Source organism: Pseudomonas sp. Root562, from assembly GCF_001427125.1.
Lineage (GTDB): Bacteria > Pseudomonadota > Gammaproteobacteria > Pseudomonadales > Pseudomonadaceae > Aquipseudomonas.
Genome location: NZ_LMGK01000007.1, coordinates 1 through 56,964, shown reverse-complemented (window position 1 = coordinate 56,964; position 56,964 = coordinate 1). Strand labels below are relative to the sequence as shown.

Annotated in this window: 52 protein-coding genes (1 of these 52 only partly in view); 24 read left to right on the top strand and 28 right to left on the bottom strand. The window is 59.1% G+C overall.

Translation table 11 applies throughout. The features are described 5' to 3' along the window. From ASD60_RS08315 to rpsU, 4 genes are all read right to left on the bottom strand, one after another. Nucleotides 1-1,360, bottom strand: the start of a protein-coding gene (locus tag ASD60_RS08315; protein ID WP_056853550.1) for a bifunctional diguanylate cyclase/phosphodiesterase. Its footprint begins 2,387 nt before the window's first position; only the first 1,360 of its 3,747 coding nucleotides appear in the window; the start codon lies at nt 1,358-1,360; its stop codon lies off the left edge, out of view. 123 nt (nt 1,361-1,483) lie between these two features. Beyond that, nucleotides 1,484-3,331, bottom strand: a complete 1,848-nt coding sequence (gene rpoD, locus ASD60_RS08310; protein WP_056853549.1) for an RNA polymerase sigma factor RpoD — start codon at nt 3,329-3,331, stop codon at nt 1,484-1,486. 67 nt (nt 3,332-3,398) lie between these two features. Further along, nucleotides 3,399-5,372, bottom strand: coding sequence for a DNA primase (gene dnaG, locus ASD60_RS08305; RefSeq protein WP_056853548.1), 1,974 nt, complete (start codon nt 5,370-5,372; stop codon nt 3,399-3,401). A 481-nt stretch (nt 5,373-5,853) separates the two neighbouring features. Then, a complete protein-coding gene (gene rpsU / locus ASD60_RS28090) occupies nt 5,854-6,069 on the bottom strand; it encodes a 30S ribosomal protein S21 (RefSeq protein ID WP_002551877.1) in 216 nt (71 codons plus the stop codon). 199 nt (nt 6,070-6,268) lie between these two features. Here rpsU and tsaD point away from each other — a divergent pair, with 199 nt between their 5' ends. Continuing rightward, the gene (gene tsaD, locus ASD60_RS08295; RefSeq protein ID WP_056853547.1) at nt 6,269-7,294 is read left to right on the top strand and encodes a tRNA (adenosine(37)-N6)-threonylcarbamoyltransferase complex transferase subunit TsaD; all 1,026 of its coding nucleotides are present in this window, start codon (nt 6,269-6,271) and stop codon (nt 7,292-7,294) included. Between the two features lie 23 nt (nt 7,295-7,317). Here the strand turns inward: tsaD and plsY are convergent, their stop codons facing one another. After that, nucleotides 7,318-7,887 (bottom strand): glycerol-3-phosphate 1-O-acyltransferase PlsY, encoded by a 570-nt coding sequence (plsY, locus tag ASD60_RS08290; RefSeq protein WP_056853546.1) that lies wholly within the window; start codon nt 7,885-7,887, stop codon nt 7,318-7,320. Nucleotides 7,888-7,961: 74 nt separating this feature from the next. On the opposite strand from plsY, the gene folB reads away from it, so the two are divergent. Both folB and folK read left to right on the top strand, forming a co-directional pair. After that, a complete protein-coding gene (gene folB / locus ASD60_RS08285; protein WP_008051601.1) occupies nt 7,962-8,318 on the top strand; it encodes a dihydroneopterin aldolase in 357 nt (118 codons plus the stop codon). Beyond that, the gene (folK, locus tag ASD60_RS08280; protein ID WP_056853545.1) at nt 8,309-8,827 is read left to right on the top strand and encodes a 2-amino-4-hydroxy-6-hydroxymethyldihydropteridine diphosphokinase; all 519 of its coding nucleotides are present in this window, start codon (nt 8,309-8,311) and stop codon (nt 8,825-8,827) included. The genes folB and folK overlap by 10 nt, the downstream gene beginning before the upstream one ends. Before the next feature lie 84 nt (nt 8,828-8,911). On the opposite strand, the gene ASD60_RS08275 is transcribed toward folK, so the two are convergent. The 11 genes from ASD60_RS08275 to ASD60_RS08225 form a co-directional block, all read right to left on the bottom strand. Further along, nucleotides 8,912-10,141: a multifunctional CCA addition/repair protein gene (locus tag ASD60_RS08275; RefSeq protein ID WP_056853544.1), complete on the bottom strand. Its 1,230-nt coding sequence runs from the start codon at nt 10,139-10,141 to the stop codon at nt 8,912-8,914. A gap of 63 nt (nt 10,142-10,204) precedes the next feature. Beyond that, nucleotides 10,205-11,767 carry a SpoVR family protein gene (locus ASD60_RS08270; protein WP_056853543.1) on the bottom strand — a complete coding sequence of 521 codons (1,563 nt, stop codon included), beginning with the start codon at nt 11,765-11,767 and terminating at the stop codon, nt 10,205-10,207. Next, complete coding sequence (locus ASD60_RS08265) at nt 11,764-13,035, bottom strand: YeaH/YhbH family protein (protein WP_056853542.1); 1,272 nt, start codon at nt 13,033-13,035, stop codon at nt 11,764-11,766. Before ASD60_RS08265 ends, ASD60_RS08270 begins: the two co-directional genes overlap by 4 nt. A 136-nt stretch (nt 13,036-13,171) precedes the next feature. Beyond that, nucleotides 13,172-15,094 carry a PrkA family serine protein kinase gene (locus ASD60_RS08260; protein WP_007980217.1) on the bottom strand — a complete coding sequence of 641 codons (1,923 nt, stop codon included), beginning with the start codon at nt 15,092-15,094 and terminating at the stop codon, nt 13,172-13,174. Nucleotides 15,095-15,391: 297 nt separating this feature from the next. Beyond that, nucleotides 15,392-15,721, bottom strand: coding sequence for a thiosulfate sulfurtransferase GlpE (gene glpE / locus ASD60_RS08255; RefSeq protein ID WP_056853541.1), 330 nt, complete (start codon nt 15,719-15,721; stop codon nt 15,392-15,394). 33 nt (nt 15,722-15,754) lie between these two features. Further along, nucleotides 15,755-16,639: a symmetrical bis(5'-nucleosyl)-tetraphosphatase gene (locus ASD60_RS08250; RefSeq protein WP_056853540.1), complete on the bottom strand. Its 885-nt coding sequence runs from the start codon at nt 16,637-16,639 to the stop codon at nt 15,755-15,757. Beyond that, nucleotides 16,639-17,019 (bottom strand): Co2+/Mg2+ efflux protein ApaG, encoded by a 381-nt coding sequence (gene apaG / locus ASD60_RS08245; protein WP_056853539.1) that lies wholly within the window; start codon nt 17,017-17,019, stop codon nt 16,639-16,641. Before apaG ends, ASD60_RS08250 begins: the two co-directional genes overlap by 1 nt. A gap of 123 nt (nt 17,020-17,142) precedes the next feature. Next, nucleotides 17,143-17,961 carry a 16S rRNA (adenine(1518)-N(6)/adenine(1519)-N(6))-dimethyltransferase RsmA gene (rsmA, locus tag ASD60_RS08240; protein WP_056853538.1) on the bottom strand — a complete coding sequence of 273 codons (819 nt, stop codon included), beginning with the start codon at nt 17,959-17,961 and terminating at the stop codon, nt 17,143-17,145. Continuing rightward, nucleotides 17,958-18,947, bottom strand: a complete 990-nt coding sequence (gene pdxA / locus ASD60_RS08235; RefSeq protein WP_056853537.1) for a 4-hydroxythreonine-4-phosphate dehydrogenase PdxA — start codon at nt 18,945-18,947, stop codon at nt 17,958-17,960. The genes rsmA and pdxA overlap by 4 nt, the downstream gene beginning before the upstream one ends. Next, nucleotides 18,944-20,266 (bottom strand): peptidylprolyl isomerase SurA, encoded by a 1,323-nt coding sequence (gene surA / locus ASD60_RS08230; protein WP_177336561.1) that lies wholly within the window; start codon nt 20,264-20,266, stop codon nt 18,944-18,946. The genes pdxA and surA overlap by 4 nt, the downstream gene beginning before the upstream one ends. Beyond that, nucleotides 20,241-23,036 carry an LPS-assembly protein LptD gene (locus ASD60_RS08225; protein ID WP_056853535.1) on the bottom strand — a complete coding sequence of 932 codons (2,796 nt, stop codon included), beginning with the start codon at nt 23,034-23,036 and terminating at the stop codon, nt 20,241-20,243. The genes surA and ASD60_RS08225 overlap by 26 nt, the downstream gene beginning before the upstream one ends. 130 nt (nt 23,037-23,166) lie before the next feature. Here ASD60_RS08225 and ASD60_RS08220 point away from each other — a divergent pair, with 130 nt between their 5' ends. From ASD60_RS08220 to ASD60_RS08210, 3 genes are read left to right on the top strand one after another with little or no spacing between them, the layout of a single operon-like run. Next, nucleotides 23,167-24,186, top strand: a complete 1,020-nt coding sequence (locus tag ASD60_RS08220; protein ID WP_056853534.1) for an aminoglycoside phosphotransferase family protein — start codon at nt 23,167-23,169, stop codon at nt 24,184-24,186. Then, nucleotides 24,183-24,854 carry an N-acetylmuramate alpha-1-phosphate uridylyltransferase MurU gene (gene murU, locus ASD60_RS08215; RefSeq protein WP_056853533.1) on the top strand — a complete coding sequence of 224 codons (672 nt, stop codon included), beginning with the start codon at nt 24,183-24,185 and terminating at the stop codon, nt 24,852-24,854. The genes ASD60_RS08220 and murU overlap by 4 nt, the downstream gene beginning before the upstream one ends. 1 nt (nt 24,855) lies before the next feature. Beyond that, complete coding sequence (locus ASD60_RS08210; RefSeq protein WP_056853532.1) at nt 24,856-25,623, top strand: TerB family tellurite resistance protein; 768 nt, start codon at nt 24,856-24,858, stop codon at nt 25,621-25,623. 139 nt (nt 25,624-25,762) lie between these two features. Here the strand turns inward: ASD60_RS08210 and ASD60_RS08205 are convergent, their stop codons facing one another. Next, the gene (locus ASD60_RS08205; protein WP_056853531.1) at nt 25,763-26,755 is read right to left on the bottom strand and encodes an alpha/beta hydrolase family protein; all 993 of its coding nucleotides are present in this window, start codon (nt 26,753-26,755) and stop codon (nt 25,763-25,765) included. A gap of 73 nt (nt 26,756-26,828) precedes the next feature. On the opposite strand from ASD60_RS08205, the gene ASD60_RS08200 reads away from it, so the two are divergent. From ASD60_RS08200 to trpE, 10 genes are all read left to right on the top strand, one after another. Further along, nucleotides 26,829-29,228, top strand: coding sequence for a PAS domain-containing sensor histidine kinase (locus ASD60_RS08200; RefSeq protein ID WP_056853530.1), 2,400 nt, complete (start codon nt 26,829-26,831; stop codon nt 29,226-29,228). Then, nucleotides 29,229-29,858 (top strand): response regulator, encoded by a 630-nt coding sequence (locus tag ASD60_RS08195; protein ID WP_020798801.1) that lies wholly within the window; start codon nt 29,229-29,231, stop codon nt 29,856-29,858. Between the two features lie 326 nt (nt 29,859-30,184). Then, the gene (locus ASD60_RS08190) at nt 30,185-31,309 is read left to right on the top strand and encodes an ABC transporter ATP-binding protein (protein WP_056853529.1); all 1,125 of its coding nucleotides are present in this window, start codon (nt 30,185-30,187) and stop codon (nt 31,307-31,309) included. Between the two features lie 44 nt (nt 31,310-31,353). Further along, nucleotides 31,354-32,397 (top strand): ABC transporter substrate-binding protein, encoded by a 1,044-nt coding sequence (locus tag ASD60_RS08185; RefSeq protein WP_056853528.1) that lies wholly within the window; start codon nt 31,354-31,356, stop codon nt 32,395-32,397. Between the two features lie 323 nt (nt 32,398-32,720). Further along, nucleotides 32,721-33,968 carry an ABC transporter permease gene (locus ASD60_RS08180; RefSeq protein ID WP_056853527.1) on the top strand — a complete coding sequence of 416 codons (1,248 nt, stop codon included), beginning with the start codon at nt 32,721-32,723 and terminating at the stop codon, nt 33,966-33,968. A 12-nt stretch (nt 33,969-33,980) separates the two neighbouring features. Beyond that, on the top strand, nt 33,981-34,799 hold the full coding sequence (locus tag ASD60_RS08175) for an ABC transporter permease (protein ID WP_056853526.1): 819 nt from the start codon (nt 33,981-33,983) through the stop codon (nt 34,797-34,799). 227 nt (nt 34,800-35,026) lie between these two features. Then, on the top strand, nt 35,027-36,175 hold the full coding sequence (locus ASD60_RS08170) for an iron-containing alcohol dehydrogenase (RefSeq protein ID WP_056853525.1): 1,149 nt from the start codon (nt 35,027-35,029) through the stop codon (nt 36,173-36,175). An 80-nt stretch (nt 36,176-36,255) separates the two neighbouring features. Beyond that, entirely contained in the window at nt 36,256-36,930 is a 675-nt protein-coding gene (gene rpe / locus ASD60_RS08165) for a ribulose-phosphate 3-epimerase (protein ID WP_056853524.1), read from the top strand. Then, nucleotides 36,927-37,745 (top strand): phosphoglycolate phosphatase, encoded by an 819-nt coding sequence (locus ASD60_RS08160; protein WP_056853523.1) that lies wholly within the window; start codon nt 36,927-36,929, stop codon nt 37,743-37,745. Before rpe ends, ASD60_RS08160 begins: the two co-directional genes overlap by 4 nt. Nucleotides 37,746-37,815: 70 nt before the next feature. After that, complete coding sequence (trpE, locus tag ASD60_RS08155; protein ID WP_056853522.1) at nt 37,816-39,297, top strand: anthranilate synthase component I; 1,482 nt, start codon at nt 37,816-37,818, stop codon at nt 39,295-39,297. A gap of 82 nt (nt 39,298-39,379) precedes the next feature. Here the strand turns inward: trpE and estP are convergent, their stop codons facing one another. Continuing rightward, the gene (gene estP / locus ASD60_RS08150) at nt 39,380-41,287 is read right to left on the bottom strand and encodes an esterase EstP (protein WP_056853521.1); all 1,908 of its coding nucleotides are present in this window, start codon (nt 41,285-41,287) and stop codon (nt 39,380-39,382) included. Nucleotides 41,288-41,688: 401 nt separating this feature from the next. Between estP and ASD60_RS08140 the strand changes: the two genes are divergently transcribed. The 4 genes from ASD60_RS08140 (at nt 41,689) to ASD60_RS08125 (ending at nt 45,003) form a co-directional block, all read left to right on the top strand. Then, nucleotides 41,689-42,282: an aminodeoxychorismate/anthranilate synthase component II gene (locus tag ASD60_RS08140; RefSeq protein ID WP_056853519.1), complete on the top strand. Its 594-nt coding sequence runs from the start codon at nt 41,689-41,691 to the stop codon at nt 42,280-42,282. 9 nt (nt 42,283-42,291) lie between these two features. Then, nucleotides 42,292-43,341 (top strand): anthranilate phosphoribosyltransferase, encoded by a 1,050-nt coding sequence (trpD, locus tag ASD60_RS08135; RefSeq protein ID WP_056853518.1) that lies wholly within the window; start codon nt 42,292-42,294, stop codon nt 43,339-43,341. Beyond that, the gene (trpC, locus tag ASD60_RS08130) at nt 43,338-44,174 is read left to right on the top strand and encodes an indole-3-glycerol phosphate synthase TrpC (RefSeq protein ID WP_056853517.1); all 837 of its coding nucleotides are present in this window, start codon (nt 43,338-43,340) and stop codon (nt 44,172-44,174) included. Before trpD ends, trpC begins: the two co-directional genes overlap by 4 nt. A 127-nt stretch (nt 44,175-44,301) precedes the next feature. Then, entirely contained in the window at nt 44,302-45,003 is a 702-nt protein-coding gene (locus ASD60_RS08125; protein WP_056853516.1) for a lipoate--protein ligase family protein, read from the top strand. Here ASD60_RS08125 and crp read toward each other — a convergent pair. Then, nucleotides 45,000-45,644: a cAMP-activated global transcriptional regulator CRP gene (gene crp, locus ASD60_RS08120; RefSeq protein ID WP_056853515.1), complete on the bottom strand. Its 645-nt coding sequence runs from the start codon at nt 45,642-45,644 to the stop codon at nt 45,000-45,002. The two genes, ASD60_RS08125 and crp, sit on opposite strands and share 4 nt — an antisense overlap. A gap of 230 nt (nt 45,645-45,874) precedes the next feature. On the opposite strand from crp, the gene ASD60_RS08115 reads away from it, so the two are divergent. After that, complete coding sequence (locus ASD60_RS08115; protein ID WP_042730268.1) at nt 45,875-46,297, top strand: OsmC family protein; 423 nt, start codon at nt 45,875-45,877, stop codon at nt 46,295-46,297. A 91-nt stretch (nt 46,298-46,388) separates the two neighbouring features. On the opposite strand, the gene coq7 is transcribed toward ASD60_RS08115, so the two are convergent. From coq7 to hemJ, 6 genes are all read right to left on the bottom strand, one after another. Beyond that, a complete protein-coding gene (coq7, locus tag ASD60_RS08110; RefSeq protein WP_056853582.1) occupies nt 46,389-47,036 on the bottom strand; it encodes a 2-polyprenyl-3-methyl-6-methoxy-1,4-benzoquinone monooxygenase in 648 nt (215 codons plus the stop codon). A gap of 147 nt (nt 47,037-47,183) precedes the next feature. Further along, complete coding sequence (locus tag ASD60_RS08105; protein ID WP_008027110.1) at nt 47,184-47,522, bottom strand: histidine triad nucleotide-binding protein; 339 nt, start codon at nt 47,520-47,522, stop codon at nt 47,184-47,186. Nucleotides 47,523-47,603: 81 nt separating this feature from the next. Continuing rightward, on the bottom strand, nt 47,604-48,392 hold the full coding sequence (locus ASD60_RS08100; protein ID WP_056853514.1) for an SDR family NAD(P)-dependent oxidoreductase: 789 nt from the start codon (nt 48,390-48,392) through the stop codon (nt 47,604-47,606). Nucleotides 48,393-48,453: 61 nt separating this feature from the next. Beyond that, complete coding sequence (locus tag ASD60_RS08095; RefSeq protein WP_056853513.1) at nt 48,454-49,410, bottom strand: DUF805 domain-containing protein; 957 nt, start codon at nt 49,408-49,410, stop codon at nt 48,454-48,456. 76 nt (nt 49,411-49,486) lie between these two features. Further along, complete coding sequence (locus ASD60_RS08090; RefSeq protein WP_056853512.1) at nt 49,487-50,455, bottom strand: NAD(P)H-dependent flavin oxidoreductase; 969 nt, start codon at nt 50,453-50,455, stop codon at nt 49,487-49,489. Nucleotides 50,456-50,486: 31 nt separating this feature from the next. Further along, nucleotides 50,487-50,918, bottom strand: a complete 432-nt coding sequence (gene hemJ / locus ASD60_RS08085; protein ID WP_056853511.1) for a protoporphyrinogen oxidase HemJ — start codon at nt 50,916-50,918, stop codon at nt 50,487-50,489. A 135-nt stretch (nt 50,919-51,053) separates the two neighbouring features. On the opposite strand from hemJ, the gene argC reads away from it, so the two are divergent. Continuing rightward, nucleotides 51,054-52,088: an N-acetyl-gamma-glutamyl-phosphate reductase gene (argC, locus tag ASD60_RS08080; RefSeq protein ID WP_056853510.1), complete on the top strand. Its 1,035-nt coding sequence runs from the start codon at nt 51,054-51,056 to the stop codon at nt 52,086-52,088. 167 nt (nt 52,089-52,255) lie between these two features. Then, on the top strand, nt 52,256-52,606 hold the full coding sequence (gene erpA / locus ASD60_RS08075; RefSeq protein ID WP_007906865.1) for an iron-sulfur cluster insertion protein ErpA: 351 nt from the start codon (nt 52,256-52,258) through the stop codon (nt 52,604-52,606). Between the two features lie 66 nt (nt 52,607-52,672). On the opposite strand, the gene ASD60_RS08070 is transcribed toward erpA, so the two are convergent. Together ASD60_RS08070 and ASD60_RS08065 are read right to left on the bottom strand one after the other, a co-directional pair. After that, a complete protein-coding gene (locus ASD60_RS08070; protein ID WP_056853509.1) occupies nt 52,673-53,764 on the bottom strand; it encodes an anhydro-N-acetylmuramic acid kinase in 1,092 nt (363 codons plus the stop codon). Nucleotides 53,765-53,767: 3 nt separating this feature from the next. Next, entirely contained in the window at nt 53,768-55,201 is a 1,434-nt protein-coding gene (locus ASD60_RS08065) for a peptidoglycan DD-metalloendopeptidase family protein (protein ID WP_056853508.1), read from the bottom strand. Nucleotides 55,202-55,414: 213 nt separating this feature from the next. On the opposite strand from ASD60_RS08065, the gene tyrS reads away from it, so the two are divergent. After that, the gene (tyrS, locus tag ASD60_RS08060; RefSeq protein ID WP_056853507.1) at nt 55,415-56,614 is read left to right on the top strand and encodes a tyrosine--tRNA ligase; all 1,200 of its coding nucleotides are present in this window, start codon (nt 55,415-55,417) and stop codon (nt 56,612-56,614) included. A gap of 28 nt (nt 56,615-56,642) precedes the next feature. Here the strand turns inward: tyrS and ASD60_RS29360 are convergent. Further along, the coding region (locus ASD60_RS29360) for a hypothetical protein (RefSeq protein ID WP_236708428.1) at nt 56,643-56,964 on the bottom strand (322 nt) is incomplete at its 5' end.

Genomic DNA, 56,964 nt, shown 5'->3' with positions numbered 1-56,964 from the left:
CGATCACCAATATGTCCGGGCATTGCTGGAATACCGAGGCAAACTTTTGCTCCGACAGCCGCAGTGCCTCTTCGGTACGTTTGGCCTCGCTGATGTCGATCATCAGCCCACGCATGACCGGTTCATGACCGTGTTCGATCAAGCTGACGATGTCACGCACCCACAAGCAGCGGCCATCGGCCGTGATCACTCGGTAATCGAGGCTGTGGTCGCGCCCGGCCAACACTTCGTGATCGCAAAAGCTTTGTGCTCGGATGAGGTCCGCGGGGTGAATGATGTTGCGCCAGAAGCCCGGGATCAGCCAATGGGACAGGGGATAACCCAGCAGATCCTCGGCGTGGGGCGACACATAGCTGTAGGTGAAGTCACTGATCCGCGCTTCCCAGGCGATGGCCGACAGGCTTTCCACCAGGCCGCGGTAGTGATACTCGCTGCTACGCAGTTCCTGTTCCAGATCGACCCGTCGAGCGATTTCCGAGCTCAGTCGCCGATTGACCCGGATCACCGCCACCAGCACGATAAACAGCAGCAGCAACCCCGGCAACCCATAGACCAGCAGGTCGGACCAGAACGTGCGGTGGTCGAGAACGTTGCCGACCCATTGCTCCTGGATGGCACTGATTTCGGCGGGGGTCATGTCGGCCAGGACTTTGTCGAGAATGCCGACCAGCATCTTGTTGTCTCGAGGTACGCCCATGGCCAGTTGATAGCGATAAGGGGTTTCGCCGCTGACGTAGAGCCCGTCGAGCTTCAGCTGGCGCAGGCTCCAGACGCTGGAGGCGAGATCGCCCACCACGGCGTCCACCTCATCGATAGCCAGTGCCTGCAAGGCCGAGCTGACGTTGGGCATGGCTACCAGGTTCAGGTCGGGGTGGTGAGTGCGCAGCAGTTCGTGGGGGGCATAGTTTTCCACCACGGCGATTTTCAGGCCGTACAGGTCTTCGATCCTGCGTGGCTGAGCACCGCCAACATGGGCCAGGATAACAATCGGAAAATCCAGGTAAGGCCGGGTAAACGACAGGAAAGCCTGGCGTTCCGGTGTCGACATGATGCCCGGCAACAGATCGAGCTTGCCTTGCTTGGCCTGTTCCAGCACAACGCTCCAGCTGGCCGGTTCGATAGGCGTCAGTTTGACGGCCAATCGCTGGCGAATCACGTTGATATAGTCTGCCGCAAGGCCCTGGTAACGCCCTTCATCGTCGCGAAACTCAAAGGGGGGCCAGGACGCATCGACACCCAGGCGCAAGTCCGGGTGGTCCGCAAGCCAGCTACGTTCTTCGTCGGTAAGAGTCAGCGCGCCAGCCGTTGCGGTCCAGGTCATCAGCGACAGCAAAAAAAGCACGGTCGGCAGTCTGGGCATAACGGTCTCGTTATGGCTCGGGGAATGTTTCGAGTGTAGACGGGCAAATCGGCGGGAGGGGTGCAGCGCGGGGATTTTATCTGCATAAAACAAAACCCCCGGCCTGGGCCGGGGGTTTTTTGATCACTCGTCGAGGAAGGAACGCAGATGCTCGCTTCTCGTCGGGTGGCGCAGCTTGCGCAGCGCCTTGGCTTCGATCTGACGAATCCGTTCACGGGTCACGTCGAACTGCTTACCAACCTCCTCGAGGGTGTGGTCGGTATTCATGTCGATACCGAAGCGCATGCGCAGCACCTTGGCTTCACGGGCAGTGAGGCCGGACAGCACTTCTCGAGTCGCTTCTTTAAGGCTCTCAACGGTAGCCACATCGATTGGCGACTGCATGGTCGAGTCTTCGATGAAGTCACCCAGATGGGAGTCTTCGTCATCACCGATCGGGGTTTCCATGGAGATCGGCTCTTTAGCGATCTTCAATACCTTGCGGATCTTGTCCTCAGGCATTTCCATGCGTTCGCCCAGCTCTTCCGGAGTCGGTTCGCGACCCATTTCCTGCAACATCTGCCGGGAAATCCGGTTGAGCTTGTTGATCGTCTCGATCATGTGCACCGGAATACGGATGGTGCGGGCCTGGTCGGCGATCGAGCGAGTGATCGCCTGACGGATCCACCAGGTGGCATAAGTCGAGAATTTGTAGCCGCGGCGGTATTCGAACTTGTCTACCGCTTTCATCAAGCCAATGTTGCCTTCCTGGATCAGGTCGAGGAATTGCAGGCCACGGTTGGTGTACTTCTTGGCGATCGAGATCACCAGACGCAAGTTCGCTTCAACCATCTCTTTCTTCGCGCGACGGGCCTTGGCCTCGCCGATCGACATGCGACGGTTGATGTCCTTGATCTCTGCGATGGTCAGACCGGTTTCGGTCTCCAGCGCAGTCAGTTTCTGCTGGCAACGAACGATGTCCGGTTGCAGGCGGCCGATGGCTTCAGCGTATTTGCTTTTGCCTTTGGCCAGTGCATCGGTCCAGCTTTCGTCGACTTCGTTGCCCGGGAACTGGCGCAGGAAATCGGCACGGGGCATGCGCGCATCACGAACGCAGAGCTGCATGATTGCACGCTCTTGCTGACGCAGACGATCCAGGGCACTGCGAACACGCTCGACCAGGCCTTCGAATTGCTTCGGCACCAGTTTGATCGGCATGAACAGCTCGGCCAGGGCCAACAGCTCGGCAATCGCTGCCTTGTTGTTGCGACCATGCTTTTTCAGCGCCTTGCGGGTGATTTCCATCTGATCGGCGACAGCGCCAAAGCGCTGTGCAGCGATGACCGGATCCGGACCGCTTTCGGCTTCTTCTTCGTCATCCGAAGCTTCGGCGTCATCGTCATCGGTATCGTCGTCCGCTTTCACGGCTTTCGGATCGATCGGCGGTGGCACTTCGGCGGCAGGCGGCGCAATGCCGTCGTCCGGGTCGATGTAACCGCTCAGGACGTCGGACAGGCGACCACCTTCGGAGGTGACGCGGGTGTACTCGGAGAGGATATGGTCAACCGTGCCAGGGAAGTGCGCGATTGCGCTCATCACTTCGCGGATGCCCTCTTCAATACGCTTGGCGATTTCAATTTCGCCTTCACGCGTGAGGAGCTCTACCGTACCCATTTCGCGCATGTACATGCGCACCGGGTCGGTAGTGCGACCAATGTCGGTCTCGACCGCTGCCAACGCAGCAGCTGCCTCTTCGGCCGCGGCTTCGTCGGTATCGGCGTCGGCCAGCATAAGGGAATCCTTATCTGGCGCAACCTCGAATACGTTGATCCCCATGTCATTGATCATGCGGATGATGTCTTCCACCTGTTCCGGATCTGAAATATCCTCCGGCAGGTGGTCGTTGACCTCCGCGTAAGTCAGGTAGCCCTGCTCACGACCAAGGGTGATCAACTCTTTGATACGAGACTGCTGTTGCGCTTTTCCGGACATAACACCCTATCCACTGAAGGTCTTGGCGGGCAAAAAACAAGCCGAGGATTATACCTGAGCTATGACCTCACGCGCCAGTTGAGGTCGGGTTTGGTACTGCCATATTGCGTTTTAATAGGTCGCGCATCTGATTTGCGATCTGATTTGCTTCCTCGGCAGTCAATCCTGGCTGCTTCGCTTTCCTGATGAGTTCTTCCAGGCTATCGGTGTGCTGACCCGCTGATAACCTAGTAATGGTGTCTAAAAACTGTTGTTCAAGGTTGTCGCCTTGAATCAGCCATTCCTTTTCTGCCAGGGCCTTGAGCAAGCGGCCCTGTTCCGTGCCGTGCCAACGGGCCATCAGCTGAATTGAGTTTAGCTTAGGATTTTTCTGCACTGCCTCGATGAGGGCTACCAGCAATTGTGCATAGGTGTTGCGCTCATTGGCGAAATGGTTGGCGGTTTCGACCTTGCCAGCCAACTGCGGATGATGAATCAGCGTGCGCAGCGCAATCAGCGTAGGGGCTTCGACAGCAATCGGTTTACGTGGAGGCTGGTCGCGATCCCCGCCGCGTTTGCCATTCTTGTCCCACGGTTTTTTGTCCCATTTCTTGCCGCCCGCACCGGGTTTCTTCGGCGTCCATTCCTGTTGCGGCACATACATTTCTTGCGATTGCGGCTGATGATAGTCGCTGAAATCGGGCATCGCGTCGTAATCGAAGCCGGGGTCGTAGGCCGGCGGCGCTTCCGGTGGGGCGCTTTGCGCCAGCTGGCTCACCGCTTCGCCGCTCAGGCCGGTGATTTCGCTGAGGCGCTGACGCATCAGGATGCGCAGGTTGGCGCCAGGCACTTTGTCGATCAGCGGCGCTGCGAGGGTGGCCATGTGGGCCTTGCCTTCCAGCGAGCGCGGGTCTGATTCTTCGGTCAGTTGCTGGAAGAAGTAGTCGGCCAGCGGCTGCGCGTGCTGATTGATTCGCGCGCGGAAGGCATCGGTGCCTTCGGAGCGGATCAGCGTGTCCGGATCTTCCCCTTCGGGCAGGAACAGGAAGCGGGCGCGGCGGCCATCCTGAAGGCTTGGCAAGGTTGCTTCCAGCGCGCGCCAGGCGGCATTGCGACCAGCCTGGTCACCATCGAAGCAAAACAGTACGTTGGGCACCACACGAAACAGTCGCTTCAAGTGTTCTTCGCTGGTGGCGGTACCCAGCGTTGCGACGGCATTGCGCAGGCCTTGCTGGGCCAGGGCAATAACGTCCATGTAACCCTCGACAACAATGATTTCGTCGAGGTTGCGATTGTTTTTGCGCGCCTCATACAGGCCGTAAAGTTCCTGGCCTTTATGGAATACCGGTGTTTCCGGGGAGTTCAGGTATTTCGGCTTGTCATCGCCCAGGACCCGGCCACCAAAGGCAATGATGCGCCCGCGACTGTCGCGGATCGGGAACATTACCCGGTCGCGGAAACGATCGTAGCGCTTGCCAGTTTCGGCATTTTCGATCAGCAGGCCTGCATCGATCATGGCTTTTTGCTGCAGGGTGTCGCTGCTCAAGTGTTTGAACAGATTGTCCCAGCCCGGCGGAGCGAAGCCGAGGCCGAAATCGCGGGCAATTTCGCCGGTCAGGCCGCGGCCTTTCAAATAGTCCACGGCAGCTTTGCGCGCAGGATGGCTTTTGAGGGCCTGACGATAAAAATCGGCGGCGGCGCTGAGCAGCGCATACAGCGGCGAATCGGTCGGCTGCCGAGGCTTGTGCGGGCGGCCGCTTTCTTCGCGAGGGATTTCCATGCCCGCGGCTTTGGCCAGTTCTTCGACAGCCTGGACGAAATCCAGGTTGTCGTGGTCCATGATGAAACCAAGGGCATTGCCGCCAGCGCCGCAACCGAAGCAGTAATAGAACTGCTTGTCGGGGCTGACGCTGAACGAAGGCGTTTTTTCTTTGTGGAACGGGCAGCAGGCCGTGTGGTTCTTGCCGGCTTTTTTCAGTTGCAGGCGCGAGCTGACCACATCGACGATGTCGGTGCGGTTCAGAAGGTCGTCAATGAAGCTCTGGGGAATCAGCCCGGCCATGGCGTTCTCGTCATCTGCGCTCAAGGGTGCCCGAAACGAAGGGCGGCCAAACGCGGGTCATTGTGTGAGGCGCGCAGGGTATGCGGCTCGACCAGTGTCGTCTGCGTAATCGCTATCGGGAAGTGTATCTGCCGAAAATCCACTGACGTTAATACTCATCAGTATTCGACTATTTGAAAGTGTTGCGCTGAATCCGGCTGCGACCCGTAACAGGTCTCGGATAGCTCATCATTTGGCATGCAGGTGATGCCTTGGGCTGATCGTCGTGAGAGGAATCAGTGGGTGTGCTCGTCAGTAGCCTTGAAAGACTCGTCAGAAAAGACGTGCACCGCTGGCAAAAGAGCCAGGTCTGACGTGATGAAGCAGATTTGTCTTGGTCGCATCTGCGGCTTCGACGGTGAAGCATCAAGCGTTTTACGCAAATGCCATTAGCCCGGCTGAGGGCCGGGCTTGGCAGAAGCTTGCTACGATCGTCTGTGTATTAGTACAGACGAACGGCGCGGCGCTGTTCGCGCTGAACTTTCTTGGCGTGACGCTTAACAGCGGCTGCTGCCTTGCGCTTACGCTCAGAAGTTGGCTTCTCGTAAAATTCGCGGCTACGAACTTCAGCCAGTACACCGGCTTTTTCGCAGGAGCGCTTGAAACGACGCAGAGCTACGTCGAAGGGTTCGTTCTCTTTTACTTTGACGGCTGGCATCCAGAGCTACCTTCATTCATTACCGGGGTCAACATCCTCGCGGCAAAAGAGCACTTGAAGACGTCGGTTTTTAAGGGTTGCGGATGTTAACCCCTCATCGCTCGGAATGCAAAGCCTCTGATCGAAAACCGCTGGTCGGGGCATCACGCGGCGACTATTATGCGCGCCTTCGAATTCAGCCTAAACAAGGCGCAAACCCATGCTAGTACTGGGATTAGAAACCTCTTGCGACGAAACCGGTGTCGCATTGTATGACAGCGAGCGCGGCCTGCTGGCCGACGCGCTGTTCAGTCAGATCGACCTGCACCGCGCCTATGGTGGCGTGGTGCCGGAGCTGGCCTCGCGCGATCACGTCAAACGCATGCTGCCCTTGATCCGTCAGGTGTTGGCAGAAGCCGACTGCGTGCCGACCGAGATCGACGCAATCGCTTATACCGCGGGTCCTGGCCTGGTCGGCGCGTTGCTGGTAGGTGCTTCCTGCGCCCAGGCGCTGGCCTTTGCCTGGGGTATTCCGGCCCTCGGCGTGCACCACATGGAAGGCCACTTGCTGGCACCGATGCTGGAGCCGCAACCGCCGCAATTTCCGTTCGTCGCTTTGTTGGTGTCCGGTGGGCATACGCAGCTGGTGCAGGTTGACGGAATCGGTCAGTACTCTCTGTTGGGCGAGACGCTGGATGATGCTGCAGGTGAAGCCTTCGACAAAACAGCGAAGATGATGGGCCTGAATTATCCAGGCGGGCCGGAGATTGCTCGTTTGGCAGAGCAGGGCGTTGCAGGACGTTTCGTTTTCCCCCGTCCGATGTGCGACCGTCCGGGCCTCGACTTTAGCTTCAGTGGTTTGAAAACCTTTGCATTGAATACCTGGCAACAGTGCGTGAGCGCCGGGGACGACGGCGAGCAAGCCCGTTGCGACATCGCGCTGGCGTTCCAGCAGGCCGTGGTGGAGACTTTGACCATCAAGTGCAAGCGTGCGTTGAAAGCGGCAGGCATGAAGCGCCTGGTGATCGCAGGGGGCGTCAGTGCCAACAAGGCACTACGCTCTTCTTTGGAAAAAATGCTCGGGGACATGAAGGGCGATGTTTTTTATGCCCGTCCGGAGTTCTGCACCGACAATGGCGCAATGATCGCGTTTGCCGGTTGCCAGCGCTTGCAGGCAGGCCAGCAGGAAAGCCTGGCGATCAGCGTGCAGGCGCGCTGGCCGATGGAGCAGTTGTCGGCACTGTGATGAGCGGCGCTTGAGTTCGGCCTCTAAAAATGCCGTTCGCGCCCTGCAAACAGGTCGCGTAGATTGCCGCGATGGCGCCAGACGATCAGGCCCGTGAGGGCGCTCATGGGCAGCAGTGCTGCCGGTTCCTGCCAGGCCAGTAGCGGCAGGGTCAGTGGTGTAGCGATCAGGGCGGCCAGCGAGCTGGTTCGGGTCAGGTAGAACGTCAGCAGCCAGGCGCAGACCGCCAGTAACGCGGCGGGTGGATACAGGCCCAGCAACATTCCGGCAGCGGTGGCGACGCCCTTGCCACCGCGAAAGCGGAAGTACAGCGGGAACAGGTGACCGATGACGGCGCAGACGCCGATCCAGGCCTGATCCTGCAGGGAAAGGCCCGCAGCAGCGGCGATCAGCACGGGCAGCAGGCCTTTGAAGAGATCGCCGAGCAAGGTCAGGATGGCGAGTTTTTTGCCCGCCAGGCGCAACATGTTGGTAGCACCGGCATTGCCGGAGCCACTCATTCGCGGATCGGGGTTACCGGTCAGTCGGCTGAGCAAAATGGCGAAGGACAGAGAGCCGAGCAGGTAGGCGAGGATCGCCAGTAACCAAAACATGCTAACTATTCCGGGCGAGGACGCCCTGATTCTAACGGCGCATTGCGCCCTTGTCGTGTAGCGGAGAAAAGTGCTTGGACAGAGTGTTTATCGAGGGCCTGGAAGTCGATACCGTGATTGGTGCCTACGACTGGGAGCGAGGCATCCGGCAATGCTTGCGTCTGGATTTGAGCTTTGCCTGGGACAATCGCCCTGCCGCGGCCGGCGATGACCTGACCCTGGCGCTCGATTACGCGAGCGTTTCGTCGCGCATCCAGGCCTTTGCCGAGCAGGCACAGTTCCAGCTGGTTGAAACATTCGCCGAACGTTTGGTTGAAGTGCTCATGAGCGAATTCAAGATTACCTGGATGCGTCTCAAGTTGACCAAGCCAGGTGCCGTTCCTGCCGCTACCGGTGGCGTGGGTGTGGAGATCGAGCGCGGATGTCGCTAACCCAGGTGTATCTCGGGCTCGGTAGCAACATCGAGCGCGAAGCCCATTTGCAGGCCGGACTGGAAGCTTTGGCGGGTTTTCTGGTGGATGTCCATTGCTCGCCGGTTTTCGAAAGCCAGCCCGTCGGCATCAAGAGCGGGCCATTCTTCAATTTCGTGGTGTCGGCGTATACCGACCTTCCCCTGATGGAACTGGATCGCCGCTTGAAGTTTATTGAGGCGGATAATGGTCGTTATGCACCTGAACGCCGAGGTTTGCCGCTGGATATCGATGTTTTGTTGTTCGGTGATCTGGTGGGTAATTTCGATGGCCTGGTCTTGCCGCGGGCAGAAATCCTGAAAAATGCCTTTGTGCTGTGGCCGTTGTCGTTGATTGCGCCGGATCGCGTGCATCCGGGCGTAGGCAAAAGCTTTGCGATCTTGTGGAGTGAAGCTCAGATTGATCAGGTGTTGGCGCCGGTTGCGTTTGAGTGGCGTGGTGAGCAACTGACGCCCGCAGATTTGCTGTGATCCTGTTGGCTTCATCGCGGGCAAGCTTTATTCCTACAGGATCTGCGCTGCCCCTGTAGGAGCGAGGCTTGCCCGCGAAGCTGTTCAGGCGGACGTCGCCTCTTTGTAGGCCTTCAGTGCCTTCAACCGCTCGCGCTTGATCGCCTCACCCAATTCCGGCCCCTTGAATCCCTTCTCCAGCAATGGCTGAACTGCAACGCTACGAGCCGCTTGCGCGGCACCGCGCAGATAATCCGCCTGTGGATAACTTCTCTGCTCCAAGCCTTTGCGCCCTCGGGCGTCCATCTCGCACGCCGCGATGAATTCCTCGAACCGCTGTGGCCGACGGTAAACGTCGAAGCTTTGGAGCAACTCCAGCAATGTCGATGGCTTCAGCTCAAGGGCGCGATGACCGTGGGTGTGATACTCGCCCACCAGCAGCGCCAATTCCTGACAATCCCTCGGTGCCTTGAAACGTTCATTGACCGCTTTGATCAGCTTCAATCCCTTGAACTCATGGGCAATGTGTCGCGGCCATTGTTCTTCCGGCGTCAGGCCTTTGCCCAAGTCATGCAGCAGGCAGGCCCAGCGTACGGTGAGCGGTTGTTGGTGCTGCGCCGCCTGTTCCAGCACGCTCAGAGTGTGCACACCGGTATCGATTTCCGGGTGGTGGGCCTCGGGTTGCGGTACGCCGAACAGGGCGTCTATTTCCGGCATCAGCACCTTGAGCGCGCCGCAGGCTCGCAACACTTCGATAAATACCTGAGGTCGATCTTCCATCAGCGCGCGGGAAATTTCTTTCCAGCTGCGCTCCGCCGTCAGTGCTTGCAGTTCACCTGACTCGCTGAGCTGGCGCATGAGCTCCAGTGTCTCGGCGGCAACGGTGAATCCGAGCCCGGCATAACGCGCAGCAAAGCGGGCAACGCGCAGAACCCTGAGCGGATCTTCGGCGAATGCGGGAGATACATGGCGAAGAATGCGCGCTTCGAGGTCACGCTGACCGTGGTAGGGGTCGGTCAGGTTTTGCTGGTCGTCCTCGGCGATGGCATTGATCGTCAGGTCGCGGCGGATCAAATCTTCTTCAAGGGTTACTTCAGGGCTGGCGTGGAACGTGAACCCGCCGTAACCGCGGCCACTTTTGCGTTCAGTGCGGGCGAGGGCGTATTCCTCACCGGTTTTTGGATGTAGGAACACCGGGAAATCCGCACCGACGGGGCGAAAGCCCTTGGCGAGCATCTCTTCGGTAGTGGCGCCGACCACCACACGGTCGATGTCAGTGACAGGAATGCCCAGCAGGCGATCGCGCACCGCGCCGCCGACTTTATAGATCCGCATAAAAAACCTCCGTTAGCTCGACAGGATAACCGTTGCGTCGGGCTTTCGGAGGCACAAACAGAATCAAAGGTGAATGACAGCCAGGTCCAGCCGCCCGTAATCGCCTTCACTGTGTTCACCTTTGGGGGGAACATGGTGAGTTTTCATCACCTGATCCCCTTGCAGGGTTTCCAGGTGAATGTCGAAGCCCCAGAGCCGGTGCAGGTGCTTGAGCACTTCCTCGGTGGACTCTCCCAGCGGTTTGCGGTCGTGTTGCTGGTGGCGCAGGGTCAGCGAGCGGTCGCCGCGGCGGTCGATGCTGTAGATCTGCACGTTGGGCTCGCGATTCCCCAGGTTGTACTGGGCGGCGAGGGTTTCACGAATGGTGCGATAGCCGCCCTCGTCGTGAATCGCCGGAACCAGCAGGTCGTCCTTCTGGTCATCATCGAGAATGCTGAACAGCTTCAAGTCGCGAATCACCTTGGGTGACAGATACTGCAGAATGAAACTCTCGTCCTTGAAACTGCTCATGGCGAACTTGATCGCGGCCAGCCAGTCGGTGCCTGCAATGTCGGGGAACCAGCGGTAGTCCTCCTCAGTGGGCTCTTCACACATGCGACGGATGTCACGGTACATGGCAAAGCCCAGTGCGTAGGGGTTGATGCCGCTGTAGTAGGGGCTGTCGAAGCCAGGCTGGAAAACCACGCTGGTGTGGGATGTGAGGAACTCCATCATGAAACCGTCGGTCACCAGGCCTTCGTCGTACAGGTCGTTCATCAGGGTGTAGTGCCAGAACGTGGCCCAGCCCTCGTTCATGACCTGGGTTTGGCGCTGTGGATAAAAATACTGGGCAATCTTGCGAACGATGCGCACAATTTCCCGCTGCCATGGCTCCAGCAGCGGCGCATGTTTTTCGATGAAGTACAGAATGTTTTCCTGCGGCTCGGCGGGGAAACGTGCGTTGTCCTTGTCGCTGTATTTGTCCGCGCCTTTGGGAATGGTTCGCCACAGATCATTGATCTGTTTCTGCATATGCTCTTCGCGGTCCTTTTGCCGACGGCGTTCTTCTTCGGCGGAAATCGGATAAGGCCGCTTGTAGCGGTCGACACCGTAGTTCATCAGGGCGTGACAGGAATCGAGGAGGTCTTCCACCGCGTCGATACCATGGCGTTCTTCGCACTGCATGATGTACTGCTTGGCGAACACCAGGTAATCGATAATCGAGCTCGCGTCGGTCCACGTGCGGAACAGGTAATTGCCTTTGAAAAAACTGTTGTGCCCATAACAGGCATGCGCCACAACCAGCGCCTGCATGCAGATGGTGTTTTCTTCCATCAGGTAGGCGATGCACGGGTCGGAGTTGATCACGATTTCGTAGGCCAGCCCCATCTGGCCACGTGTATAGGACTTTTCGGTGCTCAGGAAATGTTTGCCGTAGGACCAATGGTGATAACCCAGCGGCATGCCGACGGAGGCGTAGGCGTCCATCATCTGTTCGGCGGTGATCACTTCGATCTGGTTAGGATAGGTATCGAGGGCGTAGCCCGCCGCAATACGGCTGATTTCGCGGTCGTAGGCCTGGATCAGCTCGAACGTCCATTCAGAGCCGGTGGAAATGGGTTGGCGCTTCTGCTCTTTGGCGGTCATGTCACTAACCTGCGCTGGAAGAGTTCACGAAAGACCGGATAGATATCCCCGGCCGAGACCAGTTGTTGCTGGGCAAAAGTGTCGGAAAAGGCTTCGGCGATGCGCTCGTATTCGAACCACAGGGCCTGGTGTTCGCGTGGGGTTATCTCAACGTAAGTGTAGTACTGCACGAACGGCATGATCTGGTTGATCAGAATGTCGCGGCAGATTGGCGAGTCGTCGTTCCAGTTGTCACCGTCGGAAGCCTGGGCGGCGTAGATGTTCCATTCGTTGCTCGGATAACGCTCGGCCATGATCTCCTGCATCAGTTTCAAGGCGCTGGAGACGATGGTGCCGCCGGTTTCGCGGGAGTAGAAGAACTCTTCCTCATCCACTTCGCGGGCACTGGTGTGGTGGCGGATGAACACGACGTCGATCTTGTCGTAGTTACGCTTGAGAAACAGATACAGCAGGATAAAGAAGCGCTTGGCGATGTCTTTGGTCGCCTGGGTCATCGAGCCGGAAACGTCCATCAGGCAGAACATCACAGCCTTGGAACTGGGATTGGGTTGTTTGATGAGCAGGTTGTATTTGAGGTCAAAGGTGTCGAGGAACGGCACGCGATGAATGCGCGCGCTGAGTTTTTCGATTTCCGCTTCGAGTTCCTGAATATCGCCGAAGTTGTCCGGTTCTTCCTGCTTCAGTCGCAGGAGTTCTTCCTTGGCTTCCCGCAGTTTTGCGCGGCTGCTGCCGGACAGGGCGATCCGCCGGGCATGCGCCGAGCGCAGGGTACGAATGATGTTGATCCGTGAGGGGTTGCCTTCGTTACTGATCCCCGCACGAACGGTCTTGAAGGTGTCGGTACCGGTCAGGTTGCGCTTGACCAGGTTCGGCAGTTCCAGGTCCTCGAACATGAATTCGAGGAATTCTTCCTGGGTAATCTGGAAGACGAATTCATCCATCCCTTCGCCGGAGTTGCCGGCCTTGCCAGGTCCTCTGCCCCCGCCACCTCCCGGCGGGCGGGCAATGTGCTCACCGCTGGTGAATTCCTTGTTGCCCGGGTGCACGACAGTCTGCTTGCCACCGCGACCATGGTGAAGCACCGGCTCGTCGATGTCGCGGCCGGGGATACTGATTTGTTCGCCGTGCTCCATGTCGGTAATGGAGCGCCGGCTGACCGCCTCTTCGACAGCCTTTTTGATGTGATCACGGTAACGCCGCAGGAACCGCTGGCGGTTCACCGTGCTCTTGTTTTTGCCATTGAGACGTCGGTCGATCACATAGCTCATAGGGAGCCCTCCGGGCAGCTACAAGTCACAAGCTTCAAGCTACAAGCACGAAGCTTTCAAAGCAAACAGAGCCACCAACAGCCTCAAGCGCCCCTACGGTGTGCTTGAGGCTGGTAGCTTGCCGCTTGCAGCTGCCTTACTGCGATTTTCTCACCCGCAGATACCACTCGGACAGCAGTCGTACCTGTTTGTCGGTGTAACCCCGCTCGACCATTCGTGTGACGAAGTCGTTGTGTTTCTGCTGATCCTCTTTGCTGGCCTTGGCGTTGAAGCTGATGACCGGCAGCAAGTCCTCGGTGTTGGAGAACATTTTCTTCTCGATGACCACCCGCAGTTTTTCGTAGCTGAGCCAGGTCGGGTTTTTACCGTTGTTGTTGGCCCGGGCACGCAGTACAAAGTTGACGATTTCGTTGCGGAAGTCCTTCGGATTGCTGATACCGGCCGGTTTTTCGATTTTTTCCAGCTCCTCGTTCAAAGCCACGCGGTTGAGGATTTCGCCGGTTTCCGGATCGCGGTATTCCTGGTCCTGAATCCAGAAGTCGGCGTACAGCACGTAGCGGTCGAAGATGTTCTGGCCGTACTCGCTGTAGGATTCCAGGTAAGCGGTCTGGATCTCCTTGCCGATGAATTCGATATAACGCGGCGCCAGGTATTCCTTGAGGAAGCGCAGATAGCGTTCGCGGGTCTCGGCCTGGAACTGTTCCTGCTCGATCTGTTGTTCCAGCACGTAAAGCAGATGCACCGGGTTGGCGGCGATTTCGTGCGGGTCGAAGTTGAATACCTTCGACAGGATCTTGAACGCGAAACGGGTCGACAGGCCGTTCATGCCTTCATCGACACCCGCGTTGTCGCGGTATTCCTGGATCGATTTGGCCTTCGGATCGGTATCCTTGAGGTTTTCCCCGTCATACACGCGCATTTTGGAATAGATGTTGGAGTTTTCCGGCTCCTTCAGGCGCGAAAGTACCGTGAACTGGGCCAGCATCTTCAAGGTGTCAGGGGCGCAATGGGCTTTGGCCAGCGAGCTGTTGAACAGCAATTTGTCGTAGATCTTCACTTCGTCGCTGACCCGCAGGCAGTACGGCACTTTGACGATGTAGATCCGGTCGATGAAGGCTTCGTTGTTCTTGTTGTTGCGGAAGGTGTGCCATTCCGATTCGTTGGAGTGAGCGAGCAGGATCCCGGTAAACGGAATCGCGCCAAGACCTTCGGTACTGTTGTAGTTGCCTTCCTGAGTGGCGGTCAGCAATGGGTGCAGCACCTTGATCGGCGCCTTGAACATTTCGACGAATTCCATCAGGCCCTGGTTGGCCCGGCACAGCGCACCCGAGTAGCTGTAGGCGTCGGCATCGTTCTGCGGGAATTCTTCCAGTTTGCGAATATCAACCTTGCCCACCAGTGCGGAGATGTCCTGGTTGTTTTCGTCGCCCGGTTCGGTTTTGGCGACGGCGATCTGGTTAAGGATCGATGGATAGAGTTTCACCACGCGGAACTGGCTTATGTCGCCGCCAAACTCTGCCAGGCGTTTTGTCGCCCATGGCGACATGATGGTGTTGAGGTAACGCCGTGGAATCCCGAAGTCCTCTTCGAGGATTGCCCCATCTTCAGTGGAGTTGAACAGCCCCAGCGGCGATTCGAAAACCGGTGAGCCCTTGATGGCGTAGAAGGGCACTTTTTCCATCAGTTGCTTGAGCTTCTCGGCCAGGGACGATTTACCGCCACCAACGGGACCGAGCAGGTAGAGGATTTGTTTCTTCTCTTCCAGGCCTTGGGCGGCATGGCGGAAATACGACACGATCTGGTCGATGCATTCTTCCATCCCGTGGAAGTCTTCAAAGGCCGGATAGCGGCGGATCACCTTGTTGGAGAAGATTCGCGACAGTCTCGAGTTGGTCGAGGTGTCGAGCAGCTCCGGTTCACCGATGGCCAGGAGCAGACGCTCGGCAGCGGAAACGTAGGCGCTACGGTCCTTCTTGCACAGTTCGAGATACTCTTGCAGCGAGAGTTCTTCCTGGCGTGTGGACTCGAAACGTTGTTGGAAGTGGCTAAAGATACTCATGACGTCACCTCGCTCGATACGTGGAGCCGACGCCGGATCACTCAGTCGATGCTGGCAGCAACCGAACAGGCGGTCGCTGTTTACCCCCCAGAACTCTTTCACAGCTGACGACTGCGAAAGCTACTCCCGATGATCCGCGCGCCGGTGTACCGGCTCTCCCCTGTTTTGGATGGCCTGCGCTTAAGGATAGTTGGGAATTCGGGAGGTAAAGGCGAGATACGTAATTAGTTGTGGCAGACCGTTCGTCTGCCACCGCGCTAGCCCACGGCAGCCGCGGGCTTGCGTGTTACAAAAAAATTATTCGGAGGAGCCTTGCGCCGTTTCCGAAGGATAAGTCGTACGCCACAGCTCAAAACCGCCATCCATGCTGTAAACGTCAGAGAAGCCCTGACTGATCAGGTAGGCGGCTGCGCTTTGGCTGGAATTGCCGTGATAGCAGACCACCACGGTCGGCGCGTCGAGGTCGGCAGCGCGGATGAAGTCCGAGATCGAATGGTTATCCAGGTGTTTGGAGCCACTGATGTGCAAGGCGGCATAGGTGGCCGGGTCGCGGATGTCGACTACGACGGCGCCCTGTTCGCGCAGGGTCTGGGCCTGTTGCGGGGGAATACGTTTGAATTCGCTCATGGCGGGTTCCTGTGGCTCGGCTGTAAGCGCAGTCTAACGCGGGACGCTGACTGACGATGGTTCGCAAATGGATGGGGCGACTGGTGGCGTGGCGGGGTGGCCATGCTCTCCGCATTTGCAGGAGAGGCGTTCAAGGCTGTCGACATTCATCAGTGTCAGGGCGCCGCCCCAGACGCAGCCTGTGTCGAGGGCGAAAATACCCGGGGCGTCGACATTGCCTTCCAGGGCGGCCCAGTGACCGAAGATGATTTTCAGCTCCCTGGTCTTGCGTTCCTTGTGCTGGAACCAGGGCTTGTAGCCTGCCGGTGCGGTACCCAGGCCTTCCTTACTCTTGAGATCGAGTTTGCCTTCGGCCGTACAGAAGCGCATCCGCGTAAAATAGTTGGTGATCACTCGCAGGCGCGTCACGCCTTTGAGGTCGTTGTCCCATTTCGCCGGATCGTTGCCGTACATGCCGTCAAGGTAAGGCGGGAACAGGTTGTCGTCACGCAGCGCGGTTTCGACTTCGGCGGCGCACTTCAGGGCTTTACGCAGCGACCACTGCGGTGGGATGCCGGCATGCACCAGTGCCAGGTTTCGTTGTTCGTCGTAATGCATGAGCTTTTGCTGGCGTAACCAGTCCAGCAATTCGGCGCAGTCCGGGGCCTCGATGATTTCGAGCAGGGTGTCGCCTTTTTTCAGGCGTTCGATGTTCTGCCCGGCGGCCAGCAGATGCAGGTCATGGTTGCCGAGCACGCACACCAGCGATTCACGGATGCTATAGAGGAAGCGCAAGGTTTCGAGCGATTGCGGACCACGATTGACCAGATCACCGACCAGCCAGAGACGATCCCTGGCCGGATCGAATGAAACTTGTTTGAGCAGGCACTGCAGGGCTCCAAGGCAGCCTTGCAGATCGCCGACGGCATACGTTGCCATCAGTGCAACGACCCCGGCACCGCAAGGCGGAACGGTGCGATGACCGCATCGAAGTGTTTACCATCGTCGGCAATCATCTGATACGTGCCCTGCATGGTCCCGACCCTGGTGGTCATGACCGTGCCACTGCTGTAAGTATGGCTTTTGCCGACGTCGATCAATGGCTGTTGGCCGACCACGCCGGCGCCACGAACCTCTTCCACGTGCCCGTCACCATCGGTGATCACCCAGTGCCGTGACAACAATTTCGCCGGTATCAGGCCATTGTTTTTTACGGTGATGGTGTAGGCGAAGGCAAAGCGGTCGTGTTCGGGTTGCGATTGTTCTGCCAGATAGCGGGTGACGACGCTGACGTCGACCTGATAACGAGGATCGGACATGCAAGAGGCCTTAAAAACGAAGCGGGACGCGGGGCATAGCTGATGAGGTTCAGTCTAGGCCAAGTACCGGGTAGTAAACCAGACATGGGCGCTGGTGTCCTACCCGATAACGCTTGGGTTCTGTCAGACGTCCGCTGGCTTGTGCTGGGATTGTTCGCTGAGTTTGTCAGCCAGGCGCACGAAGGCGGCCAGGTCGAGTTGCTCAGGGCGCAGGCTGCCATCAACGCCGGCGGCTTCGATTTCGGCATTGCTCAGCAGCAGCTTGAGGGTATTGCGCAGGGTCTTGCGGCGCTGGTTGAAGGCTTCGCGTACAACGCGTTCCAGCAGCTTGTGATCTTTGGCAGGGTGCGGCAACACGGCGTGGGGCACCAGACGCACGATGGCTGAATCGACTTTCGGTGGCGGGTTGAACGCCCCCGGGCCGACGTTGAACAGATGCTCTACCCGACAGTGATACTGAACCATGATCGACAAGCGACCCCAATCACCACCGCCAGGACCTGCCGCGAGTCGCTCGACCACTTCCTTTTGCAGCATGAAGTGCATGTCACGAATCAGGTGAGCGTTATGCAGCAGGTGGAAGATCAGCGGCGTGGAGATGTTGTACGGCAGATTGCCGACCACTCGCAGACTGCCTGGCGCCGCATTCAGGCTGTTGAAGTCGAACTTCAGTGCATCGCCCTGGTGCAGGTTGAAATTGCTCTTGCCGGCAAATTGCTGGTTGAGGATCGGGATCAGGTCCTTGTCCAGTTCAACCACATCGAGTTGAGCGCCGCTGCCGAGCAGGCCCTGGGTGAGTGCGCCCTGGCCCGGGCCGATTTCCAGCAGACGGTCCTCGGCTTTTGCATGGATGGAGCGCAGGATGCGGTCGATGACGCCGGCATCATGCAGAAAGTTCTGGCCAAAACGCTTGCGCGCCTTGTGTTGGTATTGCTCGTTCATAAACGGGTCTCGGCCATCTGGTAGGCGGTTTCCAGGGCGACTTGCAGGCTGCCGGTGTCGATCTTGCCGCTGCCGGCCAGGTCCAGGGCGGTGCCGTGGTCGACCGAGGTGCGGATGATCGGCAGACCGAGCGTCACATTGACGGCTGCGCCGAAGCCTTTGTATTTCAGCACAGGCAGGCCCTGGTCGTGGTACATCGCCAGCACTGCGTCGCAGTGCTCCAGATATTTGGGGGTAAACAGAGTGTCGGCGGGCAGCGGACCACGCAGGTCCATGCCTTCGCCGCGCAGGCGCTCTAATGTGGGTTCGATGATGTCGATTTCTTCATGGCCCAGGTGTCCACCTTCGCCGGCGTGGGGGTTGAGCCCGCACACCAGGATACGCGGCTGGGCGATGCCGAACTTTTCTTGCAGATCGGCATGCAGGATTCGTGTGACCCGTTCCAGACGCTCCGGGGTGATCGCATCGGCGATCTCGCGAAGTGGCAGGTGGGTGGTGACCAAGGCCACGCGCAAGCCGCGGGTGGCGAGCATCATGACCACTTGCGCGGTATGGGTCAGGTCAGCGAGGAATTCGGTGTGCCCGGAGAAAGCGATGCCGGATTCGTTGATCACACCCTTATGCACCGGGGCGGTGATCATGCCGGCAAAATGTCCATCCAGGCAGCCTTGGCCGGCGCGGGTCAGGGTTTGGAGAACGAAAGCGGCGTTGGCCTTGTCCAGTTGCCCGGCGACGACCTTGGCGTTCAACGGTGTATCCCAGACATACAGGCTGTTGGCTGGCGCGGGCAGATCCGGCCAGTTATCCGGCGTAACCGGCAGCAAGTCGACGGCCACACCCAGCAGCGCAGCCCGCTCGAGGAGCAGGTCGCGGCTGGTAATGGCAATCAAGGGGTGTGGCTGGGCTTGCGAGGCGAGCAGCAGGCACAGGTCAGGACCTATGCCGGCCGGTTCGCCGGGTGTCAGCGCGAAACGTTTGGGTTTCACTGCGCTGCCTGGTCGGCGCCAGGGAGTTTGATTTCTACGTACGCTTCGTCACGGATCTGACGCAGCCAGGTTTGCAGCTCTTCGTCGTATTTGCGGTTACGCAGTACGGTCATGGCTTGTTGCTCGCGAGCCTGGGTGGTGCTGTCGGTGGCGCGACGGCCAAGGACTTCCAGGACGTGCCAGCCATATTGAGTCTGGAAAGGCTTGGACAGTTGACCTTGCGGGGTCTTGGCCATCACTTCGCGGAACTCCGGGACCAGTGCGTTCGGATCGATCCAGTTCAGGTCACCGCCGTTGAGTGCGGACCCCGGGTCTTCCGAATAGCTTTTTGCCAGTTCGGCAAAGTCTTCACCCGCTTCGATTCGGCTGTAGAGCGACTGAGCCAAGGCCTTGGTTTTTTCTTCGTCACGGATCGGGCTTGGTTTGACCAGAATGTGGCGCACATGCACTTCATCGCGCATCTGGGTTTCGCCGCCACGCTTGTCGAGGATCTTCAAAATAATGAAGCCGCCCGGTGTGCGCATTGGCTGAGTCACGTCGCCAACCGTCATGGAGCTCAGCAGGCGATCGAAGGGCGGTGGCAGCTGGGCAGCTTTGCGCCAGCCCATGTCGCCGCCTTCCAGTGCGGTTTCACTGGCGGATTTGGCGATGGCCAGCTGACCAAAGTCAGCACCTTGCTTGAGCTGCTGGTAAACCGCGTCAGCCTGTTTGGCAGCATTCTGAATCGCGTCGGAGTTGGCGCTTTCCGGCGTTGGAATCAGGATGTTGGCCAGGCGGAACTCCTCGGACAACTGCATTTTGCCGAGGTCGGACGCCAGGAAGTTCTTCACTTCCTGCTCGGTTACCTGGATGCGTTCAGCCACTCGGCGCTGACGTACACGGCTGATGACCATTTCGCGACGGATCTGGTCACGCGCGTCGTCGTAGGACAGACCGTCGCGAGTCAGGGCGGCACGGAACTGGTCGACCGACATGTTGTTGCGCTGGGCGATAGTGCCGACAGCCTGGTTCAGTTCTTCATCGGTAATGCGGATACCGGAGCGCTCGCCGATCTGCAATTGCAGGTTCTCGACGATCAGGCGCTCAAGCACCTGTTGCTCCAGTACGCTGGCCGGTGGCACGGCGGTGCCGCGCTTGGCGATGGTTTGCTGAACTTCATGGACGCGCTGGTCCAGTTGGCTCTGCATGACTACGTCGTTGTCGACGATGGCCACCACCTTGTCGATGGACTGTACCGCGGCGTTGGCCGCGGTACCCAGGAACAGCGCGCCCAGCAGCAGCGGGCGCAGACAATCAGAAAGCTTGGTCTTCACGTTCACGATAACCTTGGATGCCTTTGTCGAGGAAGCTCTCTACTTTGGAGCCTGTGAGGCCGCCGAGTCCCTTCAGAACAATTTGGAGGAAGACGCCATGGTCGCCTTTTTCGTTTTCCGGAGCGTCTTGACTGGTTTCGTCATAATCGACCCAGTAACGGTTGATCAGGCGCAGTTTCCAGCAGCAGTTGTCGTACTCGAAGCCACCAAAGGCTTCCAGGGTACGGTTGCGGTTGTAGTCATACTGCCAGCGGCTGATGACGTTCCATTGCGGCACGACCGGCCAGATCACCGAGAAGTCGTGCTGGACGATCTTGTAGTAATCCTTCACGTAGCCAGGCTGGCCCGGAACGCCATAGTCACCACCGCCCACTTGCCAGCGACCGCTATTCTGGTCGTAGCGGACCTGGTCATTGCGGTAGCGATAACCGGCGTTGACGACCTTGTTCGGGTTGTCTTCAGGCTGGTAGTGGAACATCGCGCTACCCGAGCGAGGGCTGCGGCTGTCCGGGTCCCAGTTGTAGTCGGCTGTGGTGCGCCAATCGCGGTTCCAGCGATATTCGTATTCCAATGCATACGGCGAAACATCGGAGTGCGCGTCTTCGCGGGTTTTTGCATCGATACCCGGCAACTGGACTTCGCGGTCCTTGAAGTACAGGGCCTGGCCGACGCTGATGCGTTGACGCTCAAAACCATCGTCTTCGATCCAGCGGCTGGTTACACCAAGCGACAGCTTGTTCTCGTCGCCGACACGGTCAGAACCGGAGAAGCGGTTATCCCGGAATAGCGACGCATAATTGAAGGTGTATTCGCTGGTGTCGAACACAGGAATGTCTTCCTGATCCTTCTCTGGAACATAAAGATAGAACAGGCGCGGTTCGAGGGTCTGGCGGTAATTCTTGCCGAACCATTGGGTGTTGCGATCGAAATACAGGCCGCTGTCGATGCTGGCGATCGGTACGGCACGGTTCTGGTTGCTGTCGAACGTGCCGTTGAGGCGGTCCTGTTCTGCAGTCTGCGCGGCAATCTGGCTCTTGCCGATGCTGTCCAGGTCCAGTTGATACTGCGTGTACTGATACTTGAGCTTCGGCGTCAGGAAGCCATAGCTGGCCTCCATCGGGAAGCTGACGGCGGGCGCAAGGTTGAGGCGATCGCCGTTGGCGCGGGCCAGGCCTTGTACGTTGGTGTCGAGGCGCGGCTCGACATTACCGTCTTCATCGGTGAAGTTGCCGTTCTTCAAGTCCCGATCGAACCGCACGAGCTCGGTATCGTAGGTGAAATTGAATCCGCCCGGACGTTCCGGCAGCGCGCCGTTGAAGGTGATTTGCGGCAAGCGGTCATACGGCGTGATGTTGGAAACGGTCGCCAGCTGATACGCCTGAGCATTCACGCGAGCGGTGTAGCTGTCGCCGCGGTAGCTGACCGAGCCCTGCTGGTTCACATAGTCAGCACTCTTCACGCCAATCTGGTCAGTCTGCAGATCCTGGAAGTAATAAGGATCGCTGATCTTGGTGTAGTCGACTTGCGTGAACACGCGCGAGTCGAGACCACCCTTGTGCTGCCAGTTGTACATGTAGCGGGTTTTTTCGTAATCAGTCTGCAGCTTGCGATCGTCGTTCTCGTCATTGAGGTACGCGGCGCCGAACTGACCTTCGCTGGACTTGGTCAGGTAGCGGAATTCGCCTTCCATCAACAGGCCACGGTCGCTCATGTAACGCGGGTACAACGTGGCATCGTAGTTCGGTGCCAGGTTGAAGTAGTACGGCGTGACCAGCAGGAAGCCGGTGTCGGTGCCGGTGCCGATGGTCGGCGGCAGGAAGCCGGACTGGCGACGGTCGTCGATCGGGAAATAGATGTACGGCGTGTACAGAACCGGAATGTCCTTGACCCGCAGTGTCACGTTGGTCGCAGTACCGAAGCCGGTGGCCGGGTTCAGGGTGATGTTGTTGCCCTTGAGCTGCCAGGCGTTGCTGTTCGGTTCGCACGTGGTGTACGTACCATCCTTGAGGCGGATGATGGCGTTCTCGGCACGTTTGGCGTACAGCGCGTTACCGCGGATACGCGATTTGTGCATCACGTATTCGGCGTTGTCGATTTTGGCTTCACCGGTGTCGAGCTGCACGTCGGCGTGGTCGCCCACGATCAGGGCGCCGTTGTCGCGAACGCGCACGTTGCCGCTCAGTTCACCGCGGCTCTCGGCCTGGTAAAGGTTGGCTTCGTCGGCTTCGACCTGCATGCTGCCCTGGCGCATGACCACGTCACCGGCCAGGGTAGCGACTTGCTCTTCCTGCTTATAACGTGAGGCTTTGGCGCCGATAAAGGTTGGCGCATCGCTTTTATTCGTCTTGTCATTCATGCCAGGACGAATCGGTTCGATATAGGAACCAGAGCAATACGGACCGGTTTCGGCCAATTGCGCTGCGGTGAGCTGTTCACGGGGAACCCAGTCGAGGTGACTGTAGTCTTCGCTACGCGACTTCAGGCCACGGCCTTTGGATTCGGTGACGAGTACGGTCTTGGCGCCAGCGTCCTCGCTGGTACCGCTCTCGGCCGCAACCTCGTCGGATGCGACTGCGCTGCCGTCATGCACGGGACGCGGAGGCAATGCAGCCGCCGGCGTCTTTGGCGCACAGTCCCAGGCACCCGAAGCAGAGACTGAGCAGTCATACTGTTCCGCGGCGACCACGAAGGAAGTGGCGAGGGGTTGCAAGGCCAGCAGACTGCCGGTTACCAACAACGGAAATTTTTTACGAAACGCGGGGGATTTCAATGCCATCTTATTAGTCCGGGCTTCCTGCGTGCCATCTGCCCGCGGTGTGGGCCGCACGCCTCTCGATGGTCTGAAAAAGATGCTGGATAATAAAGCATGACCCGCTTGACGGCTAGCGCCGTCGGAGACCCTTGCAATGCCTGACCAAGATGTACGTTTGCAACACCTGAAAGTTTGGCTCGATGAGCAATTGGCAATCCTTTTTGCGGATCAGGGCTGGGGTACCGTACCCCCGGCCACGTTGACCGCGGCCAGCAGCGACGCGAGTTTCCGGCGTTATTTCCGTTGGGAAGGCGCCGGGAGAAGTTTCGTCGTGATGGACGCGCCACCGCCCCAGGAAAACTGCAAACCCTTCGTGGATATCGCTTTTTTACTGGCGAAATCCGGAATAAATGTGCCGAAAATTTATGCCGAAGACCTCGAACGCGGATTTCTTTTGCTCAATGACCTGGGCAACAAGACCTATCTGGACGTGATCGACAGCGAAAATGCCGATGCTTTGTTCGACGATGCCCTGCAGGCGCTGTTGGCTTTTCAGCAGTTGCCGATGGTCGCACCCCTGCCGAGTTACGACGTGGCATTGTTGCGGCGCGAGCTCGAACTGTTCCCGCAGTGGTACGTAAAACGCGAATTGGGCATCGAGTTCGACGCCGCGCAGCAAGTGCTCTGGCAGCAAGTCAGCGATTTGTTGATCGACAGCGCGCTGGCTCAGCCCAAAGTCCTGGTCCATCGCGATTACATGCCACGCAACCTGATGCTCAGCGAGCCGAACCCCGGCGTGCTGGATTTCCAGGATGCGGTCTACGGTCCGGTGACCTACGACGTGACCTGCCTGTTCAAGGATGCGTTCCTCAGCTGGCCTGAAGAGCGCGTGCGCGGTTGGCTGGAAAGCTATTGGCAGCAGGCTTCGGCGCTGGATATTCCGGTACAACCGGATTTCGAAGATTTCCTGCGGGCCAGTGACCTGATGGGCGTGCAGCGTCACCTGAAAGTGATCGGCATCTTCGCCCGCATCTGCCACCGCGACGGCAAACCGCGTTATCTGGCTGACGTGCCGCGTTTCTTTGACTATATAGATGCGGTGCTCGCCCGCCGGCCTGAGTTGGCGGAGCTGGATGTGTTGCTCGCCAGTTTGCGCGCTGGAGTGAAAGCATGAAGGCCATGATTCTCGCCGCAGGTAAAGGTGAGCGCATGCGCCCGCTGACCCTGACCACGCCAAAGCCGCTGGTTCGCGCCGGCGGTGTGCCGCTGATCGAGTACCACTTGCGTGCACTGGCGACTGCCGGTTTTACCGACATCGTGATCAACCATGCATGGCTGGGCCAGCAGATCGAAGATTACCTGGGCGACGGCTCGCGCTATGGCGTCAGGATCCAGTATTCGCCGGAGGGCGAGCCGCTGGAAACCGGCGGCGGGATCTTCCGCGCATTGCCCTTGCTGGGTGATGAGGCCTTTGTCGTGGTCAATGGCGATATCTGGACTGATTATGACTTTGCCTTGTTGCATCAGCCGATTGCCGGGCTTGCTCATTTGGTGCTCGCGAGCAACCCGGCCCATCACCCTGATGGGGATTTCCAATTGATCGACGGGCAGGTCCGTGACGGTCAGTCGGACGCGGCCACCCTGACCTACAGCGGTATCGCGGTGTTGCACCCGCAGCTGTTCGAAGGTTGCTCGGCCGGGGCGTTCAAATTGGCGCCGTTGCTGCGTGCCGCAATGTCCGCCGGGAAAGTGTCCGGCGAGCGCCTGAACGGGCAATGGGTCGACGTCGGCACTCACGAACGCCTGTCTGAAGCCGAAGCCCTGATCGAAGCGAGACGCTGACGTGTTGTGGCCAGGGACTCTGATCGGAGCCGGGGCGGGCTTTGCCATTGCCAGCATTCCGGGGGCCATGCTCGGTGCTTTGTTGGGGCAGGCGCTGGATCGACGCCTGCATTTGCAAAGTTGGGCACATCTGCGGGAAAAGCTCGGCGGTCGCCCGGTTTTGCGCAACGATGAACTGCTGTTCGTGTTGCTCGGCAGGTTGGCCAAGTGCGACGGGCGAGTGGTGGACGGTCATATCCAGCAGGCGCGTCAGGAAATGCGCTCGCTGGAAATGAACGAATCAGCGCAGCGTCGGGCCATTGCCGCCTTCAATCGGGGCAAGTCGGGCAACGACCCGTTGCGCGGATACCTGCGCCGTCTGGGTCATCAGCCCCATGCCGCCGAAGGTGTCCTGCGCGCCTGCTGGCGGATGGTCTGGGCCGATGGTCGCGCGGGGCAACAGGAGCGCGAACTGATCGCGCAATGGGGCAAGTGGCTGGGCTGGTCGACCCGTCAGATCCTGGCGTTGGCCCAAGACTATGAGCCTCAGAAACGTCCAGAGGTTAACCGCGTTACAAGTTATCAGGATGCCTTGCGGCTGCTGGGGGTATCGGCCACCAGTGAGCCGGCGCAGATCAAGCGCGCCTACCGGCGTCTGCTCAGCCGCCATCACCCGGACAAGATTGCCGGCAGCGGGGCGACGGCGTCGCAGGTGCGTGAGGCAACCGAGAAAACCCGGGAGCTGCACAACGCTTACGCGCTGATCCGGCAGCGGCGGGATTTTCGCTAGTCGCCAAGGTATGTGTCGTCAGTGATTACGCTATCGCGGGCAAGCCTTGCTCCTACTGGATTTGCGTCGTACACGAATTTCGCCATCGACATGAAACCTGTGGGAGCGAGCTTGCTCGCGATAGGAATCACACGATCTATCAATCCGCCGCATTCTGCGGATTCAACCAGCCCCGCACCCGGCGAACCAGTTGCTCCTGCTGCGCCTTGTCATTGCCCGGCAACGCCTTGAGCGCTACCTGGCTGAAGGCCGAAGTCTTCAAGCGTTTGCTGGCTTGCAAGCGAGCCAGCGCGGCGTTGCGATCCAGCGGTTTGTCCATGTAAAAGATGTCGGCTGTGGGCAATTTCAGGTTCGGTGCGAGTTGGTCCAGGTCGGGTTTCACTTGCGCCGGCGTATGCGCGGCAACCATGACGAAGCGTTCGATTTGCGATGGTTGCCGCTCGCTCAGATACCGCGCGGCCCAATAAGCGCCGGTGCCATGGCCCAGAACGACGATGCTGCGGGCGCTTTGCTGTTCGGCGAAGGCTATCGCCGCATCGATACGGGCGAAGATTCTTTCGGCGTCGGCCTTGGACTGTTCTTCACTGGTTTCAGCGACAGGTTTGTCAGGCACTTCAGCTTCACCTCCCGCGACCTGCTCGATAGGGGCGGCGGTGGCCGCGTCCTTGCTGCCGGTATCCGGCGTTTTCGGCACCGGTGGCACTTCGACAAAGCGTGGCGCGATGGCATCGCTTTGCAAGTCCGGCAAGGTGATACTCAGGCTGCTCCATTGCGCGTCTGGCAATTGGCGGCGCAACGGACCGATTGCTTGCGGCCAGTCAACGGTTTCGCCTGCGCCCGGGACGATAATCACCGCGCCTTTGGGTTCGGCGGTATTGGCCGGTTTCCACAGGGCCAGGAACGTGTCGCCGCCCGCTTGCAGTTGCTGTTGCTCCTGGGACGGGATTTTTCGCTCGAGGGCGGCCGCTTCTTCCTGGCTACGCTCAGGCAACGGCTGGCGTTCAAGCGGTTTTTCTTCCGCCGGTTGCTCCACGGCGGCAGGTGCCGGGTCGGCGGCCTCGACGGGAAAAGCGCATGGCAGGATCAGCGACAGGCACAATGCTGGCAGTGCCAGGCGGTAGACAGGGGGCATCGGATATTCCAGGCCAGAAGTGATTCCGGCAGCCTAATGGGTTGGTCAGTATTTGTCAGTGTGTGAGAGTTCGATGATGCGTTTTCGCTGCCTGTGGGTTATCGGCTGGGTGTGCTTTCCCTTGATGGGCTGGGCGGCGGCCGCGCCACCGGCGCACGTCGCAGCTTTGTCTGCCGACCAGCAACAATGGCTGGCACAACAGGGCGAGTTGCGTGTCGGGCTGGTGTTGCAGGCTCCCTATGCTCAATACGATCGCCGTTTGCAGCGCTTGTCGGGGGTCAATGTCGAGCTGATGAAATGGCTGGCCAAGTCGCTCAAGGTCGAGCTGAGCTGGCGTAACTTTCCTGATCTTGAGCAGCTGGAGGCCGCCGCGCGTGCCGGTGAAATCGATATCGCCCCGGGACTGAGCCAAACGCCCGGCGGTCTGCGCCTCTGGCAGTTTTCCGATCCCTACATGCGGGTGCCGCAACTGGTGGTCAGCGACCAGAAAAGCACCGGTGCAGTGGAACTCGAGAAGCTCGACAGCCAGACCCGCGTGGCCGTGCGAATGCCCAGCGCCACCGCCGACTACCTGCGCGGCAACTATCCGCACCTGAACCTTCAGGGCGTGCCGATGGAACGGCAGGCGCTGCAATTGTTGTTGAGTCAGCAGGCTGGCTATGCCGTGGTCGATGAGGCGCAGTTGGGACGGCTGTCGGTCGAACCGGAATTTTCCGGGTTGGTAGTCGTGGGTGATATTGGCCTGCCGCAGCTGCTACGGGTGGCTACGCTGCGCGACAAACCGCAACTGGCCGGCATTGTCGAAAGCGCACTGCGGGCGATCCCGGCCAAGGATCTGGAAACCCTGCACAACCAATGGCTGCAACCCAAGTACCCGCGACTCACCGAATCGCCCGGGTTTTGGCAAAACCTTTGCCTTTTGTTGTTGGTGCTGGCGTTGAGCTGCATGGCCATTGTGCTCTGGCAGCGTCGTCAGCAGCACAGCCTTGAGCAGCGACTGGCGGCCGCGCAGGCCGACATCGCCTTGCGCGCCGCCAGTGAAGAAGCCCTGCGGCTGACCCAGTTTTCCATCGATCAAAGCACTGTCGGCATCCTTTGGGTCAATTGGGACAGTCACGTGCGCTACGCCAACCGTGCCGCCGAAACCATGCTTGGCTATCCATCCGGCGGGATCATCGACCGTCCATTGATCGAGTTCGAACCCGGCCTGCACATGGATCGCTGGTTAAACCTGTGGAAGAGCGCCAGGGCCAGCGACGAAACGCCACAAAGTTTCGAAACCAATTGCTTGCGGGCCGACGGCAGCATCCTGCCGGCCGATGTTTCGCTGAGCTTCCTGCGCTTTCGCGATGGCGAATACCTGGTGGTTTATCTCACCGACGTTACTGAACGTCGCCGCGCCCTGGCAGCGTTGCAGGAAAGCGAGGCGCGGCTGCAGGGGATCGCGGCGAATGTACCCGGACTTGTCTTTCGCCTGGAACGGGCGCCAGTCACAGGTCAAATTGACTTTGCCTACATCAGCGAAGGCAGCGAGAGCCTGGTGGGATACTCGCCGGCGACCCTGGCCCATCGTGACAAAGGCTTGCGCAGCCTGGTGCACCCGGACGACAAGGCCAGTTATCACCAGACCCAGGATCATGCTCTGGATACCGACAGTGACTGGTCCTGGCAAGGGCGGATTCTCACGCGCCAGGGCGAACAGCGCTGGGCGGAAATCAAGGCGATCACCCGGCAACTGGAGGACGGCGCCTATGTCTGGGACGGCATCGTCTGGGACATAAGTGAGAGCAAACGCATCGAATTGGAACTGGCCAGCTCCCGCGAGCAGTTGCGGGAGTTGTCGGCGCACCTTGAGAGCGTGCGCGAAGAAGAAAAGGCGCGGATTGCCCGGGAAGTGCACGACGAGTTGGGGCAGATGCTGACCGTGTTGAAGCTGGAAACGTCCATGTGCGAATTGGCCTACGCGCAGCTCGACCCTGGGCTGAACGAGCGCTTGAACAGCATGAAACGTCTGATCGCCCAGCTGTTCCAGCTGGTCCGCGATGTGGCCACGGCATTACGCCCGCCGATTCTCGATGCCGGGATCGCCTCGGCCATCGAATGGCAGGCCCGGCGCTTCGAGGCGCGCACACAGATTCCGTGTCTGGTGCAGGTGCCGGACAATTTGCCGGTGCTCAGCGATGCCAAGGCGATCGGTCTGTTTCGCATCCTTCAGGAAGCGTTGACCAATGTCATGCGCCACGCCCAAGCGCATACTGTTGAACTGACACTGACCCGAGAAGGCGAAGTGCTGTGTCTGACGGTCAGCGATGATGGCGTAGGATTCGTCGCCGCAGCTGGCAGGCCAACGTCCTTTGGCTTGGTCGGCATGCGCGAGCGGGTGCTGATCATGGGCGGTGAGTTGTCGCTTGAGAGTGAGCCGGGGGAGGGCACGACCCTGAGTGTGCGAGTGCCATTGGATGAGGATAAATAAGTGATCCGTGTACTGGTAGCCGAAGACCACACCATCGTCCGCGAAGGCATCAAACAGTTGATCGGCCTGGCCAAGGACTTGCTGGTGGTAGGGGAGGCGAGCAACGGCGAACAATTGCTCGAAACGTTGCGGCATGTACCCTGCGAGGTGGTGTTGCTGGATATCTCCATGCCCGGCGTGAATGGTCTGGAAGCAATTCCCCGGATTCGTGCGCTGAACAATCCGCCGGTGATCCTGGTGCTGTCGATGCATGACGAAGCGCAAATGGCCGCCCGGGCGTTGAAAGTCGGAGCCGCGGGATATGCGACCAAGGACAGTGATCCGGCGCTGTTGCTCACGGCTATTCGCCGGGTCGCCGCAGGTGGTCGTTACATCGATCCTGACTTGGCCGATCGGATGGTCTTCGAGGTCGGCCTGACCGACTCGCGACCGTTGCATTCATTGCTTTCGGAGCGTGAGTTCTCGGTGTTCGAACGTCTGGCCCAGGGCGCCAACGTCAACGACATCGCCCAGCAACTGGCCCTGAGCAGCAAGACCATCAGCACCCACAAGGCGCGCCTGATGCAGAAGCTCAACATCACGTCGCTGGCCGAGCTGGTGAAGTACGCGATGGAACACAAGCTCCTCTGACGCTGTGCCCAATCCCCCTGTAGGGGCCAGGCTTGCCGGCGAAGGCGTCCTCGAAATCGCCTTCGCCGGCAAGCCTGGCTCCTACAGGGGGACGGCGCCGGCCGTATCCATTCGCGACAGCCCCTGGATACCCGTTTTGCCGTTGCTCGCGGCCTGCAGCTGACAGCTTGTCGCCGCGTTTGCCAAAACGCGCCATCCTTGTAGGGCAATCCCTACCCCCAACCTTCCATCCGGCTGAGGCGAATCTCTCCTGCGCCCCGATTTGCGCAGGTCCCAGCGTCCACTAGGCTTAGTCCACAGCAGTCATCAACAACAAAGGTGTGGGTATGAGCCAGGTCGATTCAAGTGCAGGGGCCAATGATGTTCTGGTCAGCTTTCGTGGAGTGCAAAAGAGCTACGACGGCGAGAACCTGATCGTCAAAGACCTCAACCTGGACATTCGCAAAGGCGAATTCCTCACCTTGCTCGGGCCGTCCGGCTCCGGCAAGACCACCAGCCTGATGATGCTCGCCGGTTTCGAAACACCGACCGCGGGCGAAATCCTGCTGGCCGGGCGCGCTATCAACAACGTGCCGCCGCACAAGCGCGACATCGGCATGGTGTTCCAGAACTACGCGTTGTTCCCGCACATGACCGTCGCCGAGAACCTGGCGTTCCCGCTGACCGTGCGCGGCCTGAATAAAAGCGACGTCAGTGACAAAGTCAAAAAAGTCCTGAGCATGGTGCAGCTCGATACGTTCGCCCAGCGTTACCCGGCGCAACTGTCCGGCGGTCAGCAGCAGCGTGTGGCACTGGCTCGCGCCTTGGTGTTCGAACCGCAACTGGTCCTGATGGACGAACCCCTCGGCGCCCTCGACAAGCAGCTGCGTGAACACATGCAGATGGAAATCAAACACCTGCACCAGCGTCTGGGCGTGACCGTGGTCTACGTGACCCACGATCAGGGTGAAGCCTTGACCATGTCTGACCGGGTGGCGGTGTTCCATCAAGGCGAAATCCAGCAGATCGCGCCGCCGCGCACCCTCTACGAAGAGCCGAAAAATACCTTCGTCGCCAACTTCATCGGCGAGAACAACCGTCTCAATGGCCGCCTGCACAGCCAGACCGGCGACCGCTGCATCGTCGAGCTGGGACGTGGTGAAAAGGTCGAAGCCCTGGCGGTCAATGTCGGCCGGACTGGCGAACCCGTCACCTTGTCTATCCGCCCGGAACGCGTGAGCCTCAATGGTTCCAGTGAGTCGTGCGTCAACCGCTTCTCCGGAAGGGTGGCGGAATTCATCTATCTGGGCGACCACGTCCGGGTTCGCCTGGAAGTCTGCGGCAAAACCGACTTCTTCGTGAAACAACCGATTGCCGAGCTCGATCCGGGGCTGGCGGTCGGCGATGTGGTACCGCTTGGCTGGCAGGTCGAACACGTTCGTGCGCTCGACCCACTTCTAGAGGCGAACTGATCGCCCTTCTGCTTCACCAACCCTGCACGTGGAGAACAATATCAATGTTGAAATCCCTGAAATTCACAGCTCTGGTCATGGGCATGATCGGCGCCTCGCACGCGATGGCCGCAGGCCCGGACCTGACCGTGGTGTCCTTTGGCGGGGCGAACAAGGCGGCGCAGGTCAAAGCCTTTTACGCACCGTGGGAAGCGGCGGGCAACGGTAAAATCGTGGCGGGCGAGTACAACGGTGAAATGGCCAAGGTCAAGGCCATGGTCGACACCAAAAGCGTGTCCTGGGATCTGGTAGAGGTTGAATCGCCAGAGCTGTCCCGTGGTTGTGACGAAGACATGTTCGAGCAACTGGACCCTGCGCTGTTCGGCAAGACCGAAGATTATGTCAAGGGCGCCATCCAGCCATGCGGCGTGGGCTTCTTCGTGTGGTCGACCGTGTTGGCCTACAACGCCGACAAGCTGAAAACCGCACCGACCAGCTGGGCGGATTTCTGGGACACCAAGCAGTTCCCGGGCAAGCGCGGCCTGCGCAAAGGCGCCAAGTACACCCTGGAATTCGCACTGATGGCCGACGGCGTTGCGCCCAAAGACGTCTACAAAGTGCTGGCCGGCAAGGACGGTCAGGATCGCGCGTTCAAGAAACTCGATGAGCTCAAGCCAAACATCCAGTGGTGGGAAGCCGGCGCACAGCCGCCGCAGTACCTCGCTTCCGGTGACGTGGTCATGAGTTCGGCCTACAACGGCCGTATCGCTGCCGTGCAGAAAGAAAGCAACCTGAAAGTGGTGTGGAACGGCGGCATCTACGACTTCGACGCATGGGCCATTCCAAAAGGTCTGGACGCCAAGCGTGCCGAAGCGGCGAAGAAATTCATCGCTTTCTCGGTTCAGCCACAGCAGCAGAAGACCTACTCGGAAAACATCGCCTACGGCCCGGCCAACACCCAAGCCGTACCGTTGCTGGCCAAGGATGTCCTGAAAGACATGCCGACCACCCCGGAAAACATCGCCAACCAGGTGCAGATCGATGTCAGCTTCTGGGCTGACAACGGCGAGCAACTGGAACAGCGCTTCAATTCCTGGGCTGCGAAGTAACTGGAGGGCTCGCCCTCCTGTGAGGGCGAGCTTTTGTGGCGAGGGAGCTTGCTCCCGCTTGAGTGCGCAGCACTCACAAAATTGGCAGTGCCAACACGATTTTGGGGCCGCTTCGCAGCCCAGCGCGAGCAAGCTCGCTCGCCACAAGGAATGGATGATCGTTCCCACGCTCTGCGTGGGAATGCCGCCCGGGACGCTCCGCGTCCCTGTGACGCAGAGCGTCACTGGATGCGTTCCCACGCAGAGCGTGGGAACGATCAGTACCAAAAATTCGAAGCGGTATTTACCACTTCTGCAATGACCAAAGATTTCCGGAGTACGCCATGGCTATCGCCGTTCCCGTGAACGCGGGTACTGACCCCACCTTGAAGCAGCGGCTCAAGCATGCCGAGCGGGTCAACCGCTGGAAGGCCCAGGCACTGATCGCGCCATTGGTGCTGTTTCTGTTGCTGGTGTTTCTGGTGCCGATCGTGGCGCTGCTCTACAAAAGCGTGGGCAACCCGGAAGTGGTCGGCGGCATGCCGCGCACCGTGTCCGCCATCGCCAGCTGGGACGGCCGCGGCCTGCCCGCTGAACCGGTTTACAAAGCGGCCGCCGAAGACCTCGCCGAAGCCCGCAAGAATCAAACGCTGGGCGATTTGTCCAAGCGCCTGAACATGGAATTGGCCGGCTACCGCAGCCTGCTGACCAAAACCGCCCGCGCCTTGCCGCTTGCCACCGAGCCGGCCTCTTATAAAGAAGCGCTGGAAGGTCTCGATGAGCGCTGGGGCGATCCGGCCTACTGGCAAGCGGTACGTCGCAACACCAGCAGCATTACCCCGTACTACTTGCTGGCCGCCGTCGATCACCGTATCGACGACCTCGGCGAAATCGCCCCGGCCACTCCGGACCAGGCGATCTACCTCGACATCTTCGCCCGTACCTTCTGGATGGGCCTGATCATCACCGTGATCTGCCTGGTATTGGCCTATCCACTGGCTTACCTGCTGGCGAACCTGCCGTCGCGCCAGAGCAACCTGCTGATGATTCTGGTGCTGCTGCCGTTCTGGACCTCGATTCTGGTACGGGTCGCCGCGTGGATCGTGTTGCTGCAATCGGGTGGACTGATAAACAGTGGCTTGATGGCCATGGGCATCATCGACAAGCCGATCGAACTGGTGTTCAACCGCGTCGGGGTCTACATCTCGATGGTGCACATCCTGCTGCCATTCATGATCCTGCCGATCTACAGCGTGATGAAAGGCATCTCGCCGACCTACATGCGCGCCGCGATTTCCCTCGGTTGCCATCCGTTCGCAAGCTTCTGGCGGGTGTACTTCCCGCAGACCTATGCCGGTGTCGGCGCCGGTTGCCTGTTGGTGTTCATCCTTGCCATCGGCTACTACATCACCCCGGCGTTGCTGGGCAGCCCGAACGATCAAATGGTCAGCTACTTCGTCGCGTTCTACACCAACACCAGCATCAACTGGGGCATGGCGACCGCGCTGGGCGGCCTGCTGTTGCTGGCGACGGTCGTGCTTTATCTGATTTACAGCTGGCTGGTGGGCGCGAGCCGCCTGCGCCTGAGCTAAGGGGAGAACGAAATGCTGAGTCCTTACATGTCGCCCATCGAACGGGTGTGGTTCTACAGCTTGCGGATTCTCTGCGGCTTGATTCTGTTGTTCCTGATCCTGCCGGTGCTGGTGATCATTCCGCTGTCGTTCAACTCCGGCAGCTTCCTGGTGTACCCGCTGCAAGGCTTCTCGCTGCAGTGGTATCACGATTTCTTCGCGTCGGCGGAATGGATGCGCGCCCTGAAGAACAGCATCATCGTCGCTCCCGCGGCGACGGTGCTGGCAATGATCTTCGGGACGCTGGCGGCCATCGGCCTGACCCGTGGTGACTTCCCGGGCAAGGCGCTGGTGATGGCGCTGGTGATTTCGCCGATGGTGGTGCCGGTGGTGATCATCGGTGTGGCCAGTTATCTGTTCTTCGCGCCATTGGGGCTGGGCAACAGCTTCTTCTCGCTGATCGTGGTGCATGCGGTGCTGGGCGTGCCGTTTGTGATCATCACGGTGTCGGCGACCTTGCAGGGCTTCAACCACAATCTGGTGCGTGCCGCTGCGAGCCTCGGTGCTTCGCCACTGGTCGCGTTTCGGCGAGTGACGTTGCCGTTGATCGCACCGGGGGTGATTTCCGGTGCGCTGTTCGCCTTCGCGACGTCCTTCGATGAAGTCGTGGTGACCCTGTTTCTCGCTGGCCCCGAGCAAGCGACCTTGCCACGTCAGATGTTCAGCGGTATCCGCGAAAACCTCAGCCCGACCATCGCCGCCGCCGCGACGCTGCTGATCGCCTTCTCGGTAATCCTGCTGCTGACCCTGGAATGGCTGCGTGGCCGTAGCGAGAAACTGCGTACCGCGTAGGTTTGACGGCCAGCGATGATCGTTCCCACGCTCCGCGTGGGAACGCAGCCCGGGACGCTCCGCGTCTCAATCCAGAGCCGAACGCGGAGCGTCCGTTGAGGCATTCCCACGCGGAGCGTGGGAACGATCGTGCTACAGGCTCGCTCATTCATGACCTGAATGGCAGACAACCCCCAATCCCCAGCTACTATTGTGCCCAGCTCCCCTATCTATAAGAGGCTGCGCACATGAGTCTTTCCTCTTTCAAAATCGCTCACAAACTGATCACCGGCGCAGGGGCCATCGAGCAACTGTCGGCCGAGCTCACTCGACTGGACATCGACAACCCGCTGATCGTCACCGACGCTGCGCTGGTCAGGTCCGGCACCGTAGAGCTGGCGCTGGCGCAGTTGGGGGATCGAACCTACGAGATCTTCGACCGGGTGCTGCCCGATCCGGAAATCGCCATCGTCGAAGACTGCATGCAGGTCTACCGCGAAGGCGGGCATGACGGCTTGATCGGCCTCGGTGGTGGCAGTGCCATCGATATTGCCAAGAGTGTTGCGGCGTACGCCGGTTATCACGGCGCGCTGGAGGATTTGTTCGGCGTCGACCAGGTACCGCGCAAAGGCCCGCCGCTGATCGCCATCCCGACCACCGCCGGCACGGGTTCAGAAGTGACCAATGTGGCGATCCTTTCCGACAAGGTCGCGCAATTGAAGAAGGGCATCGTCAGCGATTACCTGTTGCCGGACGTGGCACTGGTCAGTCCGCAAATGACCCTGACCTGCCCGCGCAGTGTCACCGCCGCCAGTGGCGTCGATGCCTTGGTGCATGCCATCGAATCCTACCTGTCGGTCAATGCCTCGCCGATCACCGATGCCCTGGCCATCGGCGCGATCAAGCTGATCGCCCAGGCTTTGCCCAAGGCCTATGCCAACCCCTCCAACCTGCAGGCCCGCGAGGACATGGCCACCGCCAGCCTGATGGCCGGCATGGCGTTCGGCAACGCCGGGGTCGGGGCGGTGCATGCGCTGGCCTATCCGTTGGGTGGTCGATTCAATATTGCCCATGGCGTCAGCAATGCCTTGCTGCTGCCCTATGTCATGACCTGGAACAAAATGGCGTGCGTCGAACGCATGCAGGATATCGCCGAGGCCATGGGCGTGAAGACCGCGCAGTTGAGCGTCAATGAGGCGGCCGATAAAGCCGTGCAAGCCATGACCGAATTGTGTGCAGCGGTGGAAATCCCCGCGGGTCTGCGCAGTTTCGGGGTGCCTGAGGATGCCATCCCCGCCATGGCTGTGGAAGCCGCGGGCATTGAACGCTTGATGCGCAACAATCCGCGCAAATTGAGCGCGATTGATATCGAGAAGATCTACCGCGCTGCCTACTGATCATCGCGCTCACGGTGCGCGCGCCAAAGCATGAGGTATACAATGCGCGCCATCGTGATTTTGCTCAGAAAAGGTGCGTCATGCAGCCCTTCGTAATTGCTCCGTCGATTCTCTCCGCCGACTTCGCCCGCCTGGGTGAAGAAGTGGACAATGTCCTGGCCGCCGGCGCCGACTTCGTGCACTTCGATGTCATGGACAACCACTACGTGCCCAACCTGACCATCGGCCCGATGGTCTGTGCGGCGTTGCGCAAATATGGCGTGACCGCGCCGATCGACGCGCACCTGATGGTCAGTCCGGTGGATCGCATCGTCGGTGACTTCATCGAAGCTGGCGCGACCTACATCACCTTCCACCCGGAAGCCACGCAGCACGTCGACCGTTCCCTGCAACTGATCCGCGAAGGCGGCTGCAAGTCGGGCCTGGTGTTCAACCCGGCGACCCCGCTCGACGTGCTCAAGTACGTGATGGACAAGGTCGACATGATCCTGCTGATGAGTGTCAACCCGGGCTTCGGCGGGCAGAAGTTCATCCCGGGTACCCTCGACAAGCTGCGCGAAGCACGCGCATTGATCGATGCCTCCGGTCGCGACATTCGCCTGGAGATCGATGGCGGCGTGAACGTCAGCAACATCCGCGAAATCGCTGCGGCAGGCGCCGATACCTTCGTCGCCGGCTCGGCCATCTTCAATGCGCCGAACTATCAGGAAGTCATCGACAAGATGCGTTCCGAATTGGCGCTGGCTCGCCCATGAGTGGTTTTGAGCAGCTGTTCCCGGGAAGCCTGCCAAGGCTGGTGATGTTCGATCTGGATGGCACGCTGATCGATTCGGTCCCCGACCTCGCGGCCGCTGTGGATAACATGCTGCTCAAACTCGGTCGCGCACCGGCCGGTATCGCGTCGGTGCGCGAGTGGGTCGGCAACGGCGCCCCGGTGCTGGTGCGTCGTGCGCTGGCCGGTGGTCTCGATCATTCTAAAGTCGACAATGACGAAGCCGAGCGGGCATTGGAAATTTTCATGCAGGCTTACGGCGCAAGCCATGAGTTGACGGTGGTCTACCCCGGCGTTCGCGATACCCTGAAGTGGCTGCAAAAGCAGGGCGTCGAGATGGCCTTGATCACCAACAAGCCGGAGCGCTTCGTCGCACCGTTGCTCGATCAGCTGAAAATCGGCCGTTACTTTCGACTGATCATTGGCGGTGACACCCTGCCACAGAAAAAACCGGACCCGGCCGCGCTGTTTTTCGTGATGAAAATGACCAACATCCCGGCGTCGCAGTCCTTGTTCGTCGGCGATTCACGCAGTGATGTGCTGGCGGCGAAGGCAGCAGGGGTCAAGTGTGTGGCATTGAGCTACGGCTACAACCATGGCCGGCCGATTGCCGAAGAGTCGCCGGCTCTGGTGATCGACGATCTGCGCAAGTTAATTCCCGGTTGCCTGGATCCTGCCGCTGAGATAACGTTGCCCGACGCTGTTCAATCCCCTCCTGGAAATCCCATCGTGGTGGTCACTCGCAAACTCTGGATGAAAGTCATCAAGGCCCTGGCCCGCTGGCGTTGGCGCGCCTGACTTGATCCTGGCCGGCTCTCCGGCGCGTTTGCATACCTGACTGTTAGACCCTCAAGCCACGAGGCACATCATGATCCGCGAAGAATTCCTGCGTTTGGCCGCTGCCGGCTACAACCGCATCCCGCTTGCCTGCGAAACCCTGGCCGACTTCGATACGCCGCTGTCGATCTACCTGAAACTGGCCGACGAGCCCAATTCCTACCTGCTGGAGTCGGTGCAGGGCGGTGAGAAGTGGGGCCGTTACTCGATCATCGGTTTGCCATGCCGCACCGTGATGCGGGTTCACGATCATCACGTCAGCGTCACCGTCGATGGCATCGAGACCGAAAGCCACGACGTTGAAGACCCGTTGGCCTTCGTCGAAACCTTCAAGGCGCGCTACAACGTGCCGAGCATTGCCGGCCTGCCGCGTTTCAATGGTGGTCTGGTGGGTTACTTCGGTTACGACTGCGTGCGTTATGTGGAGAAGCGTCTGGGCAAGTGCCCGAACCCGGACCCACTGGGCGTACCGGACATCCTGCTGATGGTGTCCGATGCGGTGGTTGTGTTCGACAACCTCGCGGGCAAGATGCACGCCATCGTCCTGGCTGACCCGGCGCAGGAAGACGCTTTCGAGCAAGGCCGCGCCCGTCTGGAAGAGCTGCTGGAAAAACTCCGTCAGCCGATCACCCCGCGCCGTGGCCTGGATTTCAGCAAGCAGCAAGCCGCCGACCCTGTGTTCCGCTCCAGTTTCACCCAGGACGATTACGAAAAAGCCGTCGACACCATCAAGGAATACATCCTGGCCGGTGACTGCATGCAGGTCGTGCCGTCCCAGCGCATGTCGATCGACTTCAAGGCTGCGCCAATCGACCTGTACCGGGCATTGCGCTGCTTCAACCCGACGCCTTACATGTACTTCTTCAACTTCGGTGATTTCCATGTCGTCGGCAGTTCGCCGGAAGTGTTGGTGCGGGTCGAAGACAACCTGATCACTGTGCGCCCGATTGCCGGCACCCGCCCACGCGGAGCCAATGAAGAAGCGGACCTGGCGCTGGAAAAAGACCTGCTGTCCGATGACAAGGAAATCGCCGAACACCTGATGCTGATCGACCTGGGCCGTAACGACACGGGGCGGGTCTCTGAAGTCGGTTCGGTGAAGCTCACCGAGAAGATGGTCATTGAGCGTTATTCCAACGTGATGCACATCGTGTCCAACGTCACCGGGCAGTTGAAGGCCGGTTTGACGGCGATGGACGCACTGCGGGCGATTCTGCCGGCGGGCACGCTGTCCGGTGCTCCGAAGATCCGTGCGATGGAAATCATCGACGAGCTGGAGCCGGTCAAACGCGGTGTCTATGGCGGTGCTGTCGGCTACTTCGCCTGGAACGGCAACATGGACACCGCCATTGCGATCCGCACGGCGGTGATCAAGAACGGCGAACTGCACGTGCAGGCCGGTGGCGGCATCGTCGCCGACTCGGTGCCGGCGCTGGAATGGGAAGAAACCCTGAACAAGCGCCGCGCGATGTTCCGTGCCGTGGCCCTGGCCGAGCAAACCCCGGCAAGCTGAGTTTTCACAAGGAACTCACCGGCATTAGAAAAACGCGTCACCCGAGAGGGTGCCGCGTTTTTTGTGCCTGCTGTTTGCCGGATCAGAAGTCCAGCGCAACCCCGACGGTAAGCCCTTGCTGGGTAAAGTCATCATCCTTGCGGAACGTGTAGCCACCGCGCAACGCCAGGTCAGCCGTCAACTTGTGGCTCACGCCCAGACTCACGCGGTTCAGGTGGCTTTGCGGCGTATAACCATCAAGCGTGAAGTCGAGGGTTGGCAGGCTATTGAGCGCGATATTCACCTTCTGCACATCATCTTCATACTCGCGCTCATAGGCATATTCACCGAACACCAGGGTTTGAGGGGTGATCTGGTATTTGCCCTGCAGCCCGGCGCCGAGACGTTTTGAATCGCGTTTCTGGTCGTCAAAGGTCAAAGCCGTGGAGCGGTTGTCATTTTCCGAATAACCGTCGACTTCAACCTTCGCGTAGTCGGCGCTGATGAACGGCGACAGGTGCCAGTCGCTGCCCGGCTGCGCAATGTCATAGCCAACCCGTGCACCGAAAGCCCAGAGATAGCCATCGGTATCGCCTTTTTCCGAGCCTTCGCTGGCACCCAGATCGAATTTGCGTTTGAGGTTGTCGTAATCGAGCTTGCCACCGGTCAACGCGGCATCGGCCCACCAGCGGTTCTGTTGGAATTGGGCAAACACGGTCGCCAGGTAACTGTTGAGTTTGTAGTCTGAATCGTTATCGCCGGCCTCCAGATTCTGTCGATAGAACCCTGCCGCCACACCCACGCGCCAGGCGTCGTCAAGACGATAACTGCCGCCAATATTCAAGTTATAGCCACTGCCATCCGCGCTGGCGCCGCTGTTTTGACTATCGACATCAAGGTGCTGACCGCCGCCGGCGACGATCGCACGCCATTGCCCGACCGCCTGCCAATTTTCCCAGTCCGATTGCCATTGGCTGCGTAGTTCGTCCTGGTGGGCGCGTAAGGTCGCGTGGGCCATTTCTGGCAGCAGCGTCAGTTCCCAAGGCGCGGCGAGCAAGGAATAGGCGTAGTCGGAAATCAACTTTTGCCCCGTTTCAGTCGGGTGAACGCCATCGTTGTAGATCAGCTTGCTCGGGTCCGGCGTGGCGCTGTTGATACCAAAGGCAGCGTTTTCGGTGCAGCCATCGCCGCTGAAGCACGTGGCAGTCAAGTTCTGGCCGGTGGCCAGGCCGAATCGCGCGGGGTCGGCGAAGGTTTCCTGCAACAGCAATGGAATATTCAACGGGATGATTTGCGCATCGATGCCCGCCAGCCGATTGACCAGTTGCCGGTTGAAGGCCGCACTCAGTTGCGAGGAGGGCGTCTGCAGCGGGGTGCCGTTGATAGCCGGGGTCAGACCCAGGTCAGGCAGCAGCCAGACCATGATGTAACGGGCACCGGCGGTTTGCAGGACCTGAGCGCTGTTGGCCAGGCGGTCCGCAGCGGCATTGGCCTGAGCGCCACTTTGCACCCGTCCCTGGAGAAAATCGTTGCCGCCGCCGGAGAGGTAATACAGGGCGTTCGGATCGGCGCGCAAGTTGTTGGTCGGTAGATAGCCAGCTCGGGTGCGCTCGCCAGTGGCGGAGACGGTAGTGATTGAACTGAGGATCTGGTCGGTGCGGTAGCCGCCCACGGCCCAGTTATTGCCATCGGGCAACCCTTGGCTGGCGCGCGCCGCAGAGGTCGACGCGGCAGTATCGTCCGCCGAAAACCCGAGCCTTGCACCCAGCAACTGCGTCGAGTTGGCGGAATACACTTCGCCACTGCCGTCCTGGTAAGTCGGCCCGGTTCGGTTAGTGAAGCGAAGCGTCGAACCGGGAGGGCCTCCGGTATCGGTGAACTGTCCTGCATCGTTGAGGCTGTCGCCAAACACGATGAAGTTCGAGTAAGGATTAGGCGCGGCCATCGCCTGGGCGCAAGCCATTGCAAGCATGCAACCGGCGAGTGGTACGAACAGTGTTTTTCCTGGCATGGGCAAGTCCGTTTTTTTATTGTTTTAGTGGATGAAACGATCGTGCCAAAAACTATAGAAGCAGATGCCATTCGGCGCGAACCCGCCGTTTGTTACCTGAGCTTCGTTCGCGCCATATTGCACGCTCCGCTCGGCTAAGTTACTGTGCCCGGACGTATAAATGAGACCTTCCCCGTGTTGATCGTCAGCAAACTCCTGGATCAAGTCATCAAGGCACACGCCCGTTGGCGTTGGCGCGCCTGAATCCTTCTGCCGGCCCGGCCGGATCTTTACCGCTTTGCCTTCTTAACCCGTGACATACCGCCTTGCCGCGCGATTGCAGCGAACGACAAAGTGCAGGGCGCTGCGGGTAATCCTTCGAAGGCTGTTCAAGTCAGTGAATTCAAGAGGTTCTTAACGCCATGTTGCTGATGATCGATAACTACGACTCTTTTACCTACAACGTTGTGCAATACCTTGGTGAGCTGGGCTCCCAGGTCAAAGTCGTGCGCAACGATGAGCTTACTGTTGCCGAAATCGAAGCCCTCAACCCCGAGCGCATCGTTGTTTCTCCCGGTCCTTGCACGCCGACCGAAGCTGGCGTCTCGATTGACGTCATCAAACACTTCGCCGGCAAGTTGCCGATTCTGGGTGTGTGCCTGGGCCATCAATCCATCGGCCAGGCATTCGGCGGTGATGTGGTCCGCGCCCGCCAGGTCATGCACGGCAAGACCAGCCCGGTATTCCACGAAGACAAGGGCGTCTTCGCCGGCCTGAACATGCCGCTGACGGTCACGCGCTATCATTCGTTGATCGTCAAACGCGAAACCTTGCCTGATTGTCTCGAACTGACCGCATGGACTCAGCTCGAAGACGGCTCGGTCGACGAGATCATGGGCCTGCGTCACAAGACTCTGAACATCGAAGGCGTGCAGTTCCATCCTGAATCGATCCTCACCGAGCAGGGCCACGAGTTGTTCGCCAACTTCCTCAAACAAACCGGCGGCACGCGCTAAGGACTTTTCATGAATATCAAGACAGCCCTGAGCCGTATCGTCGAACAGCTCGACCTCAGCACCGATGAGATGCGCGATGTCATGCGCGAAATCATGACCGGCCAATGCACGGACGCGCAGATCGGCGCATTCATGATGGCCATGCGCATGAAAAGCGAAAGCATCGACGAAATCGTCGGTGCCGTGTCGGTCATGCGCGAATTGGCAGACAAGGTCGAACTCAAGACCCTCGACGGCGTGGTCGATGTGGTCGGCACCGGCGGTGATGGCGCCAACATTTTCAACGTCTCGACCGCTTCCGCTTTCGTGGTGTCGGCAGCCGGTTGCACCGTGGCCAAGCATGGTAACCGTGCGGTCTCGGGCAAGAGCGGCAGTGCCGATTTGCTGGAGGCGGCCGGTATTTACCTGAACCTGACGCCGGTCCAGGTAGCGCGCTGCATCGACAACGTCGGTATCGGCTTCATGTTTGCCCAGACCCATCACAGCGCCATGAAACACGCCGCCGGTCCGCGCAAGGAGCTGGGCCTGCGCACGCTGTTCAACATGCTCGGCCCGCTTACGAATCCGGCCGGTGTGAAGCATCAGGTAGTGGGCGTGTTCACCCAGGCATTGTGCCGGCCATTGGCCGAAGTGCTACAGCGTTTGGGCAGCAAGCATGTGCTGGTGGTGCATTCCAAAGATGGCCTGGATGAGTTCAGCCTGGCGGCACCGACCTTCGTGGCGGAGCTCAAGGACGACAAAATCACCGAGTATTGGGTCGAGCCGGAAGACCTGGGCATGAAGAGCCAAAGCCTGCATGGCCTGGCGGTGGAAAGCCCGGCGGCGTCCCTCGAGCTGATTCGCGATGCCCTGGGCAAGCGCAAGACCGAAAACGGTCAGAAGGCGGCGGAGATGATCATGCTCAATGCCGGCGCTGCGTTGTACGCGGCCGACCATGCCAGCAGCCTGAAAGAGGGCGTTGCCCTGGCGCACGATGCGCTGCATACCGGTCTCGCTCGGGAAAAGCTCGAGGAGTTGGGTGCGTTTACCGCGGTATTCAAAGTGGAGAATGAGGGATGAGTGTACCGACGGTTCTGGAAAAGATTCTGGCGCGTAAAGTCGAGGAAGTTGCCGAGCGCAGTGCTCGCGTAAGTCTCGCAGAGCTGGAAAACCTGGCCAAGGCGGCCGATGCACCCCGTGGTTTTGCCAAGGCATTGATCGAACAGGCGAAGCAAAAAGAGCCGGCGGTCATTGCCGAAATCAAGAAGGCTTCGCCGAGCAAAGGCGTGATCCGCGAGAACTTCGTTCCTGCCGACATCGCTAAAAGCTACGAAAAGGGCGGGGCCACCTGCCTGTCGGTACTCACCGACATCGATTACTTCCAGGGAGCCGATGTGTACCTGCAGCAGGCTCGTGCTGCCTGCAAGTTGCCGGTCATCCGCAAGGATTTCATGATCGATCCGTACCAGATCGTGGAAGCCCGTGCGCTGGGTGCAGACTGCGTGCTGTTGATCGTCTCCGCGCTGGACGACGTGAAAATGGCCGAACTGGCCGCCGTCGCCAAAAGCGTCAACCTTGATGTGCTGGTGGAAGTGCATGACGGCGATGAGCTGGAGCGGGCCTTGAAAACCCTCGACACACCGTTGATTGGTGTGAACAACCGTAACCTGCACACCTTCGATGTCAACCTGGAAACCACCCTCGACCTGCTGCCGCGCATTCCTCGGGATCGTCTGGTGGTCACCGAGAGCGGGATCCTCAATCGGGCCGATGTCGAGTTGATGGAAATCAGCGATGTGTATGCGTTCCTGGTCGGCGAGGCGTTCATGCGCGCCGAAAGCCCAGGCACTGAATTGCAGCGTCTGTTCTTTCCGGAGCGCGGCCTTCCTGTCAGCGGTTCAACACTTGACTGAATAAGCATCGCGAGCAAGCTTGCACCCACATTGGAATTTTGGTCTGAACCAATCCCCTGTAGGACTGAGCCTGCTCGCGATAGCGGCATAAGAAACACCTCAGACTCCCTGTCCTACGGAAAACCTTATGACCTCACCTGTCTCCCTGACCATCGAAGCCGGCCTGCAAGCCGAACAAGACTTGCTGGCATCAGTCTGTGCCGGTGATGCAGAGTTCGGTCTGTTGTTCTGGCAACCCAGCGATCAGGCTTTGGTGATGCCACGCCGTTTGAATCGTCTTCCGGCCTTCGATGCTGCCTGTGAGGTCTCGGCAGCAGCGGGCTGGCCGGTATTGTTGCGCGATACCGGAGGCGAACCCGTTCCCCAGTCAGCCACAACAATCAACATCGCCCTGGTTTACGCACCGCCACGCAGCGAAGGCGATTTGAACCGCATCGAATCCGGCTACCGGCGCCTTTGCGACCCGATCTGTCAGTTGCTGGATGAGTTGGGCGGCACCTCGTCCCTCGGTGAAATCGCGGGTGCGTTTTGCGACGGTCGCTTCAACGTCAACCTGGACGGACGCAAGATGGTCGGCACCGCCCAGCGCTGGCGCCAGAGTCAGGGCGGTCAGCGTCCGGTGGGCCTGGTGCACGGGGCGATGTTGATTGATAACGAACGAGAGTCGATGGTCGCGGCGGTCAATCGTTTCAACGAGGCTTGTGGCCTGGACCAGCGAGTACGAGCCGAAAGCCACATCGCCCTGCACGAGAAATTCACGGCGCCGGATGCACTGGCCCGTCTGGACGAGCTCTACCGGCTGATGCTCAAGCAGATGTTCAGTGCCTAGCGTGTGCCAAAGACCACCATGGTCTTGCCTTTGACGTCCACCAGGTTGCGCTCCTCAAGATCCTTGAGCACGCGACCTACCATCTCCCGGGAACACCCGACAATCCGCCCGATTTCCTGACGCGTTACCTTGATCTGCATGCCGTCGGGGTGGGTCATGGCGTCTGGTTGTTTGCATAACTCAAGCAGGCAACGCGCGACGCGGCCAGTCACGTCGAAAAACGCCAGGTCACCCACTTTGCGCGTGGTATTGCGCAGGCGTTGTGCGATTTGTCCGCTAAGCACGTAAAGGATGTCCGGATCCTGCTGCGACAATTCGCGGAATTTCGCGTAGCTGATTTCCGCGACTTCGCATTCAACCTTGGCCCTTACCCAGGCGCTTCGCTCTTGTTCCAGACCCGCCTGCTCGAACAAGCCCAGCTCGCCGAAGAAATCCCCGGTATTGAGATACGCGATGATCATTTCCCGACCGTCGTCATCCTCAATGAGGATGGTGACCGATCCCTTGATGATGAAAAACAACGTCTCCGAACGATCTCCGGCGCAGATGATGTTGCTCTTGGCCTGATAGCGGCGGCGCTGACAATGCATCAGCAGCTTATCGAGGTTCTTGATCTTGAGTGTGGGGGCAATAGCAACCATGGTTGTATCCCGAAAAAACTGCACGGTATGTTTGATTTTTTTATGAATTGCGCAAGCCGCGGCAAAGGCTGGTTATGCGTCAGCGAATTGGCGTCAGCTTAACAGACACTTCCGACATTATTCGAGAAATTACCTACAGGGCCGTAGGTTGCGTCCCACGACGAGGCCGCCGTCTACCGCGGGGCCTGTGCTAAGCTGGCGACCCTTTTTTATACAGTGGAGTCTTGGCGATGAAGGCACGCATCCAATGGGCTGGCGAAGCCATGTTCCTCGGCGAATCCGGTAGCGGTCATGTCGTGGTCATGGATGGTCCGCCCGACGCTGGCGGCCGCAACCTGGGTGTCCGGCCGATGGAAATGCTCCTGCTGGGTGTTGGCGGTTGCAGCAACTTCGATGTGGTCAGCATCCTCAAGAAATCCCGCCAGGCTGTCGAGAGCTGTGAAGCCTTCCTCGAAGCCGAGCGCGCGACCGAGGACCCGAAAGTCTTCACCAAAATCCACATGCACTTTGTGGTCAAGGGCCGTGCCTTGAAAGAGGCCCAGGTCAAGCGTGCCATCGAACTGTCCGCCGAAAAATACTGCTCGGCATCGATCATGCTTGGCGCGGCGGGTGTCGAAATTACCCACGACTACGAGATCATCGAGCTCGGTTGATTCAACAGTTTTCGAGCACAAAAAAGGCGAATACCACACGGTAGTCGCCTTTTTTGTCCCTTGTAGAAGCGAGCCAGCTCGCTACCTCAGGTCAGATCCGATAAGTACTCTTGGTCATCACCTTGGCCAGCAAGCTCATCCCGAACTTCACCGGCGCCGGAAACCGAAAGCCGCCTGCGTCTAGCGCACTTTCGGCGTGCTGTTCTTCGTCGATGCGCATTTGCTCCAGAATCGCCCGGGACTTTTCATCCTCGGCCGGCAGTTGCTCAAGGTGTTCGTTCAAGTGTTTGCACACCTGATCTTCGGTCGCTGCAACGAAACCCAGGCTGACTTTGTCACTGATCAGCCCGGCAACAGCGCCGATTCCGAACGACATGCCATAGAACAGCGGATTGAGAATGCTGGTGTGGCTGCCCAACTGATGGATGCGTTGTTCGCACCAGGCCAGATGGTCGACTTCTTCTTCGGCGGCATGCTCCATGGCGGCGCGCACTTGCGGCAGCTTGGCGGTCAGGGCTTGGCCCTGGTACAGCGCCTGGGCGCAGACTTCGCCGGTATGGTTGATGCGCATCAGGCCGGCGACGTGCCGGGTCTCTTCATCGCTCATTTTCACGTCCGGCTGCACGATGGCGGGTGACGGGCGGTATGGCTGGCCACTGAAAGGCAGCAAAGTACGCATCGCGGCATCGGCTTGCAGCAGAAGGCGGTCAATCGGCGAGTAGTGACGTTGGGTAGTCATGCTGACCTCCGGAGGAATCTCGGCGGCCAGTTTAACCCAATCGGCCGGGGAAGGTTTGCGCTGGGTCATTGTGCTGCAGTTGCCATGACAATGTTGTGATGCCCCGATGGGAGCGCCACTTGGCCGTTCCCATCGGGTGTGTTGTCATCAGCCCGGCGGCCAGTGCATCTGGCGCTGACCCAGCACATGCATATGAATGTGATAGACAGTTTGTCCACCTTCTTCATTGCAGTTCATGACAACGCGAAAGCCCTTCTCACAACCAAGCTCCAAAGCCAGGCGCTGGGCGGTAAACAGAATGTGCCCGGCCAATGCCTTGTCGTCTTCGGTCAGGTCATTCAGGGTGCGCACCGGCTTCTTCGGAATCACCAGAAAATGTACCGGTGCCTGTGGGGCGATGTCGTGGAAGGCCAGAACCTGGTCGTCCTCGTAAATGATCTTCGCCGGAATTTCCCGGTTGATGATCTTGGTGAACAGAGTATCCACAGCTGTTTTCTCCGTTGTTTGGGCTGGCCTGAGTGTACTCATGGGATTTGCCCGAGCCCAGCTTTTTACCTGCCAGACCTTTTAGCGCGGGCAATAAGCCTTGTTGACCATGCCGGTGATTGTCCGGATCAGCCAGCGCGAGCCGAACCGGGACAGGGCGGCGAGCCAGCGATTGCGCCGTCCCGGAATAATGATTGCGCGGTTTTTCTCAAGAGCCCGTACGGTGTAGAGCGCCACTTCTTGCGGGCTCATCAGCAGTTTGCTGTCGGCCAGTTTGTCTGTGTTCAACTGCGCGGTACGGAAAAATCCGGTGCGCGTCGGACCAGGGCAGAGCACCGAGACCTTGACCGCACATTTTTTCAGCTCGACGCGCAGCCCTTCGGAGAAGTGCAGCACGTAGGCCTTGCTCGCGTAATAAGTGCTCATCCACGGACCAGGATGGAACGCTGCGACCGAAGCGACATTCAGGATCTGCCCGCCGCCTTGTAGCGCCATACTGTTACCGATGGCGTGGCATAAACGCGTGAGGGCCAGGATGTTGACTTCGATCAGGTCTTGCTCGGTCATCCAGTCCTGGGCCAGAAAGGGACCGCAGGTGCCGATACCGGCGCAATTGACCAGCAGATCGATCTGACGGTCACCTTCCTCCAACTCCAGCAGGAACCCGGACAACCGCAGCGGTTCCCCCAGGTCGCAGGCGCGGAACAGCACTTCCACGCCAAAGCGTTGCGTCAATTCAGTTGCAATACTTTCCAGCTGATCACGCTGTCGGGCCACCAGAAGCAGGCTGCGTCCGCGGCGGGCCAGCGCTTCGGCCATCGCCAGGCCGATGCCACTGGAAGCGCCAGTGATCAGAGCGTAACGGGTCATGCAGTTCTCCATCGCAACAGCTCCGCGCCGCGACGCGGGTGTCACGGGTGGGGAGCGCTGTTCATTCTTTGGCAGAGTCTACAGGGGGCTGGGCTTCTTCGGCTGCATCGGCGGCCGAATTTGCGTCAGGTTCGACTTCGACTTCAATTTCGTCGGTGGTGACCGAGCCACTTTGGTAGCTGCTTTCGAGCGTGTTTTCGTACTCATCCTTTATGGCTGAAAGGCCGCCCGCCAGAGCTGCGACGATAAACAGCGCGATCACCACCAGCCATAACGCGGATAACACTTTGACGGCAGTGCTGTTGGGTGGCGGCGGAGCGCCGTACCGGTTGGCAGTCTGGTTACCCGGCATCGCCAGCAGCAACAGCGGAAAGAAACTGCCCACGAACGGCACAAGATTGAGCAACCACAGCCAGCCTGACCAGCCAATATCGTGCAAGCGCTGGACGCTGATCATGATGCTGGCGATGAGGAACGCCAGACAGAGGGAGAAGGCCATAATGCCAGCGATGATCAGGCCGGCAGTCGAGTCGCTGCTGACAAGTGCGAGGCCAATCAGGGCGAATATACCGACAACGGCCATTGTCACAAGCCCAAGCACCATCGACCAGGCGAGAAAACGCAGGCGCCCGATACGCCCTTCAACGCCAAATGGTTTGAGTGTGGCGAACCCTGTAACACCTTCACCGACAATGGCTCGAGGAGGTGCATAAGGAGACTGCGGCTCTGCTATCGCGTCAGCGGGCACATGATCGTGAACGTCGGACAGATGCAATTGGATCGAAGGTTCGGATTCGATACGCGCATCGATGCCGGTGTTCTTCAGAGCCTGGAGGTAGGTCTGTGCATCGGCGTGCGACAGATCGCGCTTGAGGGCAACAGGCCGGCCACTGAACAAGCGTTCGATGGCGGTGACGTCGCTCTTGAACAGCGCCGCGAGATTGAGTTTGGCGGTGCCAATATCGACACCTGGTAGCAGAGCGCCGTCGAACACGATCTTGAAACGGTCTTCGCTCATTGCCGAGGCATCCTTGTCGCGAGAGTTTTAGTACAGCGAGTGTAAGGCCAGCCATGTGGACTGGCCTGTTTTTGTTTCAGCGTGGCCAGCGCTTGGGTAATTGAGCGGCGTGCTCCAGCGCCTTGCGATACTCGGCGTCGAGGCGCGCGACCAATTGGTCAACACTCGGCAGGTCATCGATTTCGCCTACGCCCTGGCCTGCGGACCACACGGTTTTCCAGGCTTTGGCTTCATCGTTCAGCGGCTTGAGTTTAGAGCCGAAATTGACCTCGCCTTTATTTTGCAGCGCCGCCATGTCGAAGCCGGCAGCTTCGAGGCTTTGGCGCATGAAGCTCGCCGGCACACCTGACACCGCTGGAGTATGGACGATGTCCGCCGCTTTGGACGTCAGCAGCATCTCTTTATAAGCGTCGGGTGCATGACTCTCGGTTGTGCCGATAAATCGCGTGCCGAAGTAGGCAAGATCTGCACCGAGCAATTGCGCCGCCAGAATTTCGTGGCCGTGGTTAAGGCAGCCAGCCAAGAGCAAGGTCTTGTCGAAGAACTGCCGGATCTCGGCGATCAGCGAGAACGGGCTCCAGGTCCCGGCATGCCCGCCAGCGCCTGCGGCGACGGCGATCAGGCCATCCACACCGGCCTCGGCGGCCTTCTCTGCATGGCGGCGGTTCGTTACGTCATGGAACACCAGGCCACCGTAGCTGTGGACCGCGTCGACCAGTTCTTTCACCGCGCCGAGGCTGGTGATCACGATCGGCACTTTGTGTTCGATGCAGATAACGAGGTCAGCCTGGAGCCGAGGGTTGCTGTTGTGGACGATCAGGTTCACCGCGTATGGCGCAGGTTCTTCCATTGTTGCCAGTCCTGCTTCGATCTCCTCCAGCCAGGCTTTGAAGCCGCTGCTCTCGCGCTGGTTCAACGCAGGGAAACTGCCAACCACGCCATTACGGCAGCAGGCGAGCACCAGTTGCGGGTTGGATATCAGGAACATCGGCGCTGCCACCACGGGCAAACGCAGACGTTGTTCGAGCAGAGCGGGCAGCGACATTGGAAGTACCCCGGTAAGTTATCTGATGGAATTAGAACGGCCGAACGACGACCAGAATTACGATTGCCAGCAATATCAGAACCGGCACTTCATTGAACCAGCGAAAAAAGACATGGCTGCGGGTGTTTTCGCCACGGGCAAAACGCTTTACCTGCGCACCGCACATGTGGTGGTAACCGATCAGCAATACCACCAGGGTCAATTTGGCGTGCATCCATCCGCCTTGGCTGAAATAAGCGCCGGGGTTCAGGCTGATCAGCCAGCCGCCGAAGATCAGGGTCGCAATCATCGCCGGCCCCATGATGCCCCGGTACAGCTTGCGCTCCATGATGCTGAAACGCTCCTTACTGACGGTGTCTTCGCTTTGAGCGTGATAAACGAACAAGCGCGGCAGGTAGAACAGGCCGGCGAACCAGCAAACGACGCTGACGATATGAAGCGCTTTAAGCCACAGAAAAAGCATTTTTAGTTATCCCAGGATTCACGGTAGCCGGAATAGTAGAGGCTTGAGCGTCCGCACGTCACCTTGCCGGTTGTCGCAGGCGCGCGCGGCCCCTATTATCGACGGCTTTCCAGTGGGTTCGTTGAGGGCAGGTTTATGGTCAAGGTCGGTATCGTCGGCGGCACGGGTTACACCGGTGTCGAACTGCTGCGTCTGTTGGCGCAACATCCGCAAGCGGAAGTCGTTGTCATCACTTCCCGATCCGAGGCTGGCCTTGCCGTGGCCGACATGTATCCGAACCTGCGCGGCCACTACGACGGTTTGGCATTCAGCGTTCCGGACATCAAGACGCTGGGCGCCTGCGATGTTGTGTTCTTCGCCACGCCCCACGGTGTTGCCCATGCCTTGGCGGGTGAACTGCTCGCAGCCGGGACCAAAGTCATCGACCTGTCGGCGGATTTCCGTCTGCAGGATGCCGATGAGTGGGCCAAGTGGTATGGCCAGCCGCATGGCGCGCCAGAGTTGCTGGACGAGGCGGTCTATGGTCTTCCGGAAGTCAATCGTGAGCAAATCAAGAAGGCGCGCCTGATTGCTGTCCCGGGCTGCTATCCGACGGCGACGCAATTGGGGTTCCTGCCATTGCTCGAAGCCGGCCTGGCCGATGCTTCGCACCTGATCGCTGACTGCAAGTCTGGCGTGAGCGGCGCTGGCCGGGGTGCCTCTGTAGGCTCGCTGTACTCCGAAACGTCGGAAAGCATGAAGGCGTACGCCGTCAAAGGTCATCGTCACCTGCCGGAAATTCGTCAGGGGTTGCGCCGTGCAGCGGGCAAGGACGTAGGCCTGACTTTCGTTCCGCACCTTACGCCGATGATCCGTGGCATTCACTCGACGCTATACGCGACGGTCGTGGACCGCTCGGTGGATCTGCAGGCGCTGTTTGAAAAGCGCTATGCCAACGAACCGTTCGTCGACGTCATGCCGGCCGGAAGTCATCCGGAAACCCGCAGCGTGCGCGGTGCCAACGTATGCCGTATTGCGGTGCATCGTCCGCAGGACGGTGATCTGGTAGTCGTACTCTCGGTGATCGATAACCTGGTCAAAGGTGCTTCGGGGCAAGCGGTACAGAACATGAACATCCTGTTCGGTCTGGACGAACGTCTGGGTCTGTCCCACGCAGGCATGCTGCCGTAAAGCTGGTTTGCACACAAAAAAAGGCCCGTTGAACGGGCCTTTTTGCATTTGCGGATGGCGGTTGGGTTGGTTGATATAGCATAACAATAGTTGACCGCTTTTCTAGGAGAAGCGGATAATGCGCGTCATCACGCAATATGACGGCTTAGCGCCGGGAGATAGTCAGCATGAGCGTCGAATCCTTCACCCCCACGGCTTTGCAATTCACCCATGGTGCCGCGCACAAGGTGAAGAGCCTGGTCGATGAAGAGGGCAATGATCGCTTGAAGCTGCGCGTATTCGTTACGGGCGGCGGTTGTTCAGGTTTTCAGTACGGCTTCACCTTCGATGAAGAAGTGGCCGATGACGACACCATCGTCGAGCGCGAAGGTGTGAGTCTGGTGGTCGATCCGATGAGCTTCCAGTATCTGGCAGGCGCCGAGGTGGATTATCAGGAAGGTCTGGAAGGTTCGCGTTTCGTTATCAAGAACCCGAACGCAACCACTACCTGTGGCTGTGGTTCTTCTTTCTCGATCTGATCAGCACTCCAGCATCACTCAACGCCGCATGGCCGCCAGGCCCTGCGGCGTTTTGCTGTCCGGGCTTTAGGCGGGATAGATAGCGCCAAGGACGCGTAGCCCGCGCGCGCCGGTCACACTTGGGCGATTGGCGGCGATGCCTTCGAGGCAGCAGTGAGCGAGCCAGGCAAATGCCATGGCTTCGACCCAGTCGGGATCGACGCCATAGGTTGATGTACTGCTGACTTTCGCCTTCGGAAGCAGGCTGGCCAAACGACTCATCAGTGTGGCGTTATGCGCGCCACCGCCGCAGACCAGCACTTCTTGTGTGTCTGTCTGGGCGCCTTGCAATGACTCGGTGATGGTCAATGCGGTCAGTTCAAGCAGCGTTGCCTGCACGTCTTCGGCAGCGAAGGGCGGGAGGTGCGCGAGATGTTGCATCAACCATGGCAGGTTGAACACTTCCCTGCCGGTGCTTTTCGGGCCTTGGGTGACGAAGAATGGATCACTGAGCAGCGCCTTCAACAGCGTGGGTTGGACCTTGCCACTGGCGGCCCATTGGCCGTCACGATCATAGCTGTCGCCACGTTGCTGATGAATCCAGGCATCGAGCAGTACGTTGCCCGGGCCGCAGTCGAAGCCGCTAACCGGCTTGCCGGGTTCGATCAGGCTGAGGTTGCTGAAGCCGCCGATGTTGAGCACCGCGCGGTTGCCGGGCTGCGCATCGAACAGAGCTTCATGAAAGGCTGGGACCAGCGGAGCACCTTGACCGCCAGCGGCCACATCCCGACTGCGGAAGTCGCTGACCACGGTAATACCTGTCAGCTCGGTCAGCAGCGCGGGATTACCGATTTGCACCGTGAAACCGCGCGCAGGTTCATGGCGAATGGTTTGGCCATGGCTGCCGATCGCGCGAATATCGTCACGGGTAAGGTGCTGTTGAGTGAGGAGGGCGTTGATGCCCTGTGCCGCGAGTTTTACCCAGTTCTGCTGGGCGATGGCGGAGCGGGCAATTTCGTCCGGACCGCTGGCGCACAGGCCAAGCAGTTCTGTGCGCAAGGAATCGGGCATGGGAATGTAGTGGGTGGCGATCAGCCTGATCGCCGAGGTCTGCTCGACCAGGGCAATGTCCAGGCCATCAAGACTGGTCCCGGACATCACGCCTATATAAAACGGCATGACTCAGCGCTTCGCCGAAGCTAGCTGGGTGGCTTTTTCCTGGTCCATACGCGCCATCAGCGGTTGGCTCTGTGCCAGGAAGCGTGCGCGTTCTGCTTTGGAAATCGGATCGGCCATCGCGACTTTCTGGCCCAATGGGTCGACGTGCACGCCGTTTACCTGGAACTCGTAATGCAAATGCGGACCGGTGGACAGGCCGGTGGTGCCGATGTAGCCGATCACCTGGCCCTGTTTGACTGAGCCTCCGGTCTTGATGCCTTTGGCAAAGCCTTGCATGTGGCCATACAGCGTGCGGTAGCTGTTGCCGTGCTGCAGAATCACGGTGTTGCCGTAACCCCCGCGGCGGCCGGCCAGCAATACTTTGCCATCACCCGCAGCCTTGATCGGCGTACCGCGCGGAGCTGCGTAGTCCACGCCTTTGTGAGCGCGGATCTTGTTCAGGATCGGGTGTTTGCGACCCATGGAGAACTTCGAACTGATGCGGGCGAAATCTACCGGAGTCCGGATGAACGCCTTGCGCATGCTGTTGCCATCGGCGGTGTAGTAGCTGCTGTTGCCTTGTTTGTTGGTGTAACGCACGGCGGTGTAGGTCTTGCCGCGGTTGGTGAAGCGTGCAGACAGGATTGGGCCGTTGCCGACAGCTTTGCCGTTGACCACTTTCTGTTCGTAAATCACGTCGAACTCGTCACCCTGGCGAATATCCTGGGCGAAGTCGACGTCGTAGCCAAATACACTGGCCATGTCCATGGTAAGGCTATGGGACAGGCCGGCACGGGCTGCGGATTGTGAAAGCGAACTGTTGATGACGCCGTGAACATACGCGGATCGCACCGTTGGCTTGGCGGTGATCCGGTTGAACATGTAGCCCTTGTCAGTCTTGCTCAGGGTGATGGTTTCAAGGTCGCTTACCTTGCTGTGCAGGCTGCTCAGCTGGCCATCCGGACTCAATTCGAATTCGAGTTTTTGCCCGTGCTTGAGTTGGCTGAACTGCTTGGCCTGCTTGTCGCTGGCGAGCACGTCATGTACCGAAGTGGCCGGAAGACCGACCTTCTCGAAAAGTGTAGAGAGCGTATCGCCCTTCGAAACGATCACTTCCCTGTGGTTGGGAGCCTTCTTTTCTTCGGCGACCGCTACAGCAGGGGCGGGTTCCGGTGCGGCTTCAGCCGTTTGCGGTGCGTCTTCGGCGCTGTTTTCGATCTGTGCGAAAGGAGAAGCTGCCGGCTCATTTGTGGCTTGAACGGCTTCAGCAGCGTCTTGATCTTGTGTCAGTTGTTCAGCAGGGCTTTCCAGTTCAAGACTCAGCGTCGTCTTTTTGGCTTCAACATCACTGGAAGGAAATACCAGAAGCGCCAGGCTCAAAAGGGCGGCGATGCCGCTCGCAGCGAGCAGGTGGGTCTTCGGGTAAAGCGGCGGCGCTTTAGACGATTCTTTGGTCATAAGTAGTTTTTTGACTTTGAAAAGATGAATTGGAAAAGATGAATGACATGATGAAGATGAAATAACTGTATAAAATATAACCAAATCATCTCTGAAGCAAGTCCACGGATATCGCTGTCTGTGGATTGGCGTCCGTGCGCCGGGCAAACCTTGTATTTGACGCACGTTCTTGTATGGTTGGTTCCCTTTGAATCTGAGCCTTGCAGGTTGGTTATGAAGTCGGTTGAAGAGCAGCTAGCGCTGATCAAACGTGGTGCAGAAGAACTGTTGGTCGAGTCCGAGCTGGTGGAAAAGCTCAAGCGCGGCCAGCCGCTTCGTATTAAGGCAGGCTTCGATCCGACCGCGCCGGATTTGCACCTGGGTCACACCGTGCTTATTAATAAGCTGCGCCAGTTCCAGGAGCTGGGGCATCAAGTGATCTTCCTGATCGGTGACTTCACCGGGATGATTGGCGATCCGAGCGGCAAGAGTGCAACGCGTCCTCCGCTGACTCGTGAGCAGGTTCTGGAGAACGCTGAGACCTACAAGACTCAGGTATTCAAGATTCTCGATCCTGCCAAGACTGAAGTGGCCTTCAACTCCACCTGGATGGACCAGATGGGGCCGGCCGATTTCATTCGCCTGACTTCCCAGTACACCGTGGCTCGCATGCTCGAGCGCGATGACTTCGACAAGCGCTACACGACCAATCAGCCAATCGCTATTCACGAGTTCCTGTATCCGCTGGTTCAGGGTTACGACTCGGTCGCCTTGCGTGCGGATGTCGAGTTGGGTGGTACTGATCAGAAATTCAACCTGCTGATGGGGCGCGAGCTACAGCGTGGGTATGGTCAGGAGGCTCAATGCATTTTGACCATGCCGTTGCTCGAAGGCCTGGATGGCGTGAAGAAGATGTCCAAGTCTTTGGGCAACTATGTCGGTATCCAGGAAGCGCCGGGAGTCATGTACGGCAAGCTGGTTTCCATTCCGGATGCGCTGATGTGGCGTTATTTCGAGCTGCTGAGCTTCCGTTCCATGGATGAGATCAATGCATTGCGTGCTGATGTCGAGGCGGGCGCTAATCCGCGTGACATCAAGATCAAGCTGGCTGAAGAGATCGTTGCGCGTTTTCATGGTGAAGAGGCCGCCGCCAATGCTCACCGCGGAGCCGGGAATCGCATGAAGGATGGCGAGCTGCCGGATGATCTGCCTGAGATCGAATTGACTGCCGCAGAGGCCATGCCGATCGCAGCTGTCCTTAATAAGGCTGGCCTTGTTAAGAACTCGGCCGTGGCGCGAGATCTACTTGGGTCTGGTGGTGTGCGTGTAGATGGTGAGGTCGTGGATCGCACCTTTATATATGCACTGGGCGCGACCCATGTTTGCCAGGCAGGTAAAAAGGCATTTGCGCGTATTACGCTCAAATCCGAATAAACCTGAAATAAGGGGTTGACGGCGAATTTTAGAAGCCTATAATTCGCCCCACTTCCGGCGCAGTCGAAACGGAAAACTCCTTGGTAAACAATGAGTTACGCAGTTTTTCGGCAGTAGGTTGCTTCAGATCATCGAAGCCAGAAGGAAGTTGAAAAAGAGGTGTTGACAGCAGCGTGTAACGCTGTAGAATTCGCCTCCCGCTGGCGAGAGATCGACAGCGCAAGTGGTTGAAGTTGTTAAGGATTCCTTGAAAACTTCTGAAAATAACCACTTGACAGCAAATGAGGCTGCTGTAGAATGCGCGCCTCGGTTGAGCAAAGCGCTTAACCAACCGCTCTTTAACAACTGAA

Excerpts from the sequence above, each read along its gene's own strand:
- rpoD (WP_056853549.1), bottom strand. The coding sequence starts at position 3,331 with ATGTCCGGAAAAGCGCAACAGCAGTCTCGTATCAAAGAGTTGATCACC.
- dnaG (WP_056853548.1), bottom strand. The coding sequence starts at position 5,372 with ATGGCCGGGCTGATTCCCCAGAGCTTCATTGACGACCTTCTGAACCGC.
- rpsU (WP_002551877.1), bottom strand. The coding sequence starts at position 6,069 with ATGCCAGCCGTCAAAGTAAAAGAGAACGAACCCTTCGACGTAGCTCTG.
- tsaD (WP_056853547.1), top strand. The coding sequence starts at position 6,269 with ATGCTAGTACTGGGATTAGAAACCTCTTGCGACGAAACCGGTGTCGCA.
- plsY (WP_056853546.1), bottom strand. The coding sequence starts at position 7,887 with ATGTTTTGGTTACTGGCGATCCTCGCCTACCTGCTCGGCTCTCTGTCC.
- folK (WP_056853545.1), top strand. The coding sequence starts at position 8,309 with ATGTCGCTAACCCAGGTGTATCTCGGGCTCGGTAGCAACATCGAGCGC.
- ASD60_RS08275 (WP_056853544.1), bottom strand. The coding sequence starts at position 10,141 with ATGCGGATCTATAAAGTCGGCGGCGCGGTGCGCGATCGCCTGCTGGGC.
- ASD60_RS08270 (WP_056853543.1), bottom strand. The coding sequence starts at position 11,767 with ATGACCGCCAAAGAGCAGAAGCGCCAACCCATTTCCACCGGCTCTGAA.
- ASD60_RS08265 (WP_056853542.1), bottom strand. The coding sequence starts at position 13,035 with ATGAGCTATGTGATCGACCGACGTCTCAATGGCAAAAACAAGAGCACG.
- ASD60_RS08260 (WP_007980217.1), bottom strand. The coding sequence starts at position 15,094 with ATGAGTATCTTTAGCCACTTCCAACAACGTTTCGAGTCCACACGCCAG.
- glpE (WP_056853541.1), bottom strand. The coding sequence starts at position 15,721 with ATGAGCGAATTCAAACGTATTCCCCCGCAACAGGCCCAGACCCTGCGC.
- ASD60_RS08250 (WP_056853540.1), bottom strand. The coding sequence starts at position 16,639 with ATGGCAACGTATGCCGTCGGCGATCTGCAAGGCTGCCTTGGAGCCCTG.
- apaG (WP_056853539.1), bottom strand. The coding sequence starts at position 17,019 with ATGTCCGATCCTCGTTATCAGGTCGACGTCAGCGTCGTCACCCGCTAT.
- rsmA (WP_056853538.1), bottom strand. The coding sequence starts at position 17,961 with ATGAACGAGCAATACCAACACAAGGCGCGCAAGCGTTTTGGCCAGAAC.
- ASD60_RS08225 (WP_056853535.1), bottom strand. The coding sequence starts at position 23,036 with ATGGCATTGAAATCCCCCGCGTTTCGTAAAAAATTTCCGTTGTTGGTA.
- ASD60_RS08220 (WP_056853534.1), top strand. The coding sequence starts at position 23,167 with ATGCCTGACCAAGATGTACGTTTGCAACACCTGAAAGTTTGGCTCGAT.
- murU (WP_056853533.1), top strand. The coding sequence starts at position 24,183 with ATGAAGGCCATGATTCTCGCCGCAGGTAAAGGTGAGCGCATGCGCCCG.
- ASD60_RS08205 (WP_056853531.1), bottom strand. The coding sequence starts at position 26,755 with ATGCCCCCTGTCTACCGCCTGGCACTGCCAGCATTGTGCCTGTCGCTG.
- ASD60_RS08200 (WP_056853530.1), top strand. The coding sequence starts at position 26,829 with ATGATGCGTTTTCGCTGCCTGTGGGTTATCGGCTGGGTGTGCTTTCCC.
- ASD60_RS08190 (WP_056853529.1), top strand. The coding sequence starts at position 30,185 with ATGAGCCAGGTCGATTCAAGTGCAGGGGCCAATGATGTTCTGGTCAGC.
- ASD60_RS08185 (WP_056853528.1), top strand. The coding sequence starts at position 31,354 with ATGTTGAAATCCCTGAAATTCACAGCTCTGGTCATGGGCATGATCGGC.
- ASD60_RS08180 (WP_056853527.1), top strand. The coding sequence starts at position 32,721 with ATGGCTATCGCCGTTCCCGTGAACGCGGGTACTGACCCCACCTTGAAG.
- ASD60_RS08175 (WP_056853526.1), top strand. The coding sequence starts at position 33,981 with ATGCTGAGTCCTTACATGTCGCCCATCGAACGGGTGTGGTTCTACAGC.
- ASD60_RS08170 (WP_056853525.1), top strand. The coding sequence starts at position 35,027 with ATGAGTCTTTCCTCTTTCAAAATCGCTCACAAACTGATCACCGGCGCA.
- rpe (WP_056853524.1), top strand. The coding sequence starts at position 36,256 with ATGCAGCCCTTCGTAATTGCTCCGTCGATTCTCTCCGCCGACTTCGCC.
- ASD60_RS08160 (WP_056853523.1), top strand. The coding sequence starts at position 36,927 with ATGAGTGGTTTTGAGCAGCTGTTCCCGGGAAGCCTGCCAAGGCTGGTG.
- trpE (WP_056853522.1), top strand. The coding sequence starts at position 37,816 with ATGATCCGCGAAGAATTCCTGCGTTTGGCCGCTGCCGGCTACAACCGC.
- estP (WP_056853521.1), bottom strand. The coding sequence starts at position 41,287 with ATGCCAGGAAAAACACTGTTCGTACCACTCGCCGGTTGCATGCTTGCA.
- ASD60_RS08140 (WP_056853519.1), top strand. The coding sequence starts at position 41,689 with ATGTTGCTGATGATCGATAACTACGACTCTTTTACCTACAACGTTGTG.
- trpD (WP_056853518.1), top strand. The coding sequence starts at position 42,292 with ATGAATATCAAGACAGCCCTGAGCCGTATCGTCGAACAGCTCGACCTC.
- trpC (WP_056853517.1), top strand. The coding sequence starts at position 43,338 with ATGAGTGTACCGACGGTTCTGGAAAAGATTCTGGCGCGTAAAGTCGAG.
- ASD60_RS08125 (WP_056853516.1), top strand. The coding sequence starts at position 44,302 with ATGACCTCACCTGTCTCCCTGACCATCGAAGCCGGCCTGCAAGCCGAA.
- crp (WP_056853515.1), bottom strand. The coding sequence starts at position 45,644 with ATGGTTGCTATTGCCCCCACACTCAAGATCAAGAACCTCGATAAGCTG.
- ASD60_RS08115 (WP_042730268.1), top strand. The coding sequence starts at position 45,875 with ATGAAGGCACGCATCCAATGGGCTGGCGAAGCCATGTTCCTCGGCGAA.
- coq7 (WP_056853582.1), bottom strand. The coding sequence starts at position 47,036 with ATGACTACCCAACGTCACTACTCGCCGATTGACCGCCTTCTGCTGCAA.
- ASD60_RS08100 (WP_056853514.1), bottom strand. The coding sequence starts at position 48,392 with ATGACCCGTTACGCTCTGATCACTGGCGCTTCCAGTGGCATCGGCCTG.
- ASD60_RS08095 (WP_056853513.1), bottom strand. The coding sequence starts at position 49,410 with ATGAGCGAAGACCGTTTCAAGATCGTGTTCGACGGCGCTCTGCTACCA.
- ASD60_RS08090 (WP_056853512.1), bottom strand. The coding sequence starts at position 50,455 with ATGTCGCTGCCCGCTCTGCTCGAACAACGTCTGCGTTTGCCCGTGGTG.
- hemJ (WP_056853511.1), bottom strand. The coding sequence starts at position 50,918 with ATGCTTTTTCTGTGGCTTAAAGCGCTTCATATCGTCAGCGTCGTTTGC.
- argC (WP_056853510.1), top strand. The coding sequence starts at position 51,054 with ATGGTCAAGGTCGGTATCGTCGGCGGCACGGGTTACACCGGTGTCGAA.
- erpA (WP_007906865.1), top strand. The coding sequence starts at position 52,256 with ATGAGCGTCGAATCCTTCACCCCCACGGCTTTGCAATTCACCCATGGT.
- ASD60_RS08070 (WP_056853509.1), bottom strand. The coding sequence starts at position 53,764 with ATGCCGTTTTATATAGGCGTGATGTCCGGGACCAGTCTTGATGGCCTG.
- ASD60_RS08065 (WP_056853508.1), bottom strand. The coding sequence starts at position 55,201 with ATGACCAAAGAATCGTCTAAAGCGCCGCCGCTTTACCCGAAGACCCAC.
- tyrS (WP_056853507.1), top strand. The coding sequence starts at position 55,415 with ATGAAGTCGGTTGAAGAGCAGCTAGCGCTGATCAAACGTGGTGCAGAA.